At 58.4% G+C, this 56,215-nt stretch carries 54 protein-coding genes and 5 pseudogenes; 28 read left to right on the top strand and 31 right to left on the bottom strand.

The features are described from left to right. Positions 1–310 precede the first annotated feature (310 nt). Together JNB91_RS18485 and JNB91_RS18480 are read right to left on the bottom strand one after the other, a co-directional pair. Positions 311–965: pseudogene (locus JNB91_RS18485) on the bottom strand (hypothetical protein). Between the two features lie 116 nt (positions 966–1,081). Continuing rightward, positions 1,082–1,990 (bottom strand): LysR family transcriptional regulator, encoded by a 909-nt coding sequence (locus JNB91_RS18480; protein ID WP_220326975.1) that lies wholly within the window; start codon positions 1,988–1,990, stop codon positions 1,082–1,084. 147 nt (positions 1,991–2,137) lie between these two features. Here JNB91_RS18480 and JNB91_RS18475 point away from each other — a divergent pair, with 147 nt between their 5' ends. From JNB91_RS18475 to JNB91_RS18465, 3 genes are read left to right on the top strand one after another with little or no spacing between them, the layout of a single operon-like run. Further along, positions 2,138–2,716 carry a flavodoxin family protein gene (locus JNB91_RS18475; RefSeq protein ID WP_220326974.1) on the top strand — a complete coding sequence of 193 codons (579 nt, stop codon included), beginning with the start codon at positions 2,138–2,140 and terminating at the stop codon, positions 2,714–2,716. Positions 2,717–2,748: 32 nt separating this feature from the next. Continuing rightward, on the top strand, positions 2,749–4,242 hold the full coding sequence (locus JNB91_RS18470; RefSeq protein WP_220326973.1) for an aldehyde dehydrogenase: 1,494 nt from the start codon (positions 2,749–2,751) through the stop codon (positions 4,240–4,242). Positions 4,243–4,281: 39 nt separating this feature from the next. Further along, positions 4,282–4,602, top strand: coding sequence for a DoxX family protein (locus tag JNB91_RS18465; RefSeq protein WP_220326972.1), 321 nt, complete (start codon positions 4,282–4,284; stop codon positions 4,600–4,602). A 65-nt stretch (positions 4,603–4,667) separates the two neighbouring features. On the opposite strand, the gene JNB91_RS18460 is transcribed toward JNB91_RS18465, so the two are convergent. The 3 genes and pseudogenes from JNB91_RS18460 to JNB91_RS18450 form a co-directional block, all read right to left on the bottom strand. Further along, a protein-coding gene (locus JNB91_RS18460) for an IS5 family transposase (RefSeq protein ID WP_220326971.1) occupies positions 4,668–5,419 on the bottom strand; the annotation gives its coding sequence in 2 pieces (ribosomal slippage) (positions 4,668–5,089 and positions 5,089–5,419; 753 coding nt in all). Positions 5,420–5,466: 47 nt separating this feature from the next. Then, positions 5,467–5,882 (bottom strand): annotated as a pseudogene (locus JNB91_RS18455) (IS630 family transposase); the annotation flags it as partial. Positions 5,883–5,902: 20 nt separating this feature from the next. Further along, a complete protein-coding gene (locus tag JNB91_RS18450; protein WP_346269364.1) occupies positions 5,903–6,217 on the bottom strand; it encodes an acyl carrier protein in 315 nt (104 codons plus the stop codon). A gap of 47 nt (positions 6,218–6,264) precedes the next feature. Between JNB91_RS18450 and JNB91_RS18445 the strand changes: the two genes are divergently transcribed. The 3 genes from JNB91_RS18445 (at position 6,265) to JNB91_RS18435 (ending at position 8,079) form a co-directional block, all read left to right on the top strand. Continuing rightward, positions 6,265–6,891 carry a recombinase family protein gene (locus JNB91_RS18445; protein ID WP_220326970.1) on the top strand — a complete coding sequence of 209 codons (627 nt, stop codon included), beginning with the start codon at positions 6,265–6,267 and terminating at the stop codon, positions 6,889–6,891. 20 nt (positions 6,892–6,911) lie between these two features. After that, positions 6,912–7,690 (top strand): IS5 family transposase gene (locus tag JNB91_RS18440; RefSeq protein WP_430736313.1). Its coding sequence is split into 2 segments (ribosomal slippage): positions 6,912–7,244 and positions 7,247–7,690, totalling 777 coding nucleotides; the frame shifts between segments, so codons are not numbered across the junction. A gap of 11 nt (positions 7,691–7,701) precedes the next feature. Then, positions 7,702–8,079: a recombinase family protein gene (locus JNB91_RS18435; RefSeq protein WP_220327050.1), complete on the top strand. Its 378-nt coding sequence runs from the start codon at positions 7,702–7,704 to the stop codon at positions 8,077–8,079. On the opposite strand, the pseudogene tnpC reads toward JNB91_RS18435, so the two are convergent. The 6 genes and pseudogenes from tnpC to JNB91_RS18405 form a co-directional block, all read right to left on the bottom strand. After that, positions 8,018–9,552 (bottom strand): annotated as a pseudogene (tnpC, locus tag JNB91_RS18430) (IS66 family transposase). The gene JNB91_RS18435 and the pseudogene tnpC overlap by 62 nt on opposite strands. Before the next feature lie 68 nt (positions 9,553–9,620). Beyond that, positions 9,621–9,944 (bottom strand): IS66 family insertion sequence element accessory protein TnpB, encoded by a 324-nt coding sequence (gene tnpB / locus JNB91_RS18425; protein WP_220326969.1) that lies wholly within the window; start codon positions 9,942–9,944, stop codon positions 9,621–9,623. A 91-nt stretch (positions 9,945–10,035) separates the two neighbouring features. Beyond that, complete coding sequence (locus JNB91_RS18420) at positions 10,036–11,025, bottom strand: tyrosine-type recombinase/integrase (RefSeq protein ID WP_220326968.1); 990 nt, start codon at positions 11,023–11,025, stop codon at positions 10,036–10,038. Further along, positions 11,022–11,936: a tyrosine-type recombinase/integrase gene (locus JNB91_RS18415; RefSeq protein ID WP_220326967.1), complete on the bottom strand. Its 915-nt coding sequence runs from the start codon at positions 11,934–11,936 to the stop codon at positions 11,022–11,024. Before JNB91_RS18415 ends, JNB91_RS18420 begins: the two co-directional genes overlap by 4 nt. Continuing rightward, a complete protein-coding gene (locus JNB91_RS18410) occupies positions 11,930–13,159 on the bottom strand; it encodes a tyrosine-type recombinase/integrase (RefSeq protein ID WP_220326966.1) in 1,230 nt (409 codons plus the stop codon). Before JNB91_RS18410 ends, JNB91_RS18415 begins: the two co-directional genes overlap by 7 nt. 204 nt (positions 13,160–13,363) lie before the next feature. Continuing rightward, complete coding sequence (locus JNB91_RS18405; RefSeq protein ID WP_220326965.1) at positions 13,364–13,750, bottom strand: transposase; 387 nt, start codon at positions 13,748–13,750, stop codon at positions 13,364–13,366. 934 nt (positions 13,751–14,684) lie between these two features. On the opposite strand from JNB91_RS18405, the gene JNB91_RS18400 reads away from it, so the two are divergent. From JNB91_RS18400 to acnA, 5 genes are all read left to right on the top strand, one after another. Then, positions 14,685–15,647: a Bug family tripartite tricarboxylate transporter substrate binding protein gene (locus JNB91_RS18400; protein WP_220326964.1), complete on the top strand. Its 963-nt coding sequence runs from the start codon at positions 14,685–14,687 to the stop codon at positions 15,645–15,647. A 52-nt stretch (positions 15,648–15,699) separates the two neighbouring features. Further along, entirely contained in the window at positions 15,700–16,173 is a 474-nt protein-coding gene (locus tag JNB91_RS18395) for a tripartite tricarboxylate transporter TctB family protein (protein WP_220326963.1), read from the top strand. Positions 16,174–16,181: 8 nt separating this feature from the next. After that, positions 16,182–17,681, top strand: coding sequence for a tripartite tricarboxylate transporter permease (locus JNB91_RS18390; RefSeq protein WP_220326962.1), 1,500 nt, complete (start codon positions 16,182–16,184; stop codon positions 17,679–17,681). Positions 17,682–17,767: 86 nt separating this feature from the next. Continuing rightward, entirely contained in the window at positions 17,768–18,652 is an 885-nt protein-coding gene (locus JNB91_RS18385) for a GntR family transcriptional regulator (RefSeq protein ID WP_220326961.1), read from the top strand. Positions 18,653–18,813: 161 nt separating this feature from the next. Continuing rightward, positions 18,814–21,420, top strand: a complete 2,607-nt coding sequence (acnA, locus tag JNB91_RS18380; protein WP_220326960.1) for an aconitate hydratase AcnA — start codon at positions 18,814–18,816, stop codon at positions 21,418–21,420. Positions 21,421–21,491: 71 nt separating this feature from the next. On the opposite strand, the gene JNB91_RS18375 is transcribed toward acnA, so the two are convergent. The 3 genes from JNB91_RS18375 to JNB91_RS18365 form a co-directional block, all read right to left on the bottom strand. Beyond that, the gene (locus tag JNB91_RS18375) at positions 21,492–22,445 is read right to left on the bottom strand and encodes an aldo/keto reductase (protein WP_220326959.1); all 954 of its coding nucleotides are present in this window, start codon (positions 22,443–22,445) and stop codon (positions 21,492–21,494) included. Between the two features lie 86 nt (positions 22,446–22,531). Beyond that, positions 22,532–23,749 carry a multidrug effflux MFS transporter gene (locus JNB91_RS18370; RefSeq protein WP_430736310.1) on the bottom strand — a complete coding sequence of 406 codons (1,218 nt, stop codon included), beginning with the start codon at positions 23,747–23,749 and terminating at the stop codon, positions 22,532–22,534. Between the two features lie 210 nt (positions 23,750–23,959). After that, positions 23,960–24,628, bottom strand: a complete 669-nt coding sequence (locus JNB91_RS18365) for a TetR/AcrR family transcriptional regulator (protein ID WP_220326958.1) — start codon at positions 24,626–24,628, stop codon at positions 23,960–23,962. Positions 24,629–25,196: 568 nt separating this feature from the next. On the opposite strand from JNB91_RS18365, the gene JNB91_RS18360 reads away from it, so the two are divergent. Then, the gene (locus JNB91_RS18360; protein WP_220326957.1) at positions 25,197–25,937 is read left to right on the top strand and encodes an SDR family NAD(P)-dependent oxidoreductase; all 741 of its coding nucleotides are present in this window, start codon (positions 25,197–25,199) and stop codon (positions 25,935–25,937) included. A gap of 138 nt (positions 25,938–26,075) precedes the next feature. Here the strand turns inward: JNB91_RS18360 and JNB91_RS18355 are convergent. Both JNB91_RS18355 and JNB91_RS18350 read right to left on the bottom strand, forming a co-directional pair. Further along, positions 26,076–26,171: pseudogene (locus JNB91_RS18355) on the bottom strand (NAD(P)-binding domain-containing protein); the annotation flags it as partial. A 417-nt stretch (positions 26,172–26,588) separates the two neighbouring features. After that, positions 26,589–27,911, bottom strand: a complete 1,323-nt coding sequence (locus tag JNB91_RS18350; protein ID WP_220326956.1) for an NtaA/DmoA family FMN-dependent monooxygenase — start codon at positions 27,909–27,911, stop codon at positions 26,589–26,591. 132 nt (positions 27,912–28,043) lie between these two features. Here JNB91_RS18350 and JNB91_RS18345 point away from each other — a divergent pair, with 132 nt between their 5' ends. The 4 genes and pseudogenes from JNB91_RS18345 to traR all read left to right on the top strand — a co-directional run bounded on the left by JNB91_RS18345 (position 28,044) and on the right by traR (position 31,445). Further along, positions 28,044–28,625, top strand: a complete 582-nt coding sequence (locus JNB91_RS18345) for a TetR/AcrR family transcriptional regulator (RefSeq protein WP_223218262.1) — start codon at positions 28,044–28,046, stop codon at positions 28,623–28,625. Positions 28,626–29,028: 403 nt separating this feature from the next. Continuing rightward, positions 29,029–29,988, top strand: a pseudogene (locus JNB91_RS18340) (electron transfer flavoprotein-ubiquinone oxidoreductase); the annotation flags it as partial. A gap of 370 nt (positions 29,989–30,358) precedes the next feature. After that, complete coding sequence (locus tag JNB91_RS31700) at positions 30,359–30,523, top strand: TetR family transcriptional regulator (protein WP_223218261.1); 165 nt, start codon at positions 30,359–30,361, stop codon at positions 30,521–30,523. A gap of 217 nt (positions 30,524–30,740) precedes the next feature. Then, positions 30,741–31,445, top strand: a complete 705-nt coding sequence (gene traR, locus JNB91_RS18330) for an autoinducer-binding transcriptional regulator TraR (protein ID WP_220326954.1) — start codon at positions 30,741–30,743, stop codon at positions 31,443–31,445. A gap of 9 nt (positions 31,446–31,454) precedes the next feature. Here traR and JNB91_RS18325 read toward each other — a convergent pair whose 3' ends face one another. The 5 genes from JNB91_RS18325 to traA form a co-directional block, all read right to left on the bottom strand. After that, positions 31,455–31,763 carry a transcriptional repressor TraM gene (locus JNB91_RS18325; protein ID WP_220326953.1) on the bottom strand — a complete coding sequence of 103 codons (309 nt, stop codon included), beginning with the start codon at positions 31,761–31,763 and terminating at the stop codon, positions 31,455–31,457. Between the two features lie 313 nt (positions 31,764–32,076). Then, complete coding sequence (locus JNB91_RS18320) at positions 32,077–32,688, bottom strand: TraH family protein (RefSeq protein WP_220326952.1); 612 nt, start codon at positions 32,686–32,688, stop codon at positions 32,077–32,079. 12 nt (positions 32,689–32,700) lie between these two features. Continuing rightward, entirely contained in the window at positions 32,701–33,996 is a 1,296-nt protein-coding gene (locus JNB91_RS18315; RefSeq protein WP_220326951.1) for a conjugal transfer protein TraB, read from the bottom strand. After that, positions 33,917–34,420 (bottom strand): conjugative transfer signal peptidase TraF, encoded by a 504-nt coding sequence (traF, locus tag JNB91_RS18310; RefSeq protein WP_430736309.1) that lies wholly within the window; start codon positions 34,418–34,420, stop codon positions 33,917–33,919. Before traF ends, JNB91_RS18315 begins: the two co-directional genes overlap by 80 nt. Positions 34,421–34,443: 23 nt before the next feature. Beyond that, complete coding sequence (traA, locus tag JNB91_RS18305) at positions 34,444–37,746, bottom strand: Ti-type conjugative transfer relaxase TraA (protein WP_220326949.1); 3,303 nt, start codon at positions 37,744–37,746, stop codon at positions 34,444–34,446. 251 nt (positions 37,747–37,997) lie between these two features. Here traA and traC point away from each other — a divergent pair, with 251 nt between their 5' ends. From traC to JNB91_RS18275, 6 genes are all read left to right on the top strand, one after another. Continuing rightward, the gene (traC, locus tag JNB91_RS18300; RefSeq protein ID WP_220326948.1) at positions 37,998–38,294 is read left to right on the top strand and encodes a conjugal transfer protein TraC; all 297 of its coding nucleotides are present in this window, start codon (positions 37,998–38,000) and stop codon (positions 38,292–38,294) included. A 4-nt stretch (positions 38,295–38,298) separates the two neighbouring features. Then, a complete protein-coding gene (gene traD, locus JNB91_RS18295) occupies positions 38,299–38,514 on the top strand; it encodes a type IV conjugative transfer system coupling protein TraD (RefSeq protein ID WP_220326947.1) in 216 nt (71 codons plus the stop codon). Next, positions 38,501–40,474: a Ti-type conjugative transfer system protein TraG gene (gene traG / locus JNB91_RS18290; RefSeq protein ID WP_220326946.1), complete on the top strand. Its 1,974-nt coding sequence runs from the start codon at positions 38,501–38,503 to the stop codon at positions 40,472–40,474. Before traD ends, traG begins: the two co-directional genes overlap by 14 nt. 32 nt (positions 40,475–40,506) lie before the next feature. Further along, positions 40,507–40,908 carry a thermonuclease family protein gene (locus JNB91_RS18285; protein ID WP_220327046.1) on the top strand — a complete coding sequence of 134 codons (402 nt, stop codon included), beginning with the start codon at positions 40,507–40,509 and terminating at the stop codon, positions 40,906–40,908. 94 nt (positions 40,909–41,002) lie between these two features. Then, positions 41,003–41,269, top strand: coding sequence for a WGR domain-containing protein (locus JNB91_RS18280; protein ID WP_220326945.1), 267 nt, complete (start codon positions 41,003–41,005; stop codon positions 41,267–41,269). A gap of 82 nt (positions 41,270–41,351) precedes the next feature. After that, positions 41,352–41,630, top strand: a complete 279-nt coding sequence (locus JNB91_RS18275; protein WP_220326944.1) for an HU family DNA-binding protein — start codon at positions 41,352–41,354, stop codon at positions 41,628–41,630. Positions 41,631–41,675: 45 nt separating this feature from the next. On the opposite strand, the gene JNB91_RS18270 is transcribed toward JNB91_RS18275, so the two are convergent. The 3 genes from JNB91_RS18270 to JNB91_RS18260 all read right to left on the bottom strand — a co-directional run bounded on the left by JNB91_RS18270 (position 41,676) and on the right by JNB91_RS18260 (position 44,317). Further along, a complete protein-coding gene (locus JNB91_RS18270) occupies positions 41,676–41,990 on the bottom strand; it encodes a DUF736 domain-containing protein (RefSeq protein ID WP_220326943.1) in 315 nt (104 codons plus the stop codon). A gap of 584 nt (positions 41,991–42,574) precedes the next feature. Continuing rightward, the gene (locus JNB91_RS18265; protein WP_220326942.1) at positions 42,575–43,519 is read right to left on the bottom strand and encodes an alpha/beta hydrolase family protein; all 945 of its coding nucleotides are present in this window, start codon (positions 43,517–43,519) and stop codon (positions 42,575–42,577) included. A 39-nt stretch (positions 43,520–43,558) separates the two neighbouring features. Next, positions 43,559–44,317 carry an SDR family oxidoreductase gene (locus JNB91_RS18260; RefSeq protein ID WP_220326941.1) on the bottom strand — a complete coding sequence of 253 codons (759 nt, stop codon included), beginning with the start codon at positions 44,315–44,317 and terminating at the stop codon, positions 43,559–43,561. Between the two features lie 97 nt (positions 44,318–44,414). Between JNB91_RS18260 and JNB91_RS18255 the strand changes: the two genes are divergently transcribed. Beyond that, positions 44,415–45,317, top strand: a complete 903-nt coding sequence (locus JNB91_RS18255; RefSeq protein ID WP_220326940.1) for an AraC family transcriptional regulator — start codon at positions 44,415–44,417, stop codon at positions 45,315–45,317. 12 nt (positions 45,318–45,329) lie between these two features. Here the strand turns inward: JNB91_RS18255 and JNB91_RS18250 are convergent, their stop codons facing one another. Beyond that, positions 45,330–46,220, bottom strand: a complete 891-nt coding sequence (locus tag JNB91_RS18250; RefSeq protein WP_220326939.1) for a LysR family transcriptional regulator — start codon at positions 46,218–46,220, stop codon at positions 45,330–45,332. 103 nt (positions 46,221–46,323) lie between these two features. Between JNB91_RS18250 and JNB91_RS18245 the strand changes: the two genes are divergently transcribed. From JNB91_RS18245 to JNB91_RS18235, 3 genes are all read left to right on the top strand, one after another. After that, positions 46,324–47,193 carry an NmrA/HSCARG family protein gene (locus JNB91_RS18245; protein WP_220326938.1) on the top strand — a complete coding sequence of 290 codons (870 nt, stop codon included), beginning with the start codon at positions 46,324–46,326 and terminating at the stop codon, positions 47,191–47,193. A gap of 38 nt (positions 47,194–47,231) precedes the next feature. Further along, complete coding sequence (locus tag JNB91_RS18240) at positions 47,232–47,705, top strand: AtaL-like protein (RefSeq protein WP_220326937.1); 474 nt, start codon at positions 47,232–47,234, stop codon at positions 47,703–47,705. Between the two features lie 70 nt (positions 47,706–47,775). Continuing rightward, positions 47,776–48,444 carry an NAD(P)-dependent oxidoreductase gene (locus tag JNB91_RS18235; protein ID WP_220326936.1) on the top strand — a complete coding sequence of 223 codons (669 nt, stop codon included), beginning with the start codon at positions 47,776–47,778 and terminating at the stop codon, positions 48,442–48,444. Between the two features lie 134 nt (positions 48,445–48,578). On the opposite strand, the gene JNB91_RS18230 is transcribed toward JNB91_RS18235, so the two are convergent. Then, positions 48,579–48,752 carry a hypothetical protein gene (locus JNB91_RS18230; RefSeq protein ID WP_220326935.1) on the bottom strand — a complete coding sequence of 58 codons (174 nt, stop codon included), beginning with the start codon at positions 48,750–48,752 and terminating at the stop codon, positions 48,579–48,581. A 262-nt stretch (positions 48,753–49,014) separates the two neighbouring features. Next, a complete protein-coding gene (locus JNB91_RS31190) occupies positions 49,015–49,140 on the bottom strand; it encodes a hypothetical protein (protein WP_262928015.1) in 126 nt (41 codons plus the stop codon). Between the two features lie 25 nt (positions 49,141–49,165). Here JNB91_RS31190 and JNB91_RS18225 point away from each other — a divergent pair, with 25 nt between their 5' ends. Both JNB91_RS18225 and JNB91_RS18220 read left to right on the top strand, forming a co-directional pair. Beyond that, positions 49,166–49,918 (top strand): histidine phosphatase family protein, encoded by a 753-nt coding sequence (locus tag JNB91_RS18225; protein WP_223218260.1) that lies wholly within the window; start codon positions 49,166–49,168, stop codon positions 49,916–49,918. After that, positions 49,911–50,399, top strand: a complete 489-nt coding sequence (locus tag JNB91_RS18220; RefSeq protein WP_220326934.1) for an NUDIX hydrolase — start codon at positions 49,911–49,913, stop codon at positions 50,397–50,399. The genes JNB91_RS18225 and JNB91_RS18220 overlap by 8 nt, the downstream gene beginning before the upstream one ends. A gap of 19 nt (positions 50,400–50,418) precedes the next feature. Here JNB91_RS18220 and JNB91_RS18215 read toward each other — a convergent pair whose 3' ends face one another. From JNB91_RS18215 to JNB91_RS18200, 4 genes are all read right to left on the bottom strand, one after another. Continuing rightward, complete coding sequence (locus JNB91_RS18215; protein ID WP_220326933.1) at positions 50,419–50,592, bottom strand: hypothetical protein; 174 nt, start codon at positions 50,590–50,592, stop codon at positions 50,419–50,421. A 248-nt stretch (positions 50,593–50,840) separates the two neighbouring features. After that, positions 50,841–52,991: an integrase gene (locus JNB91_RS18210; protein ID WP_220326932.1), complete on the bottom strand. Its 2,151-nt coding sequence runs from the start codon at positions 52,989–52,991 to the stop codon at positions 50,841–50,843. Further along, the gene (locus JNB91_RS18205) at positions 52,988–54,724 is read right to left on the bottom strand and encodes a hypothetical protein (protein ID WP_346269363.1); all 1,737 of its coding nucleotides are present in this window, start codon (positions 54,722–54,724) and stop codon (positions 52,988–52,990) included. Before JNB91_RS18205 ends, JNB91_RS18210 begins: the two co-directional genes overlap by 4 nt. Positions 54,725–54,786: 62 nt before the next feature. Beyond that, on the bottom strand, positions 54,787–56,215 hold a 1,429-nt coding region (locus tag JNB91_RS18200; RefSeq protein ID WP_223218259.1), incomplete at its 5' end, for a tyrosine-type recombinase/integrase.

Below are 56,215 nucleotides of genomic sequence, written 5' to 3'. Positions count from 1 at the left end.
GACGCGGCAAACACCTTGCGCATAGGCGTAGAGAGACTGGTTGCACCGAAGGGCTGACCCTCCTGAACACGGATGCCCTTCGATTGTCCTGGTGCCTGCTGGAACGATTTAGCTCCGATCGCGTCGAGGTGCGAGCGCAGCGTCCATGTCCGACCTAGCGTGGCATCCGCAAATGAAACGCTGGCCAAGATGGTTTCCGCATCTGCTATTATCTTGCAAGTTGTAGTATCACAAACACATGGCGAATATCAGGACGGCTCGGCTTCTCGCTTCCCCATCTTCATGTAAAACAGTCCGTCAAGGCCGGTCCTCATTTTGCGCTGACTGTCTCCCCCGAGCCCATAAGCTTCCAGGCTAAGCGCGCCTTCTTCTTGGCGAGTGCGACAGCTGCCAATTTGGGCAGCTTTCGCATGAGCAGTTCCGCCAAGCATCGAGAAGTCTTACCGGATCGCCGCGTGTGATGAATGACAGCTGTTGCCCCAGCCACGAAGACGGCCCGCAAAGCTTCGTCGCCGGCTCGTGTGATACCACGGAGCCATAGCCTGCCGCCGGTGGAGTGATCATGGGTGCGATTGACTATCAGACGGGTGCTGGCGCTGATCAGCATGAGTGCTGCTTGCTCATCAATTGTCTTGACCGGGACAAACCGCATCGATGGGCGGGCCTTCGCCTCGCACAGCCCTTCGGCATCGGCAGCGTTATTCTGGTCCCACTTAACATAAGGCTTGGCGAGTTGTGGCGCGATCATCCTCACCTCATGTCCAATGAGGCGAGTAACCGCGCCCAATGATGGGAACCACCCCGGGCCTCGATCCGACCGAAGTTGGAGGGCAGGACGTCAAGTAGTCGGTCATCTCCTTGCCTCGCATTTTCTTACTCAAGACCGGCTTCTCTCCAGCATTCAGGCCATGCAGCTGAAAGACATGCTTTGACGTATTCATGCAAATACGGATAAACTTGTCCATGGGGAGCTCCTTCGATTGAGATCTTGACAGCTCATTCTGGCACATTCCGATGCCGTACACGGCCGTCCACTCCAACATTAATTCTTCCGTCGTCGCATAGCGGCCGACAGACCAAACTAATCGAGATAAGGCCGGAGCACCTCTTCGATCCATCCCATGAATGCTCGCACACGGCGGGACATGTTTTGACGATGAGCAACGACAAGCGAAACGTCCAGCGGCTCCGGACGGAAATCAGGCAGTATTTCAACTAACGCACCGCTTTCAAGGTGCTGTCGTATCCCTGAATAGGCCGCCTGTATCAATCCAATGCCCGCGACACCAGCCGCCTCGTAAGTCTGCACACTGTTGACTTGCAATGTGCCAGCAAGCGGGAGTGTCGCAAAATCTCCGTCGTCGTCCGGATACTCCCAACCGTAAGGTTTGGTCCCAAGTATCCTGCTGTAATGGATCGTACAGTGCGTTGGAAGTCGTAGGTCGTCCAGAGTTTGTGGCATGCCATAGCGTGCCACGTAGATTGGGCTTGCCGCATTCACCATGCTCAGCCGACCGAGCTTGCGGGCGATCAAACTCTCATCCCCAATCGGTCCAAGCCGAAGAACACAGTCGAAGCCCTCCTGAACAAGATCGACTTGCCGATCCGTGCTCGATATCTCCAGTTCCAGTTCTGGATAGGAAGCCATGAATTCCGGCAGGGCCGGTATTATCGTCGTCCGTGCAAGTTCCATCGGCAGATCGACCCGCAGGCGACCTCGAAGCGCTGCGCGTTCCTTCGCAAACATCGATTGAAGATCGTCGACGTTGGCAAGAAGATCGCGGGCACGTACGTGGTAGGCTCGGCCGTCTTCCGTGAGTTGAACACTGCGCGTCGTCCGGTGCAGCAATCGAACGCCGAGATCCTCTTCGAGTTTGCGAACGGCTGTCGATGCACGCCCCTTCTGTATGCCCAAGCTATCCGCCGCGCGGGTGAAACTTCCCATCTCGGCGACCCGGATGAAGATAAGGATTGGCTCAAGGCTCTGCATTCAATTTGTCCCGATTGGATCGTTTAGGAAGAACAATCTGTTCGTTGTAGCGTGGTTTATCGTCGATTTGCAAAACAGTAATCTTTGGCCTGGGCACGAACAATGGACCGTCGAAACGACGGAACGCCCAAGCGCCAAGGACTTCCAATGACCCGGTCAACCATCAAAACCGCCATCGTCTATCACTCCGGCTACGGACATACGCAACGGCTCGCTGAGATCGTCGCTGAAGGCGCCTCTGCGTCGCTTATCCCGATCGATGCCGAAGGCAACATCAAGCAGGAAGAGTGGGAGGCTCTCAATGAGGCGGATGCCATCATTTTCGGATCGCCGACCTATATGGGCGGCCCTTCCTGGCAGTTCAAAAAATTCGCCGATACTTCCTCCAAGCCGTGGTTTGAGGAAAAGTGGAAGGACAAGGTCTTCGGCGGCTTTACCAACAGCGCCAGCATCAACGGCGACAAGCTCAACACCCTGCAATATTTCGTCCTGCTAGCAGGCCAGCACGGCGGCGTGTGGGTCAGCCTCGCCATGAAGCCTGCAAACGTCAAGTCCTCCAAACGGGACGATCTGAATAGAATGGGCTCATACATCGCGCCGATGGCACAGTGCGACGCAGACGCCGCGCCTGACGAAATGTCGGTAGGCGATCTCGAGACTGCCCGGCTTTACGGTGTGCGCGTGGCCGAAATCGCCACTCGTTTTGCAGCGGCTCAGAAAGCTTGAGCCTCATTGGATCAGTTACCGAAGGATCGACAATGTCTATTGGCGAACAGAAACTCTTGATCGGAGGGCACTGGGTGCCTTCCGAGAGTGGGAAGACCTACGAATCTCTGAATCCCTTCACTGGAGGCGTAGCCACGAATGCCTCGGCTGCGACAGCCGTCGACGTCGAGCGTGCTGTGGACGCAGCGCAGGGTGCCTTCGGTAGCTGGGCTTCGTTGCCCCCGAGCAAACGTCGGCAGTATCTGTTAGATGCGGCCGATGCGGTGGAGGCGCGCGCATCCGACATCATCGAAGCCATTATGACCGAGACGGGTGGACCGGCAGCCTGGGGCAAATACAACGTCAAGGTTCTGGCGGAAAAGCTCAGGTATGCGGCAGACGGTAGCTACCAAGGTTTGACTGGTGAGGTCATCCCGTCTGAAAATCCGTCGCGGACAATGCTTGTCATCCGCAAACCCGTAGGTGTCGTTGTCAGTATCGTGCCCTGGAATGCTCCAGCACTGCTGGTCGGTGCGTCGGTTCCGGCCGCACTTGTTCTCGGCAACACGGTCGTCATCAAGGCGTCGGAGCAAACACCCCGGACGCACGGGCTAGTGGCGGAATGCTTTGCCGATGCCGGTTTCCCGGCTGGCGTGATCAACCTCATCACTAACTCCCCCGAGAACGCGGGCCAAGTCGTAGAAGCCCTCATCGCTCATCCGAGCGTGCGCCGCGTTCATTTTACCGGTTCGACGCGGATCGGCCGCATCATCGCGGAAAAAGCCGGAACCTTCCTCAAGCGGACTGTGCTCGAACTGGGCGGCAAGGCACCGTGCATCATTCTGGCCGATGCCGATTTAGACCGCGCCGTGAGTGCCGCGGCCTTTGGCTCCTTTGCCAACTCGGGACAAGGATGCCTTTCGACCGAACGGATCATCGTGGATGAATCTATTGCAGACGAGTTCTGCCGACGCCTCGCTGCCGTTGCGAAGTCCATCGTCTATGGTGATCCTCGCGACAGCGCGACCGTGCTTGGACCCGTCATCAATGGGACGGCCGTCAGACGGCTTGAGGAACTGGTCGGCGATGCCGTCGCCTCAGGTGCGCAGTTGTTTGCTGGAGGAAAGGCCGACGGTCCATGTTTTGAGCCAACCGTCCTGCGCGGCGTCACGCCCACCATGCGCGTCTATCAGGAAGAGTCATTTGGGCCCTTGGCATCCGTCGTTATCGTTGATGGTATCGAAGAGGCAATCCAAATCGCCAACGATAACGACTATGGCCTGTCCTCCGCAATATTCACGCGGGACGTCGGCCTTGCGCTCGACGTGGTGAAACGGCTGAACGCTGGGATGTCACATATCAACGGGACGACGCTCGATGACGAGGCGCAGATACCGTTTGGCGGGGTTAAAGACAGCGGCTACGGCCGATCAGGCGGCGCAATCGGGTTTGAGGAGTTCACCGAACTACACTGGATCACGATCGAAGGTTCACGAACTCCGCGATATCCGATCTCCGAATGCGGTTTGATAGCTCAAAAGGGCTGAACATCACTCCGACGCTAAGAACAAATTGGGAAAGCGCTCATGCTGTATACGATTTTAACCTCGCTTGTCGTTGTGGGTTTCGCTGGTGCCGGGCTGTTCAATGCTATCGGTCTGGCAGGCCAACGGCAAAACTTTGTTCGGTGGGGCTTTCCTCCATGGTGGCACCTGCTGACTGGTTTGCTGGAACTTGCAACTGCCGTGCTGGTTGCCTTACCTGCCTTTCAGACGACCGGCTTGATTGTCGGTGCCATCATTATGGCGGCAGCGGCAGCTACCGTGGTGAATTGCCGGGAATTCTCTCATTTGTGTCCGATCGGAGTCTTTGTGATTGGTCTCGTGGGAGTCGGTCTCACATACTAAGCCCCTTCTGAAAAAGGTTAGCTCCAGAGCTTGAAATATCGTTTCGCTCTAAGGTCTGTGGGGGTTCATCTTGAATTGATGACGGCTGCTGCGAGATGGATGATGGCGGAGAAGCTTTCGTCTGTCTTGTAGGCCCTCATGGCGATGCGCTTGAAATCCTTGAGCTTGCAGAAGAAGTTCTCAATCAGGTGCCGCCATTTATAAAGCTCGCGGTCCAGCGGCAGGGGTTTTGAACGGCGAGAATGCTGGGAGATAACGATTTTGGCTCCACGCGTGTTGAGATCGTTGATGATCGTATCGCTGTCGAATGCCTTGTCGGCAATCAGACCGTCGAATTCGACGTTTTTGACCAGAGGCTCAACACCGACCGTATCGAAGCGATGTCCCGGTAGAAGCTCAAACCGCACCAGATTGCCGAGAGCATCAGTCAGCGCGAGGATTTTGGTCGTCATTCCGCCCTTCGAGCGACCTATGGCCTGGCTCTGAGTCCCCCTTTTGAGCCCTGTCCATGGCGGTGGACCTTGACGATGGTGGCATCGACCATTGCGTATTCGAGGTCCGGCTCATCCGAGCAAGCTTCGAAAAGCTTTACAAACACATCGGCACGACGCCAATCGCTGAACCGACGGAATGCCGTGCTCCAGTTCCCAAAATGCTCGGGCAAATCACGCCAAGGCGAGCCTGTGCGCACGATCCAAAGAACAGCTTCGATGAAAAGTCGGTTGTCGCTGCCGCTACGTCCGGGATCGGCTGCTTTGCCCAGACAATGAGGCTCCATCTTCGCCCATTGGGCGTCAGTCAGAATAAAATGGTCCATCAAAAGCTTGAATCACATCAAGCCAGCCTCGTGAATCCCCACAGGCCTTATCGCGTTTCACCTTTGACGGAACCATAGCCTGCATTTTTGAGATAGTTTCCACATTCGTTGGGCTGGATTGTTTCGACCAGCTCGCCGACATGTCGCCAGGTATCGTCGACAGTCCGCTTTTGTGCATTACGCATCCAGCGCTTTACCTTCGAGAAGGCCTGTTCGATCGGATTGAGGTCCGGCGAATACGGTGGCAGGAACCAGAGCCTTGCACCTGCGGCATTGATTGCCTGACGGATTGCCGCTGATTTGTGGCTGCCGAGGTTATCCATGACGACGATGTCGCCCGGCTTGAGCACTGGCACCAACTGCTGCTCGGCATAGGCGCGAAAGCACTGGCCGTTGATTGGTCCGTCAAAGACACAGGGGCAGCCAACCGATCCTTCCTCAACGCTCCAAGGAATGTCAGCGTTCCTTCGCCGATGGGAAAAGTCATGTCGCTTGGTGTGGGGCGCCTACCTGAAGAACCTTTGACGCGACTGCTGCTATTGCGTCGGCCACCGTTTCGAGCGCGTCGGTCGACTGCTCGTCAAGCTCGACTCCGAACCTCTCTTCGAACGCCATCACCATTTCCATCAGAGCCAACGAGTCTAACCGGAAATCATCGTGAAACGACGCTTCGTCCGAAATCTCATCAATCGGAGTATCTATATAGTTCGCGATAGTCTGTTTGACCGTAAGCGCAGCCCCGTTCACACCTTGACCGAATTTTTGGAAAACAGCAAAGGTCGACAAATACTTGAGCACATCGGCGTCGTGTTACCTTGACCTGCCATTGTTATCGGGAGGCCAATATGTGCAAGAGAGTGGTAATTTACGCGCGGTATTCAACAGATCAACAGAACCCAGCTTCAATCGAAACCCAGCTTGATCTGGGGGCTTCATTTGTTGCGGAGCGCGGTTGGAAGCTGGCCGGGACATATGTTGATGCTGGCGTTAGCGGCGCTAGTTTCGAAACACGGCCGGGCCTTCAAGCTGCGCTGAGTGGGGCGCGAGTTGGTGCCTACGATGTCCTACTTTGCCTTACACTTGATCGGTTGTCGCGAGACCTGGAACACAGTACAAAAGTGTTGAAGCTGCTCCAGTTCCACGACATTGAACTTTGGACGGTGCACGGTGGTTCTCAAGTGTCAGCTATGGAACTCGGCCTGAGGGCGGTCCTGAATAGCGAGATGCTGGAGCAGGTTCGATATCGAACCAGGGAAGGCATGAAGACCGTTGCGAAAACGGGCCGAGTTCCCGGCGGCATTTGTTACGGCTATGCGATTAAAAAGATGATTGGAGCGGACGGCGAACCGATCCGTGGCCTGAGGGATATCATTGCCGCCGAAGCAGCCGTGATTGTGTGGATATTTGAGCAATACGTAAAAGGCCTAGGCCGCGTCCCCATAAACGGGGTTCACCTTGTTGGCGGTGTGTGATTCAATCTGCTTGAAAGGAGATTGCCATGCGCCGTCATGAATTGAGCGACGAAGAATGGGCCGTCATCGCACCACTTCTGCCGACCAATACCCGTGGAATTGAACGTGTTGACGACCGCCGAGTGATCAATGGCATCCTGTGGCGCTTCAGAACCGGATCGTCCTGGCGCGACGTGCCGGAGCGTTATGGCCCGCGCACGACGCTCTACAATCGGTTCTCGCGTTGGCGCAAAGCAGGTGTCTGGGATCGTCTTCTGGACGCCGTTTCAAAGCGTTACGACGGCGACATCGTGATGATCGATTCATCCTGCGTCCGCGTTCACCAACATGGTGCCAACGCTAAAAAGGGGGATCTGCCGATCCTTGCATGGGACGTTCGCGTGGCGGCCTGACAACCAAAATCCACGCACTTGTCGATGCCGATGGTTTGCCAGTTTGCCTGGAATTAACCGCAGGTCAGGCTGCTGATGCCCCCATGGCTGAAAAGCTGCTGAGCAATGTTCAGCCCGGAGCAACAATCCTTGCCGACAAGGCATATGACACCGATGCCATTCGTCACTTTGCCAAGCAACGCGGGTGTTGGGCCAACATCCCCGCAAAGACCAACCGCAAAAAGACATTCAGCTTCAGTCGATGGGTCTACCGTCAGCGCAATCAGGTGGAACGCTTCTTCAATCGCATCAAACAGATGCGGGGCCTAGCAACCAGATACGACAGACGTGCCGACAACTATCTCGCCGCTCTCAAACTTGCAGCGACGAGGATATGGATCGCATCAGCTAATGAGTCCGCGTCCTAAGTCCTGACGCCATTGCAGAAATCCTGAATGAGGAGGGTATACCAGGCCCTCGCGGGCAGGCTTGGAGAGGAACGGCGATCCGGGGACACCGGCGAAGAGGTAGCGGAATTCTAAATAATCAGATGTACATCGGTCGCCTGGTGTTCAACAGGCTCGTATACCGAAAGAACCCAGTGAGCGAACGCCGGGTGTCTCGGCTCAACTCGCCGGAGCTACATATCATTCAGGAGGTTCCGACGCTGCGCATTGTCTCGGACGCACTCTGGAAAAAAGTAAAACGCAGACAAGCTTTACCTCGCCAACGGAAAACAACCTTGGGCCGACCGTCTAACCCACCCGGTAGTTCCAAGGCAGGAGATGCGCGATTTGGCTCTGCTTATGGCCATTAACGAGTGCAGTTAGCGTGCTTCTCAGGTAGTCAAAGGGATCGACGGCGTTGAGCTTGCAGGTCTCAACGAGCGATGCGATGGCCGTCCAATTCTCCGCTCCAGCATCATGACCAGCGAAGAGAGCGTTCTTTCGGTTTAGCGCTATTGGCCTGATGGTTCGCTCAACGATATTGTTGTCGATCTCAATGCGGCCATCGGTCAGGAAGAAACAAAGGCCATCCCAGTATTTGGCGATATAGGCCAGAGCTTCGCCGAGCGGCGATTTGCCAGCAACGCGGGCGCGATGATGCGCCAGCCAAGTTCGTAGGTCGGCAATCAATGGCGCTGATCGTTCCTGCCGCCCAGCCAATCGAGCGTCGGCGGGAAGACCACGCAGCTCCGCCTCTATCCTATAAAGTTCACCGATCCGTTTGACGCCTTCCTCGGCAATCGGTGCCGATCCGCTGCGCGTGATCTCGACCAGCTTGCGACGGGCATGGGCCCAACAATAGGCAAGCTGGATGTAGGGACCGACACGATCCGGTGCGATCAGTCGATTATATCCGGCGTAACCATCCACCTGAAGGATACCCATAAATCCTTGCAATATCCGCTCGGCATGTAGCCCCCCGCGACCGGGCGCATAGGTGAAGGCCACACCTGGCGGCGCACCACCACTCCATGGTCGGTCATCACGAGCCAGCGCCCAGAAGTATCCTGTTTTGGTCTTGCGTGAGCCGGGATCGAGGATTGGCGCACGGGTCTCGTCCATGAACAGCTTCGAAGACCGCTTCAGGCCTGTAATCAGAGCCTCGAAGACCGGGCGGAGTTCGAATGCCGCGCGACCGACCCAGTCGGCCAGCGTGGAACGGTCAAGATCAATGCCCTGTCGACTCATGATCTGTGCCTGCCGATAGAGCGGCAGGTGATCGGCATATTTGGACACCAACACATGCGCGATGGTCGCCTCGGTAGGCAATCCGGCATGGATCAGTCGTGCTGGTGCTGGAGCCTGGGACACTCCATCGGTGCAGGCACGGCAGGCATATTTGGGACGACGGGTGACGATGACACGGAACTGCGCCGGTACGATATCCAGCCTCTCGGACAGGTCCTCGCCGATGCAATGCAGACCGCCGCCACAGTTGCAGATCAAGCTATCCGGCTCGATGAGCTCCTCGACACGAGGAGGATGGGCGGGAAGAGAGCCCCGATGGCGGCGCGTGCTTTGGGCTGCGGCTTACCCGGAGAGCTGTCAGCCTCGTCTTCGGCATGGATAGCCGCGATGGCCGTCTCCAAGTCTTCCAGGGCAAGATCGAATTGCTCAGGATCGGCCTTCTCGGACTTGCGGCCAAAGGCGGCTTGTTTGAAAGCGGCTACCAGTTTCTCCAGCCGTTCGATCCGATCATCCTTGCGGACTTCACGAAGCTGCGACGCGATCAGCATCGCCTTCAGGGCAGCAATATCGTCTGGAAGATCGACCGCGTCCAACATGCAGAAAGTCTATCAAATTGGGCGTCGTCTCACTGTCGGAATTTGGCACCCGAGTCATCGTGTCGCACCTATTCGATTGCGGTCGGCGCTCTTGTCTCAACAGAGCGGACCCGCCGCCAGTCGAGCCCCGCAAACAAGGCTTCGAACTGGGCATGTCCCAACGTCATCAAACCGTCCCGGATGTCTGGCCAAGTGAACGTGTGCTCCTCCAGCCGCTTGTAGGCCATCACCAGACCGCTGCCATCCCAGTAGATCAGCTTCAATCGGTCCGCCTTGCGCGATCGGAATACGAAGACCGTCCCCGTAAATGGGTCCTTATGCAACTCGTTCTTGACCAGTGCGGCCAAGCCGTCGTGACCCTTGCGGTTATGTGGAGCTCCGCATAACCGCAATTATGCGGCGATAATAATTATGCGGAGTCGATGACGTCGATGGACGCCTTGGGCGACTTCTTGACATCCATCGGCTCCACATAACTATGCGCTATCGCGTGGCAAGCATCGCGATCAGTTTATCCGGCGGGCGGAATTTGCCTGGCTTGATGCCGAGTGGCGCCAAAGCGTCGAGCATCTCGAGTTTTTCGGTCGGGTCAGCTCGCAGGTAGATCTCCGTGCTCTGGAGAGTGGCGTGACCCAGCCACAGCGCTACTTTGCGAATGTCGCGCGTCGCCTGAAGCATGTGCATTGCGCAGCTATGGCGCAGGACATGTGGCGATATTGACTTCGTCGCCAACGTGGGCGCGACGCTGACGGCGGCGGTGGCGTGCTTTTCGAGGATGTATTCGAAACCGGAGCGGGTCATCATCCTACCAGCGTTGTTCAGGAAGAGCGCCGTGTCGCCATTCTTGGGTCTGACCGCGATCCAGGCGCGGATCGCGGCTGCAGTCTCATGCCAGAGCGGTAGCACGCGCTCGCGACGTCCTTTGCCGATGATATGGATGCTAGCGGGTGACCGTCCGTCGAACTGGTCGAGGGTGAGTCCAACGAGTTCGGAAACGCGCAGCCCGCTGGCGAAAGCCAGATGCAGCATGGCTCGATCCCGAATGCCTGATAATGACCGCCGATCCGGTGCACTAAGCAGCGCTTGCACTTCGGCACGCGAAAGCGAAGCCACGAGCGCCTCGTCAATCTTCTTCATCGGAATAGCGTGCACCCTAAAGGCCTGATCCAGCACTGCGGGTACGCGATGCTCGAGATAGCGGAAGAAGGACTTCACGGCCGCCAGCCTGGCGTTGCGCGAACGGGCCTTGTTGCCACGCGTTTCTTCGATGTGTTCGAGAAAGGTGAGGATCATCGGTACGTCGAAATCTTCGATCTGCAGCAGACACGGTCGCTTGCTTAATCGTCGCGCGGCAAACGTCACCAGCAGCTGGAAGCTATAGGCATAGGCATCGCAAGTGTGAACGCTTGCACGTCGTTCCCGGGGAAGATGTTCGCGCAGGAAGGCGGTGAGGTGCTGGGCAAGTTGGGTCATGCCGTCACTCCTCGATGCAATGTCTCGCCGGCTGCCGACATATGCGTCATCAGCTCCGGCGTTGACTGGAGATACCAGTAAGTATCGGTTACATGGGCGTGCCCCAGATAGGTACTGAGTGCGGAGATATGCTGCGCGACCGCCTGGGAATCGTGCGCACAGTGTTCGAGAGAGCGGACGGCGAACGTGTGGCGAAGATCGTGGATCCGCGGCCCTCGCGATCCTGCAGCCCCTCGCAACCCGATCGATCGCATGATCTGCAAGAAGACCGTTATCACTGTCGGATAAGCGAGCGGCGTTCCCTGATGCGATATGAAAAGCGCATCGCTCTGACTTGCTGCCTTCAGGCGAGTGGCGAGGTATCCGTCCAAAGCGCGTCGGGTGGTCGGGTGGAGCGGCAGCAACCGGCTCTTCTTGAACTTGGTCTGGGCAATGATCAACCCATCGTCGGTCACATCCGGCAATCGAATGGCGATCGCCTCCGAAACACGCATTCCCGTCGCGGCAATCAGCCCGAACATCGTGGCGTAGGTGAGCGGCCTGATTGAACCGTCAGGGCCAAGTCGCTGAGCGTCGTCGATCAGCCGTCGGATCTCCCCGGGACTATAAATGTAGGGCGTGCGGCGATTGCGAGTTGCGCGGCCGAAAAGATCAGCGGAGGGAACTTCGTGGCGCGAATCTTCGGCATGCAGCGAGAGCGCGAAGCGACGGACCGCCAATAGGCGGTTGCGACGTTGTTCGGGTGAAGGCGCCTGTAGCGCCCACTCATGCACGGTTGCTGTCGTTATAAAATGCTCACCGCGATGCTCGGCAAAGGTGACGAAGTTGCGCAGGAGAATGCCTGGGGTCCTAAACTTGAATCCCAGGGCTTGATGCAGCGCCGCATGGTCGGCGAGGAGCTGACTCAGCATGGGAGCTCTCCCGGCCAAGGCTGGGCAACCTGCTCCAGCATCGCGACATCGACCTTAGCGTAATGTGCGGTCATATCGATCGAACGGTGACGCAGCACCGTGCCAACAGCTTCGAGTGTGGCCCCCGCGCGGAGCATCGAGGTTGCCGCTGAGTGGCGCAGCAAGCACGCTCCCGACGACGGGGGATCTGAAATGCCCGCACGTTTTAGCGCCAGCGCTACGATCGTGGAGACATGACTGGACTGTGAAAATGACCGGAAGGGAGCAATCATTGTAAGAAAGACCGCCTCTTGAGGCACGCGCGGCCGTTCCTGCTCGATGTATGCGAGAAGTGCATCACCGACGTCCTGCGGTAATGGCAGCCGAACTTGCCGGCGCGCTTTGCCACTTAGGCGTAGCATACCTGACGTCCATTCGATGTCGTCGAGCCTGAGTCCGGCCACATCCCCGGCCCGCAGTCCAAGACGAGCTAATAGAAGCAGGATTGCCCGGTCCCGCAGTTGGCCTCTGCTGAGTTGATCGCAGGATGCAATGACGCTTTCAACGTCGGTGGCTGCAAGATACCGCGGCAACGATGAAAGGCGCCACTGCAAGACCGGGGGAATGGCGTGATCGAGGTTGGGTCGGCACAAGCTGGCACCCGCGAGGTAGCGGAGATAGCTGCGCAAGGCGCTTGTTATGGTCCTCAGATTAGCTGGCCCGGTTCGCTCGCGCCACTCTCGGACAACATTACGGATCAGGGCGGCATCATAGTCGAGGGTCGCCGCGCCGAGCACCGGCAAGAGCCTATGGAGGTCGCGAAGGTGACGGGTGATCGTTCGTTCCGACAGTCCTCGGTGGACGCGCAACCAGCTTTGATAGCCGTCAAGCAGGGGATATGGCGACGCGATCTTCGGGGGTGGACATACAACACCTGCCCCTTGCAGGAAAACAACGAACCTCCCGGCACGGCGAGAGTATTTTGGCGAGACCCGCAGCCACTGTCGCCCACCGGCACATCGACAGCGATGTTCGGCAAAGCGACGAACGACATCACCATCGATGACGTCCATCGAGATCCCCGATTTGTCAAGCCAAGCTGCGAAATGACGAGCCGAGGCCGTGTAGCCTTCAATGGTCAGCGGCGTATACCTCTGAGCGGCAAGCTCATCTGCGAACCGATCGATCCATGACGACAAAGGGCCGGGATCGAGGAACAGGTGATTACGACTATTGGCATTCATATTACTCTCCTCACAGGGTGAACCCATCGTGAGGGAGCATATTATGTGGAGCGACCGCGCCTGCGCATTTTAACTAAGCAGCTGTAATGAATACATAATCTATAGATTTGCGTCATCGGCTCTGCATAATTATCATCGCCGCATAATTACGGAAATCGACGGGCTTGGTCGCCACCATGATCCGAACCCGGTTCGAGGGAAAGATCATGCCGGAACCGCGCAGGCACGCGCGACAGCGGCGATCCGGGCGGCGGACGCGCCTTCTTCCAACCGGATCGTGACAGCGCCGACGATGATCTCGGGACGACTGGCTTTCTTGATGGGTGGCTCCGCAACTGGTGGATCGACGATCACCGCTGCAAACTCCACCGCATCCTCAGGCGCAGGCAAAATCAGTTTGCCCTGCCGCGCCATCGTCCGCCACGCAGAGAGGTGGTTCGGCCTCAAGCCGTAGCGCTCTGCGACCTCATTCACCAAGGCTCCGGGCCGAAGGCTCTCCGAAACGATCTGTGCCTTAACATCGTCTGGCCAATGCCGATGAAACTCACGTCCAGACTTCCTGGTCGTGAGAACCTCCAATGTACTCTCCATGGAGAAACTCCCGTTGCTCGTCCATGAAAAGGCGATCACAGATCACGGCGGCGAGGACAATGTGGGATTGGAACAGCGGTTACGTTTGACCTGTGTGGCGACGTCTCACATGTCGAACCCGATCCAATCCTTTTAAAGCAGCACCGCTTTCCCCACGGAGCCGTGTTCAATCCACTTAGTATCTCTGCCGAGGATTTTCGAGGACATATTTCAGTTCAAGCCGGGAGCGGAAGCGTCGATCATTCCGAACGGACCCACATGTACGACAAACGACGCTCGAGGTGATCAGCTACGTCCGGTGCGCTTGAGCGGCAATAGAGAGTGCCGCACAACGCACAATGACCGCCAGCTTGATGTAATCCGTATTCAGATTTCAGTCTGGCATGTCTCGAGTCCGCGTATTCCAGCGGTGGCAGAGAGACTACGGCCGCTCGCGCCCGAGATAGAATATCCGGCAATGTCTTGTGAGTTGGCTTTTGGAACCCGCCCATGGCGGCGGGCCCATTGAATAGGGCGTAGCGCTGTGCAGCAGAGTCCGAACCGGGCAGATTGCGACATCCTGAAGATCTAGTGCGGCGATCGCTTTCGTGACGAGGTTTTCAAGCAAGTTTCAGCACTCGTATCTGCGGCAATCTTCTGCCCTTTCGAGAGTTCCTATCCACTCCAGTTCAAAAAGAAGCATTTACCAATGAGGCAACAGAAGAGATCGAATGGCGGTCCCCTGACCGCAACTGACCCGGAAACGGCGAGTTTGGCTATGGAGGGGCACGCTCACGAAGAGAGAGCGCGCCGGCGCGAACCAAAGACATCAATCCCTTCAATTGGACGCGGCCAGTCCAGAGATAAAGTTACTTGAAACTGATTTACTTTTGTAATTATTTAATGCAGTTTGATTGAGCTCGGAGGAGCTTGAAGATCTGTGGAGGATTACATCATGCGAAAGCTGCTAAAATTTTGTCTCGTTGCGACGATCGCCGTCACCGGTGCGTATTCGCTCGTTCATGCTCAGAGCCTTGAAGTGACAATTACCGCACCGGCAGGCGCTGGTGGTGGCTGGGATTCTGCTTCCCGTTCCCTTCAGGAAGTCATGATGGCCACCGGCGCCGCGAAGAGCGTGCAGGTCGTCAACGTTCCGGGCGCAGGCGGCACTGTCGGGCTTGCGCAGTTCGTAGGAGCCGCCAAAGGCAGCCCCAAACAGTTGCTCGTCGCCGGCATCACGCTCGTCGGCGCAAGCATCTCCAATGCCTCACCGGTTGATTTGACGCAGGTTACGCCGGTAGCCCGACTAACGGGCGATCCGCTGGTTATTGTCGTGCCAAAAGACTCGCCGATCAAAACGATGGCGGACCTGAAGGCGACGATTGCCAAGGACGTCGCAAAGACTATCTGGGTCGGCGGCTCCGCTGGCGGCGCGGATCATATCCTCGCCGCGCTCGTCACCAAGGGCTCCGGTCAGGATCCCGCCAAGGTCAACTACGTGGCCTATTCCGGCGGCGGGGAATCCCTCGCAGCCATGCTTGGCGGTCAGGCGACCGCTGGTGTCTCGGGTTACGGCGAATGGGAAGGCCAGATCAAATCCGGCGACCTTCGGGCGCTCGCGATTTCCTATCCCGAGCCGATCGCCGGTATCGAGGCCCAGCCCCTCAAGGCGCAGGGGTTTGATATCGAACTGGTCAACTGGCGCGGCGTATTTGCCGGTCCCGGCGTTGAAGGCAAGGATCTCGATGCCATCAAGGCTGCGGTCGAAAAGACCGTAAAGTCCGACCGCTGGAAGGAAGTCCTCAAAACCCGCGGCTGGACCGACTACTACGCGCCATCCGACGAGTTCAAGACCTTTATCGGTTCCGAAACAGAACGGGTCCGCGCCATCCTGACATCCATCGGCCTTGCTAACTAATCCAATCTGAGAGCGGGAGGCGGCTTGTCGCTTCCCGCCGACGAGGACCATTATGACATCCAAGACATTGTCTGTCGCCAACCGGCCCGTCGCGGTGGTTGCGATCATCCTGCTTGCGATTGCAGTGATTACATACTGGGACGCAAGTCACATGAAAGTTCGTGCCAGTTACGGCATGAGTGCAAGTGCTGCATCCTATTTCGTGGCGATCCTATTTGCCGCGTTGGCTATCGGACATCTCGTCAGCGCTTTCCGACCACGCGATGTGGAGGCGGAAGTTACCGACTGGAAGGCCGTGAGCTGGATTGGCTTGGGGCTGGCCGGACTGATCGGCTCGATTTGGCTGGGCGGCGGTTTCATCCTGGGATCGACGCTGCTGTTTGCCCTTACCGCGCGTGCTTTCGGTAACAAGACGATCATCAAGGATCTCTGTCTTGGTGCCATCATCGGCGTGATCATTTTCCTGATGTTCAACAAGCTGCTGACGCTTGCGCTGCCCCAGGGGCCGCTTGAACGACTGTTCTGAGGCTACCCATGGATTCTCTGTTTTATCTTTTTCAAGGTTTTGCGACCGCGATCGAACCGGCAAACCTGATCTATGCCGCGGTAGGCGTCATCATCGGCACGGCCGTTGGTGTCCTGCCGGGCATTGGACCGGCATTGACCGTCGCGTTGCTTCTGCCTGTTACCTTCAAGCTCGATCCGGGCGGCTCGATCATCATGTTCGCCGGCATTTATTATGGCGGTATGTATGGTGGATCGACGACGGCCATCCTCCTGAACACACCAGGCGAAAGCGCATCGGTTGTGACGGCTCTCGAAGGCAACAAGATGGCGCGCTCCGGCCGCGGCGGACCTGCTTTGGCCACCGCCGCGATCGGATCGTTCGTTGCAGCCCTAATCGCAACGATAGGTCTGGCGTTTCTGGCGCCAATGCTGGTGAAGGTTGCCGTCAAATTCGGCCCTTGGGACTACTTTGGCCTTATGCTGATCGCTTTCGTCACCGTATCGGCGACGTTCGGTTCTTCACCGTTGCGGGGGCTGACAAGCCTCGCGTTCGGCCTGTGGCTCGGTCTGATGGGCATCGACCAGCTAACGGGTCAGGCCCGGCTGACGTTCGGCGTGCCAGAACTGCTTGATGGTGTCGAAGTCACGACGCTCGCTGTTGGCCTGTTTGCCATCGGCGAAGCTTTGATCGTCGCATCGCGCCACCTTTACAAACCGGAAAAGCCCATTCCCGTAAAAGGCTCGATCTGGATGTCGAAAGATGACTGGAAACGCTCCTGGAAACCTTGGCTGCGCGGAACCGTGATCGGGTTCCCGATCGGCGCACTGCCCGCGGGTGGCGCCGAAATTCCGACTTTTCTGAGCTACAACGTTGAGCGCAAGCTTTCCGATAAGCCTGAGGAGTTCGGGCATGGTGCAATCGAAGGCGTCGCAGGACCGGAAGCTGCCAACAACGCGTCTGCCGCCGGTACATTGGTGCCGCTGCTGACGCTTGGCCTTCCGACGTCTGCCACGGCCGCCGTGATGCTCGCCGGCTTCCAGCAATATAACATCCAGCCAGGTCCACTGCTCTTTACACAGCATGCCGATCTCGTCTGGGGGCTCGTCGCCAGCCTGTTCATTGCCAATGTCATGCTGCTGGTACTGAACCTGCCTCTAGTCGGGCTCTGGGTGAGGTTGCTCAAGATCCCGTTGCCATGGCTCTATGCCGGCATCCTGGTCTTTGCCTCGATGGGAACGATCGCTGCAAATCCATCCGTGGTGGAACTGCTGCTGCTCACCGGCTTTGGCGTCATCGGTTTCTTCATGCGCAAGTTCGATTATCCGATCGCGCCTGCCGTCGTCGGATTGATCCTCGGTCCACTTGCCGATAGCGCACTCCGCCGTTCCATGCAGATGAGCCTCGGTGATCCGATGATCCTGTTCCAACACTGGAGCTCGGCGATCATGATCGGTATTGCTGTGATCGCGCTTGTTGCTCCATTCCTGTTCAGGGGACTGTCACGCTTCCAGCAGGACGAGGACTAGAAATTCGGCGGCGGCTACAAAGGCCGCCGCTTTTTTCGGTTACGCGACGATGGTAGAAGGCAGACGAATTCAACAGAGCGAGCCCCATGGCGCGAAACAGTCTGACGCCTCAAATTACCGAGAACATCATCGAATACGCCAAAGCAAATGGCATGGGCGAGGGCGATCGCCTGCCACTCCAGATGCTGGCGGATGCTTTTCGCGTTTCCCGGGCGCCAATCATGGGCGCGCTCAAGAACCTTGAGGCGCAGGGTATCGTGCGCTCGGAACCCAACCGCGGCTTCTTTCTCGCGGTGGATGCGCAAGTCATGGATGCATCCAAGCCCATCGGATCCGGCGACGCTGACGGCAATGAAGACGTTTATTTCCGGATGGCGGATGACCGGCTGTCAGGAGCGCTTCCGGACAAGGTGAGCGAAAACGAGTTGATGCGGATGTACGATCTTCCGCGGACGAGACTGCTGAAGATCCTGCACCGAATTGCCGATGAGGGCTGGATCGAGCGCCTTCCCGGAAACGGTTGGGCATTCACGCAAGCGCTCACTTCTCGCAAGAGTTACGAAGACGGTTACGCTTTCCGCGCCGTTATCGAACAGCAGGCGATGCTGCTGCCGACCTTCGAGCCGAATCCCGAAGGTTTCAAGCGCGCTCGAGAAACCCAGAGCAACCTTCGCGACGGTGGTTACGAAGCGTGGTCGCGCGCCGAGATCTTCAAGGCCAATAACGAGTTTCATGAGATGCTCGTCGCTTGCTCGCAGAATGAATTTTTTCTCGATGCCATCCGACGCATCAATCGTCTGCGCCGCCTCATCGAATACCGCATCACCATAGATCGGACGCGCCTGCCGCGGCAAACCAACGAACACCTGCATATCCTCGACCTGATCGAGGATGGACGCAGGAACGAAGCCGCTGCTTTCCTCTACACGCACATCCTTGGCGCAGGACGCATCAAGACCCCGCAGGCCTGACGGCGCTGCTGCATCAACCGCCGAGCAGCAAATCTCCAGGACAAAGTCGGGCACATCCTTGCGAATATTGCATTTTATAGTTATATAAGGTCGAAATTGGTTCGGATGCCTAGGCCTCCGTTCTTTACGATGACATGAATTGAACTGGGCAAGACACGCGGATGAACATTGAAATCAATGATGTCTCTTACGAAGTCATAGACCTGCCTGCAGAGGCCGGCGAAAAGCTTGCGCGCATGCCGTATATTCACCGAATCCTGCTGGAAAATGCGATCCGGACCGGAGGCGATGATGCGGCAGGCGCGCGCAAGGCAATCCTCGATTGGGTTGATACGGGCGAAAGCGACGTCGAGATCCCGTTCCTTCCCAATCGCGTCCTGATGCATGACACGACCTGTGGCCCGGCGCTGGTCGATATCGCTGGCATGCGTTCGGCCCTGGCGGAGGCTGGCGGAGACCCTTCGCTGCTCAATCCCGTCGTTCCTGTGGATGTTTCGACCGACCATTCCGTCGCCGTCGATGCGTTCGGAACGTCTGCTGCCTTGGCCCGAAACATGGCGCGTGAGTACGACCGCAATTCCGAGCGCTACAGCTTCATGAAATGGGCGACCAACACACTCTCGGATTTCCGCGCCCATCCGCCCGGTACAGGCATCATGCACACGCTCAATCTCGAGCGGCTGGCCACGATCGCAACGCCATACCGCCGCGATGGACGCCTCTGGGCCGTGCCTGACGCGCTGATCGGTACGGACAGCCACACGCCGATGATCAATGGCATCGGTGTGCTGGCCTGGGGGGTCGGCGGCCTTGAAGCGGAAAGCGTATTTTTCGGGATGCCGGTGGCGCTGCGCGTCCCTGATGTTGTCGGTGTCAAATTGACCGGCGCGCTGCGCGAAGGCGTTTTAGCCACCGATCTCGCGCTCGTCATCACCCATCTGCTGCGAAAGATCGACCTTCAGGACAAGTTCGTCGAGTTTTACGGACCGGGCGTCTCTGCTCTAACAGCGGCAGAACGCGCGGTCGTTGCCAACATGACCCCCGAGTTTGGCGCCAATAGCGGTTATTTTCCAATCGATAGCCGATCGATCGACTACCTTTTGCAGACGGGACGCAGCAAGGAGCACGCTCTCTTTGTCGAAGCCTATGCGAAACGCGTCGGGCTGTGGTTCGACCCGCAAGCCAGTCCCCGTTATACGTCGATACTTGAACTCGACCTCGACAGCGTCGAGCCGAGCCTTGCCGGTCCCCGCCGTCCACAGGACAGGATCGCGGTCAGTGAAACCCGCGCGGCCATCAGCGGCATGAAAACAGGTGCTGTTGCAGTCGAAGGCGAGCCAAACGACGGGGCTGTCGCGATTGCGGCGATCACAAGTTGCACCAACACGTCCGATCCCGGCCTGCTCATCGCCGCAGGCCTATTGGCAAGAAAGGCACGAAAGTTCGGGTTGCGCCCGCCGCACTGGGTCAAGACGTCCACCGCACCGGGCTCTCCAACGGCCGAACGCTATCTGGTCCGCGCCGGTCTGCTGGACGATCTCGAATCCGTTGGTTTCGGCATCGTTGGTTACGGCTGTACCACCTGCATCGGCAATTCCGGCCCGCTGACGGAGCCTGTCGCGAAAGCAATGGCTGAGCGCGGCATTCTGCCCGCGGCAGTGATCTCCGGAAACCGGAACTTCCCGGGCCGCATCCATCCGCAGCTCGAAGCCGGCTTTCTGGCATCACCGCCGCTGGTCGTCGCGTTCGCGCTGGCGGGCACCGTCGAGATCGACATCATGACCGACGTGATCGGTACGGCTACGGATGGCGCGCCGGTAACGCTTGCCATGCTCTGGCCGAGCGCTTCCGAGATTGATGGAGCGCTCACCCTGGCATCCAGCATTGCCGATTTCGCTCCGGCCTATGATGCGGCCGAGGCAAGCAAGGCGTGGAAGGACTTGTCCGCCCCCACCACCACATTGTTCTCGTGGGACGAGAATTCCACCTATATCCGCCGCCCGCCATTTGCGAGTTTCGGCAAGGGCACGCAGCTTGGCACCTATCAAGCGCATCCGATCATTGTCCTTGGCGACGACATCACGACGGACCATATCTCGCCGGCAGGCGCGATCCCCGCCAAGGGCGATGCCGGCCGTCACCTGATCGAGCGCGGCGAGAACCCGACGGACCTCAACGTCTTCTCATCGCGGCGCGGCAACTGGGAAGTGATGATCCGCGGCCTGTTCACCAACAAGACGGTACGCAACCTGTTGGGCGATGTTCCGCCCGGATCAACGATCCACTCCCCATCGGGTGCCGTGATGTCGCTCTGGGACGCGGCACAGAGATATCAGGATGAAGAGCGCTCGGTCGTGATCGTCGCCGGCGAACGGTACGGGATGGGGTCTTCCCGTGACTGGGCGGCCAAGGGCGCGGCGCTGCTCGGCGTTCGCGCGGTTCTTGCCAAGAGTTTTGAGCGCATCCACCGCTGGAACCTGATCGGCATGGGCGTACTGCCGCTTCGCCTGCCCGAGGCTTTTGGCCCCGATGAGCTGGCATTGGTACCCGGCGATCTCCTGACGATCGTCGCTGAACCCGACGCCATTTCGTCACGCTGCCCTGTCGAGGTGCGGCTCGAGCGCACGTCCGGCGAGACGCTGACCTTCTCGGCCAGCGCCGCCATCGAGACCAATGCGGAGGTAAACATTCTGCGCGCGGGAGGCATCCTGCCGATGATTCTCACCAGATTGCTAGCGGATGATCGCCGCAATAGGTCCGGCACCTGATCAATGCCAGGGAAGGTCGAGGTAATGCTCTTATGTTTCCATTCACACTCAATCCCCAGTGCTTCAGAGCTTTAACCACCAGCCTTTTCAAGAAGTATGGTCTCGTCGTCCGAAAGATGCAGGTCCACCGCGCTGGCGAAGCTCTTGACGTGGGATGGAGACGTTGCGCTCGCGATTGGTGCCGTGACACCCTGGCGAGCCATAAGCCAGGCTAATGCCACCTCAACGGGCTTGGCTCGGTGTGCATCCGCTACTTCGTCCAATCCCTGGAGAATCGCTTTGCCCTTGGCGTTAAGGTACTTGCCGACCATCCCACTGCGGGCGGTCCCATCAAGGTCTGCCTCCTGACGATACTTGCCCGTTAAGAAGCCTGAGGCGAGGCTGAAATAAGTAACGACGCCGAGTCCTTGGGCGACGCTCAGATTCCTCAATGGCCCCTCAAAAGAAGCACGATCGTACAGATTGTATTCTGGCTGAAGGACCTGATAGCGCGGCAAGCCGGTTCGGTCGGCAACGGTCAGCGCTTCTTCTAATTGGACAGCGTCATGATTTGATGCCCCGATAGCGCGGATCTTGCCGGCTTTGAGGAGCCCGGCGTAGGCCGCGAGAGTCTCTTCATAGGGCGTACCAGCATCGGGTATGTGGGAGAATAACAAGTCGATTGCTTCAACCCCGAGGCGCGAAAGCGACGCCTCCACCCCCTTATTGATCCAGCGTTCCGAAAGTCCCGTCTCTCCCGGTCGGCCAAGATCGCCGCCCACTTTCGTAAAAATGACGACTTTGTCACGGACACCAGGCCGTGCTTTTAACCAGCGACCGATAATCGTCTCAGCCTCGCCGCCGCAGTTACCGGGTATCCATGCCGAGTACACGTCCGCCGTATCAATCGCATTGAAACCGTACTCGATAAAGGAGTCGAGGACGGCGAAGCTGGCTTGCTCATCAATGGTCCAGCCGAAAACATTGCTGCCTAGCACAAGAGGGGCTATCGAAAGGTTCGTCTGTTCAAGCTGACGCTTGTTCATCTCGTTCTCCAGTTCGGTACTGCCGCTGCTTCAACAGCGCCTGATTTCGCCAGGCACATTTGTTTCTTGGGCAGGGTTTGGGCGATTTAATGATGGCCCTGGGGTGGGCTATGCTGGAAAAGACGGCCTTGTTCCGCCAGCAGTACGCAAAGCAAGGAACACAGGCCGAAGCCGAGGAAGCCACCGGCAAGCGGCCCGGTTGATCCGTTGAAACTTTGTCCGATCACCGTGCCGATCAGGGCGCCCCCCAAAGTTTGCACAAAGCCTTGGACGGCCGCCCCAGCGCCGGCGACGTGGCCAAGGGGTTCCATCACGAGCGCGTTGAAATTGGCAAAGATCATCCCAGACGCCATCATTGCTAACGTCATCAAAGACAGAAAGACGCACAGATGAATGGGTCCCATAAGCGTCAGCGACCACCAGACTGACGACACCGCGATGAAAGTGACAAGCGCGCCGTGCGACAAGCGACGGATGCCAAAGCGCCTGACGAGGTAGGAATTAAGGAACGACGTGACCGCCATCGCTGCAGCCACAGACGCGAACAGGGTCGGAAACAACGGCCCGACACCGAACGTATCGACAAATATCTGTTGAGCCGAGTTAATATATCCATAGAGGGAACCGAACATCAGCGCGGAGGCGACGATGTAGCAAAAGGCAACCCGGTTTTTGATCACGACGGCTAGTCCGCCGCTGATTGAGCGTAGCGTAAAGGCCCTCACATCTGCGGGGTGCTGGGTCTCCGGCATGCGCAGCGCTAGCCATGTTGCGACAATCCCTCCGCCCAGGCCGATGATGAGAAAGATAGTGCGCCAGTCACCGACGAGCAGCGCCGCTTGCCCGAGCAGTGGCGCGAACACCGGCGCGGCCATGAAGACGGATATGACCAGCGACATGGTTTCGGCCATTGCCCGACCGCTGAACTTGTCTCTAATCATGGCGACAGTGATGACGCGGATTGCAGCGGCACCTATTCCCTGAAGGAAGCGCAGGCAGAGAAGCAGTTCGAAACTTCTCGTAAACAGTACGGCTACTGAAGCAAGGACAAATATTCCCAGACCAAACAGCAATGGCTTGCGACGCCCGAAGCGATCGGATGCGGGGCCATAAGGCAAGAGCGCAAGCGCCATTCCTACCATATAAGAGGTAATCACGAACTGCCGGTGATTGGGATTCACCACGCCGAGATCAGTTCCCATCTGTCCAAGGCCCGGGACCACGATGTTCACCGCCAACGCGTTTAGCGCCATAACGGCGGCAGCCAAGGTGACGAATTCCCAGGTAGCAATCTTGTTTCCCACGTACGCGCCTGACTCACTTGCGTCAATATAAGGATTTCCATTGTTCCATGGGTGCGGCATTGGCGCCCTCTCATGGAACGCGTCGTCTGCCGCTATCTTGCGTGGGCCGATTGTTGTTGTGGCAGATCCAATGTGTCGCAAACTCCAGAGACAAAAGTGGACGCAAGCAATCAGGAGTGTGAGACGAGTGTCGGCCCGCGAATACCGATATCATCGAGCTTTCCACGATCGGTTTCCGAGGTCCCTCTGTGTTGGAGGCGCCATCCCAATGAGAAACAATGTAGCGGCTTGGGCTACATGCTCCACAAGCGAGGCGTTCCCAGGGAACGGTTCGAGTCCGCAAACAGCGCGCAAGTGGACGTCCCCCCGAAGCATCCCGAGAAAATACCTCGCGCTTTTGAAGGGATCCGGTGAGACAATCTGACCCAAGGAATGAAAATAAGCTAACCCATCCGCTATAAGAGCATGTGTGGGTTCAACACCTTTCGAGTAAAAGATCTGTGCGATCTCAGGATGTCTTGCCCCCTCGCTAAAGACGAGCCGGGCAAGGTCTAGCGCACGGGGTTTCAGCATGGCTTCGAGGACTATCTGTCCAACCCGGTTGAGGTAGTCCAAAATGCTGGTACGACTTGGCACATGGGTCGGTAATTCGGCGAACAGGGCGTCACAGCATTGAACCATTGCTGTCTCGAACAACGCTTCTCGTGAAGGAAAGTACTTGTAGAGAGTGGCTTTAGATCCACCAACCGCGGCGGCAATGCTGGACATGGATGTCTGTCCATAGCCGTCGCGGACATAGAGTTGAACAGCAACATCTATTATGTTTTCGGTTCTGCTCTCTTTCGAAAGTCTTGGGAGGCGGGAGGCTATAGTGACCATTCCGTACACCTAGCTTCTTCTCCCGTCCATTGCAAGCTCTACAGCAAGAACCTTGGTTTCTGCCGGTTGACAAAGGCGTCCGACACTGTGGTCGTGCACTGCCTGCGAGATGCCGCAGTCTCATTTGCTACATTGGAATTCTTGCTCATTTCGCCCGCCGATTTCTGATGAACGGAAGTGTCTTGCATGGCGCCGCCGCGGGCATTCGCTCGCTTTCGAACTTGCGCCCGGGAGCTTCGTCACAAAGAGGCTTGCATCAGGTGCCACTGTGAACTAAGTGTACGGAACGGTCACTAACACTTTGCGAACCGTCTCGACCGGAATACTGACAGGAGGGTCGTCCGGCTAAGGTAGATTTGACTCTTGTGGATCGAAATACTCCTTTCGCTGCATGACAATGCGAAAGAGGCGCGAGGAATACTTATCATCGTGCGCTCGCTTGCTTGGATCGCGGGCCAAGTCATGCGCGACCAAGCGGGCCTTATCAAGGTCGCCCTCTTCTATTGCCGGACTAACATCTCGGCTTCGATATCGCTGCCATTACAATTCAATTTCAAGGAAAAAGTAGATGACTGATAAGACACTTGAAGGCAAAATCGCTCTAGTCACGGGCGCATCCGGTGGTATTGGCCAAGCCATCGCCCTCCAACTTGCGGAAGCTGGCGCCCAGGTCTTGGTTCACTATTCGGGGAACAAGGCGTCTGCGGATAAGACAGTTGCCGAAATAACGAAAGTTGGTGGAAGTGCGAGAAGCGTCCAGGCAAACTTGCGCGACGCCGCAGCAATCGACCTCCTGGTTGGCCAGATCGACGCTCTGGATATTCTGGTCAATAATGCCGGCGTGGCGGATGGAGCCGATCTTGCAGGCACGACGCGGGATCAATACGACGCTGTATTCGACACAAACGTCAAAGCAATGTTTTTCCTGACTCAGGCGCTTCTTCCCAAATTGCGTGACGGAGGTTCGATAATCAACACGTCATCCACCGTGTCGATCGCTGCCTATCCTGACTACCTTGTCTATTCGATGTCCAAAACAGCGGTGAACGGTTTCACGCGGTCGCTCGCTGCTGGTCTCGCTAAGCGACAGATTACAGTAAACGCGGTGTTGCCCGGTGCGACCGATACTGACTTCCTGGACGGGGTCAGGGATATTCCCGGCGTGCTGGACGCCATCGCTTCGCAAGCAGCTTTGGGACGTATTGGAAAGGCCATTGATATCGCGCCCGTGGTCACATTCCTCGCATCCCCGGCAGGACATTGGATCACCGGGCAGATGATCCAGGCTAATGGTGGCATGCACCTGTAGCCAGTATATTCCCAGGCCGTTTTTTTTCCATAGCCGTCGAGACCGGCTACGGGGTCGCGTCCCTGTTTCTGCATCTGCGATCAGGGGCGCGGGGGCTGCTCTGACCGCGCATCCGCCTGACACAGTCACTGTAGGGTCGATAGCCTCATGCCCGCGCGAATTTGCTACCTTCAACTCGTGGCCCTTCGCAATCAATCGCTCCACCAACGTTTTTCCTATCGCGCCGGCACCCAAAATTCCAATGTTCGCGATGATCAACCTCCAAGTCGATGGTATCTAACGTATGTGATCCCACGGCATTCTTCTCAAGATAGCGGCTCCTTGAAAATGGGGAGGACCTAACACCTTTTACTTTCAGCGGTAGGAAGCGGAACACCGCCTGGAATGGTGCGGCGCGGCAGAAAGAGCGCAGCGACGAGAGACACAAGAACGAATAAACAGCCGACAAGGTAAGCCTGCTGGGTACCCTCCGCAATCGCAGGACCAATGGCTTCTCCAGTATGAATGTAGCCCTCACTGGTCGCTCCCATGATCGAAAACATGATAGCGATCCCCGCCGCGCCAGCGAGTTGCTGGAGCGTGTTCACTATGGCGCTCCCATGAGCGAGAAGGCGCTTGTCCAAAACGCCGAGCGAAGCTGCAACTGCTTCCTCAAGCCAGCCGCGCGTCTCTGCCATATTGAGCAGGGACGCCGAGATGATCGCGCAACGTGGCTCCTGCGTAGTCGAGGTGGAATAGTCCGCGTTCCTGCAACATCGGAACGACCTCGTCGACAATTGGCGGAAGGCCATCCTCATAGACGTCAGGATTTAGCCAGAAGCCGTCCGCTGCTTCCGCCTCGAACCACTGCTGCAAATGGTCGGCGAGTTCAGTTGGTGCCCCTATGACGGATGGATGGTAATCAATCACCCCGTGTGCGAGCACGTCACGTAATGTCCACCCTTCCTTCGCAATCTCGAGCGCCTTGGTGGATCTTGGGTCATGCTGCGATGGGCGCGCTGCGGCTAGTTGTGCCGGGGCGAGTGGTTCGTCCAGCGCGGCGGAGCCAAGTGGGATGCCGAGCATCTGACCAAGATAGCCTGCGCGTTGCTCTGAAGCGTCACCGCTCATTTTAATGCGCCGGTCCAGCGCCGCACGCCGATCAGAAGCAAGGGTGGTCTGGACCCCGGCAAAAAATTTTATCTCATCAGGATCACGGCCCGCATGCTCCGCTGCTGCACGCAGCGCCATGCGTTGGGCACGCGCTTCTTCGATGGAGAAGACCGCGCCAATTACCCCGCTGGCATAGCGAGCGGCGACCTCTCCGCCAGCACCAGTGCCACCGGCTTGGAAGATAACCGGTTGCCCTTGCTCGGACGGGGGCAGGATCAGAGGCCCTGCGGACCCGACGTGGCGGCCGCGCAAATTAATCGGGCGTATCTTGTCCGGATTGGTAAACCGCCCCGATGCCTGATCATGGATCCATGCATCCCGCTCCCAGCTACCCCACAGCGCCTGCACGATCTGAACAACCTCATGCAGTCGTTCGTATTTCTCGATGCGAGGTGGCAGTTCGCGTCCATAGTTGGCGGCGATCACCGGGTTGCTCGTTGGTACGACGTTCCACCCCATACGCCCATGACTCATCAAATCGAGCGCCTTGAATTGTCGCGCCAGATTGAAGGGTTCTGTAAATGTGGTCGAGCCGGTTGCCACCATGCCGATGCGCTTGGTCCCACGAGCAATAGCGGCTGCCATCGTCATTGGCTCCATGGTCAACTGCTGAGGGTCCGAAGCGAGATCGCCATTCACCGACTGAAAATCGGGCATGAACAAAAATTGAAACTTGCCGCGTTCGGCTGTCTGCGCATGTCGCACAATGGCATCAAAGCTTGTTAGATCCTCGGGACCAACGCCCGGCCATCGCCATGCGCCGGGTTGGGTTCCGTAGCCATTACCGACCGACATCGCGAGAAGCATCTGTCTCGGGGGCATCTCAATCTCCTCATCTCGCTAGCCTGTCTTGCCAGCCATCGACAGAACAGCCATATAATGGGGACTCTCCCCGGCTCTAAAAGGATATATGGGGACCATCCCCATTTAACAAGAGGCTTGTTCGAAAGGTTCATGATGGTCGCGTCAGACAATGCTCGACAGCCTCGCAAAGATGCTGTCGCGAACCGGGCGCATATCCTGGATACCGCTGCCCGCGTTTTCGCCGAAGAAGGAGTAAACGTTTCGATGGATGCTCTCGCAAAGCACGCGGGGATTGGCTCAGCGACCCTGTACCGCAACTTTCCAAACAAGGACGCGTTGCTTGCGGCACTTCTTGCTCCCCATCACGAGCGCCTGGCGACGCGGCGAATCGCAATTGAGAGAAGTGATGGCGACGCCGGCCAAAAGCTGCAACAGTGGATCGACGCGCTCGGTGACTGGATGTTGGCATTCGAAGGACTGCCAGAGCCATTGAGGGAGGCTTGGATGACCGATACGTCGGCGCTGAAACCAGCCTGTGACGGCTTGATCGCGACAACAGAGAAATTCTTGGACGCAGCTCAGCGGGACGGCTTTTCGCGGCCATGTCTGTCCGGTCGGGACGTCTTCATCGGCGTGATGGCATTAGCATGGGCGAGCGAACAGACCACCGTAGGGAGAACCAGCCGAGCCGTCCTGAGTGACATGCTGCGAAATGGCTGGGCGGTTGGATAAGAACCGGGTGGAGATTGCGCAGACTGTAAATCTTCTCTTGGCATGGACACATGCATTGAAGCTACTTTTAGGAATCTTGCGGTTTGGATAGGTAAACACCCGCCCGCATTGTCTTAGCTCGGAGAGATAGTCTCTTAGATCTCGACGCGCCGCCCGTGGGCGATCAGGCGAGGTGGCGCAGTGTGGAAAGATGTTGCGTAAGATGGAGCCGCCGGTCCAAGTCACCGTGACGACAATCCCTTCGAAGTCGTGTTGTGGCGTTCGGGCCGCGCCGCCATTATGCATTAATGCTCTTGCCACGGGCAGAGTTGCAACAGCTGACGATATCGTGAAAAGCCTTCATTTGCGTCTGTTTGCCGCGATCTCATTGAGAGAAAAGTCGTCACATCGCTCGGTCATTCGGCAGGGCTCGTTCGGCTGGCCGCTCGACATGAAGACCGGCGGCGGTTCCTTCCTCTATCATCTGGAAGACAATCAGGTGGCGGTCGGTTTCGTCGTGCTTCTCAATTACAAGAACCCCTACCTCTATCCGTTCGAGGAATTCCAGCGGTTCAAGACACATCCGGCCATCGCCCCGATTTTCGAAGGTGGTAAACGCCTTTCTTATGGCGCACGCTCGATTACCGAGGGCGGTTATCAGTCGGTTCCGAAGCTCACATTCCCGGGCGGCGCGCTGATCGGTTGCTCCGCCGGTCTCGTCAACGTGCCGCGCATCAAGGGCAGCCACAACGCGGTCCTGTCTGGTATGCTGGCGGCGGACAAGCTTGCCGAGGCGATCGCGAGCGGCCGCGCCAATGACGAAGTGGTCGAGATCGAAAACGAGTGGCGCGACACGGCCATCGGCAAGGATCTGAAGCGGGTGCGCAACGTCAAGCCGCTGTGGTCGAAGCTCGGCACGGTTCTGGGTGTTGGCCTCGGCGGTCTCGACATGTGGACCAACCAGCTATTCGGTTTCTCCTTCTTCGGCACGCTGAAACACGGCAAGACCGATGCGCAGTCGCTCGAGCCGGCCAAGCTTCATAAAAAGATCGACTGCCTGAAGCCGGATGGCGTGCTGACGTTTGACCGCCTGTCCTCGGTGTTCCTGTCCAACACCAATCATGAGGAAGACCAGCCGGTTCATCTTCACGTGAAGGATATGGACCTGCAGAAACGCTCCGAACACGACGTTTATGCGGGCCCGTCGACACGTTACTGTCCGGCCGGGGTTTATGAATGGGTCGAGAAGGACGGCGAGGAGGTCTACGTGATCAACACGCAGAACTGCGCGCATTGCAAGACCTGCGACATCAAGGACCCCAACCAGAACATCAACTGGGTACCACCGCAGGGCGCGGAAGGGTCGGTGTATCAGAATATGTGATGATGAAACAATGCGTCTCGTGGACTTCCATTTAGCAAAGGCTATTCCTATCCGGCGTGTCGTGTCTCGGCAGGAAGACATTCGACCTTTTAAGGAGACGCGAGGTTCGCCACGCTCCGTTGTTAAAGCTGCGCGGATAAGTGTTTCGCCATCGATACCGCAAACTTTTGCACGACGATGTTGAGGCCACATGCCAGCCCTCTCGCTCTTATGTTTTTGAGCGGGGGGTAAAGTAAGAAGGTATCAATTGTCCCATCCAACTGCTGCCCTTGCAAGACGCTTTAATGAAGGCTAAAAGTGTACGGAATGGTCACTAACTTACAAGTTTCAAGACTCCCAAAGAGGGCCGGCCACAAGCATTGTTGACGGGTTGCTCGCACGTGAGGGGTCGGGGCAGAGATCGATGTCTGGCATCGCAGCGCCGCTCGGCGGATTAAAAGCCTCCTTCTACAGGTACTTCCCTTTAAGAGAGGCGCTGTTTGAGGCGGCAAAGGTGCAATGTGCGAAGAACCTTTGCCGTGCTCTCGACGGTTGAGTTAAGTCGCACCGCGTTTTTGGACTACCTTAGCGAGGGCGCGAGACATACCGAAGTCGCAACAACCTTTGAATGAGAGCCTTTAAGCCTACAAAAGTATTCATAGCCGACCTAGTTCCATAAAAAGGATTATGCAATCCTAGATGATATTATACTGAGAATTCAATATTTAAGAGCGCCTCGGTGACCTGTCCCACCTGAAATTACGGAGTACAATATGCAACATTGGCTAGACAAGCTGGTCGACCTTGCTGCGCTTCGAGGCGACGAAGGTGTTCTCAAGGATGCTCTGACCAACCTTGCCCATCAAGCGGGATTTTCCGGGTATGCTTATCTGTTCATCCGACCGGGTCACACGATTGCCTCATCAAACTACCCTCCCGAATGGCGTTCGCTCTACTTTAAGCGAAAATTTCAGGCGATCGATCCGATCGTAAACCGCGCAAAGGCGCAGAAACGGGTGTTTACATGGAGCGGGGAGGAACAGAGACGGCAGCTTTCAAAGGACGAGCGGGCGTTCTTCGACCAGGCAGCGGATTTCGGGATCCGCTCCGGTGTCACCGTCCCCATTCGAGCGGCCAATGGATCGACTTCCATGTTCACGCTCGCTTCAGACAAATCTGCAATTGATCTCGAACGCGATATCGATCCTGTCGCGGCGGCCGCCGCTGTTGGGCAGCTTCACACCCGCATGACCCTGTTGCCCCTGACATCGAGTGCACAGTATCCGGCGTGGCTCGATCCCAAGGAGGCCGCGTACCTCAACTGGATCTCAGTCGGCAAGACGATGGAAGAAGCGGCCGATCTGGAAGGCGTCAAATACAATTCCGTGAAAAGCAAACTTGAAGAGGCTAGGAAGCGCTTCCAGATCCATACGATGCCGCACCTGGTGGCGTTGGCCATCCGGGCCGGGCTAATCTGACCGCGGACTTTAGTTGACCGAAACTTTTGGGATGAAACCCAGAAGTCCAACCAGCGTATTCACCGCACCCATCTGCGCATGCATCTCGATCATCGCTTTTATGTATTCGAGATGCTGCTCGCCACCGATTGATTTGCCCGACTTATAATCCTCCGGCAACGCCTGGAACAGTTGATCCGCTTTTTCGACGAGTTGTCTGTGCAGCCGGATGGCATTGACCGCCAAGGTCTCGATATCCGAGATTGGAAGTCCGCGCGTGAGCCCGATCACCGGGCGCAATTCACATGTGTCCGACACTGGTGAATCTTTCAAATCCATTGTTGATCCAACCCGAAGAAAATTGTCTGCGGTACGCCCCCGCCGACTATGAACCCTTTGAACCCTGACCGGGGGTTAGAATCCGAGATGAATCGGCCCTGCGACCTTTAGCCGGAGCCTGGACATGCGTCGCAGGCCCCCGGACACAAGGTCAGAGGGTTCCTGGCGCCGTTTCGGCCAGCGCCAACCGTTCATCTGCGGATTCTAAGCCGCAACGCAGCACGTACTACGTCGCTGTCGTTATAAGAGGTCCAGCGGGCTTCCGCTAGTCTTGGGAAAAACAATCGTTCGGCAAATCTGCAGAGATCCTTGTTCAGGGCCTCGCACCGATCCCCGAGAGATCGATCCTAATACTTGCCTTGTTCGGATCGGACGCTACCGCATCGGTCGCAGATTCCGCCGTGTCACCGGCTTCAACGGGGTCGCTATCCTTTTCGGTATTTTCGGGATTGGCCGGTTCAGACCGAGCCTCTTCATCCGCCCTAAACACCGCCGTCCCCTCGAAGTATCCCGTCTGCCAGGCGATGATCGCATCGTCCATGACCTGTGGCAGGACTTCTTTCGCCGTGGGATTGCCATACCATTTCGAGACGATGCGAAAGACCTTGGCGAACAGCGTCGTCCCCATGCGGATATTCTCGCAAGGATCGACCATATCCGGCTTCAATTGACCGGCCTCAACGATGCCGACGCCCGCCGGGTATTGGGTGATACCCACGCGAACGGTGTTCCGACCGAGATTGTCGCGGATCAGAGCCAAGGCTTCTTCGTGTGTTGTCGGCTTCGGCACCAGCACCACCCGGTTGCCGGAGCGCACGGTGACAGCCAGCGGGTCCTGCGATCCGGCCTTCGCGATGAACTGCTCAACGATCGCGGGCTTCAGGGAAGGATCGGCGCATTGCTGGATGAGGACGGCATCGAGCATCTTGGGTACTCCCTATGTGTTGAATGCCATGACAGCGGGCAAGCCGAAAAGCCTTGCCCAGGCCGAGACGCTCGCTTTCTGGATGGCAACGATCGAGGTGTTTTCCGTCCACCAGCCGTTGCCGACGGCAACGATGACTCCTGGCGCATGCAGCATCGATTGCAGTACCGGCCAGACAATGAGCTGCTCGTAGCAGATCAGCGGCGCGATCCTTACACCGTCAACTTGGGCCACTGGATTGCCGAAGAAGTCGGCCCGCGCGCCACCGCCCTGCCCGCTCCATCGCAACCAGGGCTGCCACATGGAGCCTGGGACCGGCATGCGCTCGCGATAGACGACATCGGCCGCATCGGCCGAGATCACTGTCATCACATTATCGTAGCCACCAGGATCGATGACGGCGGCGCCTGTAATAACGGTAAGACCGGAGTTCCGCAGCCCCTCCCGCCAGACCCGCTCCACGGTCTGCGTCCAGAAGCCGAGCGCACTTTCTGGCAACACCGCGACACGAACCTCCTGGCTTGCCTCCGCGGCATTACGCACCCTCTCGATCAGGTCGCGGTGATACTGAAGCGAGCTATCGCGCCCAAGCAATTTCTCTTGTTTCAGATCGACGGCCATCCATCCGGATGTTAGTTTCGGGGGCGTCCAGTTCGTGGCGGACCAGACGTAGAGTCCTCCTAGAACTGCGGCCGCGATACGCCATCTTCGACCGGTCATGAGGACCAACAGGATCGCGGTCGCGCCGAGCCCCCACCATCCCCAGCCGGGAAACAGCACGCCGGCAGCCGTCAGGGGATGCGCCCAGCCGGTGATGCCGAACGGCGGCAGCGCGGTCAGCACCATGGCGAGCGGATAACGCATCACTCTCGCCAAATCAGCGCCCCTGCTCCAGGACTGGAATTCGTGACCGGGCCTCCTCCAGAGTGCAGCATGTACGCCAATGAACGACATTGAAGCCGTGACCCAGAGCAGAAGCCCCGGCCAGAGATCGGAAGCGTAGAAGTTGGCCACGCCCTGCGGCAACCCGCGGGAGGCCGCCAGGAAATACCCAGCGGACACGAGTGCAGCGATCGCGCGTGATGGCGCCATCGCCCAGAGCAAAGGAAAGGAAATGGCGAGCGGGAGAAGAAGCACTTCACCGCTCCAGCCGATCCAGCCACAGGCGATGGACGCGATGATCAGGAGGATGGATTTCCAGCGATCAGTCAGATGAATGTCGCCGCCATCAGGGATCGAAGATGAACACCGGCCGCGCCAGACCGAGAAGACCTGAATCCGGAAGCGGGCCAAAATATCGACTATCATAGGAGCTCGCAAAGGATGAGTGAAGGAACAGATGATGCGGCGGTACGACACCGCCGGGATCGGGCAGGAGCACCCTGCCCTCTCCGTCCCGGCGCGACACAGATGACGCGGGAACCGGGCGACCGTCGATGAGCACGTGATCCGTGATTTCGACACGCTGTCCGGGAAGTGCTGCGACCGTCTTGATCAGCGGCGCGAACCCGCCGGGGCACAGCCCCCGCCGCAGATATCCGCGCCGCCACGCCTCTGCGAACACGGCTGTCATGGGCGGGCATAAAAACACCAGATCGCCTATAGAGACCGGGCGTTGAAGCCCTTCAATACGCCAGAGGCCGAGCGGCTCGCTTGGAGTCAGGTTCAGGCGGTAGCCACCCGTGAACGCGGCCGCCGTCAGTGCGGACACGAAGACGGCGGCGCCCGTCATAAACAGAAGAACCCGCCTCCGCCTCATTGCTTAATCACCGGCGTCTGACGCTGGGTAAGACGCTGTTCCTCCGCTTGTTTTAGCGAGTGGACGGTGCGCTCATGGGCGGAGAGCTGTTGCGCTGTCCGCATCACCGGCCAGGCTTGTTTGAGCTCCTCCTTCTGTTCCGGCTTCATACCCTTGGAAAGCTCTTCGTACTGTTTTCCGGAGGGTTCACGGACAGCGTTGCTCAACAAGGTGCGCTCGCCGAACCGCTCGGTGATCGCCTTGTTCAATTCGTCAATTTCGAGCTTGGTCTCCCGATTGCTCAGCGCATACCCCATCGCAGCCGGCAGATCGTTGCGGTCGATGGCATCACGCACCCTCTCCAGCACCACGCGCGCCGCAGGCGACAGGGCCGGAATGTCGATCGAAACCCGCCGACGCAAGGCCTGCTCGTCCGCCTGAAGCTTCATTGCGACGGTCTCTCGTATGCGAAAATACTGCTCGAGATCGCGTTTCAGAGCCGGAACATTGACCTCAGCGACACGACGCGCCTCCCGCTCGGACTTGGTGGCGAGAATGCCGGTCTTGCCCGTCAGCGCGCCGATCGACGCCGGCTTCGCCTCGAGTTTCTGGAGAACCTGCTTCGCCATCTCCTTGTCTGCCAGGACCGCGTCGATGTTCATCGAGCGGAAAGCAGTTTCGGGATCGGCAAAGACATAAGCAAAACGTGCCGAGACTTCTTCCCATTGCCGTTGCAGGGCGGGATCAGCGCCAAGCTTGTCACCGACCGTATCGGCAACAGAGCCAGCGAATGTCTTGATACCTGCGACCATGGGCGCGGCCTCCTTCATCGTCTGAGTGTTCGGGGATTGGGTGATGCCGAGGTGCGCGGCTAAGGCAGAAAGACGCCGGCCGAGATCGACGAGTTTGGCTTTCTGGCGCAGCGTCCAGTCGAGCCGGTCGCGTACCAGCGTCCGGGCGACCTGCACGATGTTCAGGCCACGAGCCTCGGCGAACCGCAGCGCCTCGCGATATAGCTGGCCGCGCTCGTAATCGAGCGTGGTCTCCTTGGCGTTCCTTTGGGATAGAACCTTGGGCAGACCGCCATTGAATGAGAAGGATCTGGTTCCGTAGTAGAGCTGCAGATCCTCACGATGGCGGGTCATGGCCACATAGGTCAGATGCCGGTCCAGCGACAGGGAAGCGAGCACTTTGACCCTATCGACCGTCGCTCCTTGAGACTTGTGAATCGTCGTCGCGTAGCCGTGATCGAGATTGTTGTAGAACCGCTGTTCGACGATCACCTGGCGTCGATGATCGCCCTCGCCCACCGTCGCGACGATGCGGTTTGCTGCAGCTTCTACGACATGACCTATCATGCCATTCTTGACGCCGAGCGATCCTTCGTTCTTCAAGAAGACGATCTGGTCGCCGGCATCGAAACGGCGTTCGCCGTCGGCGGTCCAGAACAGATGACCTTCTCCGACGATGCCGCGTTCGACCAGCTTTTCGCGGGCCATTACATTCAACATGCGCACGTCACGACGAAGATGCGCGAGGATCAATGTTGTCTTCGTCCGATCGTAACCGTGGTTCCAGTCACCTATCAGCCGCTCGACAGCTTCGGTCTTAAGGCGTGTTCCCGTAATTCTGGCATTGGCATCATAAGCGGCCAGCGCCTTTTCCACATTGCCATGGGCCAGATCGAGCGACGCCTTGCGCATCCAGTCCTCGCGCTGGCGATAGATCGTCTCGAGTTCGGCACAACCAATGCGGTCAACGACGGCGCGGAAGGCAGCACCCGCCTCGATCGGCTGGAGCTGTTCGGGATCGCCGACCAGCACGAGCTTGGCGCCTGCCCTGACAACGTTATCAACGAAGCCGGCCATCTGTTTTGAGGCGACCATGCCCGCCTCGTCCATGACGAAGATGGTCTTCTCGTCCAGACCATCACGGCCTCGATTCCAGCGCAGCTCCCATGACGCGAGCGTCTGGCTCGCGATGCCTGCTTCCTTCTCCAGACCTTCAGCGGCCTTACCGGCGAGGGCACCGCCAACCACACGATATCCGGCCAGTTCCCAAGCCTCTCGCGCCGCCTTCATCATCGTGGTCTTGCCAGCACCGGCGCGTCCGACGACCGCGGCGATCTGGGCAGGTCCTGCGACGCGCTCGATCGCCGCTTTCTGCTCTTCCGACAGGCGTTCATGCCTTCGGAACGTTGCATCGAGAACGGCCGTGGAAACCTCATACCTCTCTTTGCCCGACAGCCACGTCGCCTGCCGCGCCATCGTCGCCTCAAGGCGGATCATCGCCCGTGTCGAATAGCGCGCCGGCAGCTTGTCACCGGTCGCAAAATCGATTGTGTCGCGCTGGAGCCGGAGCACCTCGGGGTTGAGGATGATACGCAACATCAGCTGCTGGAAGACAGCGGGATCGTCAATATAGCGATGCAGCACTTTCGCAACATCGCGCTCATCGAAGACGCTCTTTTCCCGCGTGATCAGGTCGAGCACGATGGCTGGATTGTTCAGAATGCGGCGGGCGTTTTCCGAGCGTCGCTGCTCATTCAGCTCGATCCGTTCCAGTTCCGGGCGAACACCTTGTTGCTCCGCCTTGCGCTCGATCGCCTTGGTCCCGACACCAAGATGAATGGTGGGCTCGAGATCGATGCCCTGCTTTTCGTAGGAGCGCCCATCAATGCGAAGATCGATGCCGCCGAGAGCCAGATGGTGGTTGAGGCGTTCAAACCATCCATCCCGCAGCACGTTAAAGTCATCAGTCGAGCCGGCCCAGAGTTCGTAGAGGATTTTCCCGGACTTCGTCCGCACCGCCTGGCCATCCTCGCCGATGACAGCAACCTTCTTCGACCCGAAGCCGTCGTGGGAGAGCGGCCGCAACGTGGTCATCAGATGAATATGCGGATTGCCGGCATTGTCGTGATAAACCCAGTCGGCGACCATACCTTTGGCCAGAATGTGTTTCTCGACAAAATCCCGGACCAGGGCGATGTTCTGCTCGGCCGACAGTTCCAGGGGCAAGGCAATCGTCAGGTCACGGGCAAGCTGCGCATCGGCACGCTTCTCGAAAGCTTCGACCCGGTTCCAGAAGGCTTCCGACGCACCTGAGACAGAGCGGTCGGCGATCATCGATCGAACCCAGTTCGGGGCATCTGCCGGGAGGAGAAACTCCTCGTGAAGCAGCCTCTGCTTCCGCGTGTAGTCGATGGTGCGAGCCTCACGTTGATAGTCCATCTTCGCGCAGTGCCGGTAGGCCGCGGACAGCACGGCACTGCGGCCGGAGCCGCGGCTGACGATGCTGGCTGAGAAGTGGGCGATGGCCACGGCGAAGAGCGCTCCCGGTTAGAACCAAGTTCGTCAGGAGTGGCGGCGGAACCCGCCTCTCCGGGCCAAAAAGCAACACGTCGCCTTGCGACGTATAATTGCGCCCTTGGAGCCATTCCTTCGGAACGGCGGGATCATTCACAAAAGCATCGGCCTTGGCGACCTGCAGATCTGCAGATGTCTTTTTCAGCGCATCCGGAAGAGTCTGGGCGTCGCAAGAGCAACGCCCGACTTCAAAAGGAGCAACCGGAATGAAGAAACCGTCATCGAAGATCAGGGAAGAGATCGCCAGATTGCAGGACCAGCTGAGGCAGGCCGAGACCCGTGAGGCCGAGCGCATTGGTCGCATCGCGCTGAAATCCGGTCTCGGGGACATCGAGATTGACGAGGCAGAGCTCCAGGCTGCCTTCGAGGATGTCGCAAAACGGTTTCGCGGAGGCAAAAGTATTGCGACCGGGAGAAAGAATGCCGGCGAGAACAGAAGCGGCGGTGAGCCGTCCACGGCGCAGTCGCCTGGCGCGGATGCGGGCGGCCCTGGTGAGGCTTAAGCGCATGGCGAAAGCGATGACATCAGATGCGCGCAAAAAGGACACGCGCGAAAAAATCGAGCTCGGCGGCCTGATCGTTAAAGCCGGGCTGCGCTACGAGAAGCGTGCTCTGTTGTTCGGCCTGCTGATCGACGCCAACAGGCGGATCAAGGGCGACGAGACGGAGAAGGCACGCCTGGCGGCGATCGGCGCGGAGGCCTTCGGCAATGACAGCGAATAGGCTGCTTCTGACAATCCTGCCCGCAGCAATCATGCTCGCGGCGCTGGTCCTGATGTCAGGCTTTGAACATCGGCTGGCGGCACTCGGAACATCAGCGCCGACGAAGCTGACACTGGGCCGCGCGGGGCTCGCCCTACCCTACGTGGGCGCCGCCGCGATCGGCGTTGTTGCGCTGTTCGCCATCCATGGTTCGGCGCATATCAAGGCCGCCGCTCTGAGCGTGCTGGCTGGAAGTGCTGTGGTCATTATCATCGCTATGACACGCGAGGCCATAAGACTGGCCGCTATTGCCAGCGACGTCCCGGCCGGTCAATCGGTTCTCGCCTACGCCGACCCGGCAACCACGCTCGGCGCGGCCGTCGCCTTCATCGGAAGCGTCTTCGCTTTACGGGTTGCGATCAAGGGGAATGCCGCCTTCGCAATGGCAGCCCCGAAGCGGATCGGCGGAAAACGCGCTGTCCACGGTGAGGCCGACTGGATGAGACTGCCCGAAGCTGCGAGACTGTTTCCCGAAGCCGGCGGTATCGTTATCGGCGAACGCTATCGCGTCGATCGCGACAGCGTTGCCGCCATGCCATTCCGCTCCGATCAACCGCAAAGCTGGGGCGCCGGCGGCAAGTCGCCGCTGCTCTGCTTCGACGGCTCGTTCGGCTCGTCGCATGGAATTGTCTTCGCCGGCTCCGGCGGTTTTAAGACGACGTCGGTGACGATCCCGACCGCGCTCAAATGGGGCGGTGGTCTCGTCGTGCTGGATCCGTCAAGCGAGGTCGCGCCGATGGTGATCGAGCACCGGCGCAAGGCCGGACGCAAGGTCATCGTGCTGGATCCCACCGCATCGGGTGTCGGCTTCAATGCTCTCGACTGGATCGGCCGTCACGGCAATACAAAGGAAGAAGACATCGTCGCTGTCGCCACATGGATTATGACCGACAATGCCCGCACCGCATCCGCCCGCGACGACTTCTTCCGGGCTTCGGCGATGCAGCTGTTGACGGCGCTGATTGCTGATGTGTGCCTTTCCGGCCATACCGATGAAAAAGACCAGACGCTGCGCCGTGTCCGGGCCAATCTCTCCGAGCCGGAGCCGCAGCTTCGGGCGCGTCTGACGAAGATCTACGAGCAGTCGGACTCCGACTTTGTAAAGGAGAATGTCGCTGTGTTCGTCAACATGACACCGGAGACGTTCTCCGGTGTCTATGCCAATGCGGTCAAGGAGACCCATTGGCTCTCCTATCCGAACTACGCCGGTCTTGTCTCCGGCAACAGCTTCTCCACCGACGATGTAGCCGCCGGTGGCACCGACATCTTCATTGCGCTCAATCTCAAGGTGCTGGAAGCGCATCCGGGCCTTGCCCGCGTCGTCATCGGTTCGCTGCTCAATGCAATCTATAACCGCAATGGCAACCTGAAGGATCGCACGCTTTTCCTGCTCGACGAGGTGGCGCGTCTCGGCTACCTGCGCATCCTTGAGACCGCCCGTGACGCTGGGCGCAAATACGGGATCACGCTGACGATGATCTTCCAGTCACTCGGCCAGATGCGCGAGGCTTATGGCGGGCTAGATGCGACGAGCAAGTGGTTCGAATCCGCATCGTGGATTTCGTTCGCGGCCATCAATGATCCCGATACGGCAGACTACATCTCGAAGCGCTGCGGCGACACCACGATCGAGGTCGACCAGACCAACCGATCTTCCGGAATGAAGGGATCGTCACGATCGCGATCGAAGCAACTTAGTCGTCGGCCGCTGATCCTGCCGCATGAAGTGTTGCGCATGCGCAGTGACGAGCAGATCGTCTTCACTTCGGGAAATGCTCCGCTTCGATGCGGGCGACCCATCTGGTTTAGACGCGCGGACATGAAAGCCTGTGTTGGAGAGAACCGGTTCCACAGGCCGGCCATCAAACAGCCCCAGCGCGGTGACACGGACGTCGTGGACATTGAGGAGATTAGAGGTTGAGAGCATCGCCGACCGTTGCCACCATCGCCATCATGATATTCTCCGGCTTTTCGAACGCGGGGTTAGCCGAGCAACCGGAGAAATCGAATGAGCAATTCTCGATTTGTGGGAGCGGGCACAGGATCAGCTGCGTCGTGGATGGTGATACCTTCTGGCTTCGAGGCACGAAGATCAGGATTGCCGACATTGACACACCAGAGCTTAGCCCTCCGAGATGTGAGCGTGAACGCCAACGCGGCATGGCTGCAAAGCAGCGCCTGCTCGAAATTCTCAACTCGGGCCCAATCGTTTTGAAGAGCACAGCAAGAGACGAGGATCGCTTTGGCCGGAAGCTCCGGGTCGTCTTTCGCGGTGATCGCTCTGTCGGCATTATCCTTATCGCCGAAGGCTTGGCCCGGAAGTGGGAGGGATCACGTCGCGGCTGGTGTGATTGAAGCGGCCCGACGGATCAACGTCATGAATCGGTGAGCACATTGCGATTCAAAACTCTCATTGGACGTCGGCTTCCGATCGCGCGATTCTGCGTTTATGATCGCACAGCCTTATCACCTCTATGTCGAGCGTATCGCCCCTGAACAGAACATGGCGCGCTTCTACGCGCTTGCTGTCCAGCCGACACTGTTCGGCGAGGTGTCTCTTGTGCGCGCTTGGGGACGGATCGGAACACGGGGGCAGCAGATGGTTCATCTCTTTGACAACGAAGGCGAGGCTGTCAGACTGTTCCTGGATGTTCTTCGAGAAAAACGCAGGCGGGGCTACAAGCCGAAACGAGTTGTGGACATCCAACGGATCTAGGCCATGTCGCGATCGCCAACGATGACAACGAAGCTAGAAGCTGACACGGATTTTGCATTGTTTCACGTTCGAGGAAATTTTCATGACAACTACCAACGAAATCGCTGACAAGATCGCCGCCGATCACGGCCTGACCAAGGTTCAGGGCAAGGCCATCGTCGAAGCCGTTTTCCAGGCGATCACCGACGCCGCAAGCTCCGGCGCGGAAACGTCCATCCCTGGCTTCGGAAAGTTCAAAGTGAAGGCTTCGCCTGAACGCGAGGGCCGCAATCCGGCAACTGGCGAAGCCATGAAGATCGCCGCTTCCAACAAGCTTACCTTCACGCCAGCCAAGGCGCTGAAGGATGCGCTGAACAAGTGATCACTTACAGGAAGAGCCCCGCCTTGTCGGGCGGGGCATTCCGGATCAGTCCCGGTTTGACCGAGACCAGATGAGGGAGAGGCCTTCCTCGCCCTCGCCCTCGACCTCGATCAGCGTTGCGTAGATCGGAGCGGGGAAGCTCGGGTCGTCGAGCTTGACCGAAAGATAGTCGCGGCCTTCATTCGAGGTTTTCTTCCAAGCTGCGCCGAACTCCGTCGCCCCCGCCAGGATGCGGTAGTCGGGGCCTTTGTCGGACGTGCGCTCGACGGTGCGGATGGTCGCCTTGACGTTGAGGTTGAGGGTCTTGATGGTGCCGGTGAAGCCGTTACCGGAAGCGGTGAAAGAGCCGATGGTTGCCATTGCCGTAATCCTTTTCGGTTGTTCGGGCCGCGTCCATCGCAGCCTCGATGGCAGTCGATAGGACCGGAGACAATCGGCCCGCATCCAAAGGACCGAAACGGAGTGGGGGACGGCCAGGGGGAGGCTTTCTTGGCTATCGCGAGGAATGGGCGCTTCAGCGCACAGGGGAAGAAAACGATCCGGCCGTTGTGGATGCCGATCGAGCCGAGCACCGTGAGGCGGTCTTTGGTCAGACATGCCCCATCGAGACCGCAGTGGACGTGCCAACTTACCAGATCAAGGGATACGGCACTGGCGTCATCTGCACGCCCGAAAAATTGCATGCCGGAGCCGCCCGGCCCCTCCTGACCGAGTGCTAAAGTCAAATACCAAAGCTTGCTGATCGCAGTTCTCCGTCGGGACTGATACTGTTCCAACGGGGCCTGTGAGAGGCTGCTGGACGAACGGGGATTTAGATGAGCTTCGGGAACCTCAAGTTTGGCGCCGCGCATCACACGTTGCAGCAGACTGGATTGAGCGCCGAAGAAGGGGCGCCCAATGGTTTATCGTCCTCGTGGCTTCAACCGCGCAGATCTACCCAGCGGTCAGGGTCGCTTCTCTGTGACCGTCGCAAGCGGGGCAGCTTCGCTTTCAAGTGCGAGGCAAGCACTTGGCCAAGCGTCCTGATCCGTGCTGAGCGCGGTCTGAAGCCAGGCAAGCGTCAGACGCCGCGTAGCCTCCAGTACGTCTGGTGCTTCAGTCTCTGTCTCCTTCGCGTCCAGCGCCGCGATCCCTCCAAGGCCGTGTCCGACGCCGTGCATCATCAGCATCGCCTCGGCTCCTGGCGCGTCATGGAACGCATCCGCATGCCATTCAGGGCCGCGGGTGGTAAAATGCGGATTGTCCATATCACCGCAGACGACGAGGTTGCGTGTCGAGAGCGTCGAGAAATCGACGTCGAAGAACGGAAACCGCGCGGCACTCTCAGCTGTCATGTCCTTGCCGCCGCGGCCCGGTGTTGTCAGAAGAACGCCGGTCGAGATGCGTGGATCGAAAAAATCCTCACCATCCACCTGCGCGCCGAGCAGGAGCCCAACCGTATGGCCGCCGAAGGAATGACCGACCGCGCCGATGCGAGCATGATCCATCCTGCCCGCAACGGCCGGCACCTGTCTCTCGATCTCCGGCAGTTGGTCCAGGATCGCCTTCATCTCCTCGACGCGCTCGCGCCAGAAGAACGGTGCACCGGGTGAATCCGACGGCAGGCCACCGACCCGCGAGCTCGCATGCGTTGGCTGGATGACGACGAACCCTCTCTCCGCCCAAAACTGGACAAGAGGAGCGTAGCCGTCCTTTGACGGGATGTAGTTGGATGGGCCGTAGCCATGCGACAGCAGCAGGATCGGCAGGCTACTTCCCGCAGCGGGCGCGGTGAGACGCAGTTCCAGCGGCTGGCGACCCGGCATCGAAAGACGGATCGGCGTGTAGGCCACGGTGAGAGTGGCATCAGGCGTCGGAATAAGCTTTGCGAGATTGATGAGATTATTCATGGGTCTGGACCTTCAAAGATGGATTTCGGATTGTGATGTTCACGCGAGCAGATGACCCGCTTCGCGGTATGAGGTTTCCGCATCGGCGCCGGCGGGGATCTTCATCGGCGCGTCGATCTCTGTCACAGACCGCCAGACAGCCTCTGCAACCGCATCCGCGGTCGTGACCTCAGTGCCCGAACGCAGCTTCGTCATGTAGTCGTTGACGAAGGCGGCATATGGCTCAGGAATTTCCATGCCCATGCGCGAGACAGCATTCTTGCCGAAGCCGGTCGTCGGCGCCGAGCCAGGCAAAACAAGTTTGGCGCGAATGCCAAACAGTGCCGCTTCGAGCGCAAGGCTCTCCGTGAATGCGTTGAGGGCCGCCTTGCTGGCGCTGTAGACCGAGAGCGCGGGCAAGGGCCTGATTGTGACAGCGGAGCTGACATTAACGATGGCGCCCGAGCGACGGGCCCGCATTTGCGGGAGGAAGGCTTTGGTCATCGCCATCGCGCCGAAGACGTTTGTCTCGAACAGTTCGCGGATTTTCGCCATCTCTGTGCCTTCCAGCACATTGAGCATGCCGACGCCGGCATTGTTGACCAGGGCATCGATCGGGCCGGCGGTTTCGACCGCCTTCGCGATGCTGTCCGCGTTGGTGACGTCCAGCGGCAGGATTTCGAGCCTGTCGTTCGATGGAAGGAGGTCGTTTCGCGGCGTGCGCATGGTTGCGACGACGTCCCACCCGGCGTTCAAGAATTTCTGTGTAATGGCGAGGCCGAAACCGGACGAGCAACCGGTGATGAGGATCTTTGGCATGTTCCGTCTCCTGACATTTAACAGGACTGAAGATGGACCTGATCGTCCGGACCTTCTATATTTACATATCCGAGAATCTTTAGAGGAAGTCCGAAACATGACCGATCCGGTTGCCGAAGTTGTTTCCTTGTTAAAGCCGAGCCCGTCGATCTCGAAGCTGGTCATGGGCGGTGGCCAGTGGCTGGTTGAGCGCACGGAGATTGGAAGCCCTTTCTACTGCGCCGTGGTCGATGGCCGTTGCCTGATGACGATCACCGGTCGTGACCCAATGGTGCTCAATGCGGGTGACTTCGTCCTGGTCCCAAAGATCTTCTCGTTCACGATGAGCAGCATGCAGCCGCCGCCACGCGGCGCCCTTGCACAACGTCTGGAAACCAGCCCCGGTGTGTTTCGCCTGGGCGACCCGGAGGCGCCGACGGAGATCAAGGCACTGGTCGGGCATTGTGCCTTCGGTTCGGATGATAAAGCTCTTCTCGTATCGCTGCTGCCGGAGGTCATCCATGTTCATGGGGAAGAGCGACTGATGACTCTCGTCCGAATGATCAATGAGGAGACGCGAGCTGACCGTGTGGCACGTGAGATGGTTCTTCACCGGCTGCTGGAAGTTCTGTTCATAGATGCATTACGTTCAGCAGCAAGCGCCAAGGCGCCGCCGGGTCTCCTGCGTGGCATGGCCGATCCGCTGCTGGCGCCGACCTTGCGCCGAATACACGCAGACCCGGGTCGCAGCATGACCGTAGAAACGCTTGCCCAGGAGGCTGCGATGTCTCGTTCGACCTTCTTCGATCGTTTTCGCAAGGAAGTCGGTGTCGCGCCGATGGAATACGCGACGGGATGGCGCATGGCGCTGGCAAAAGAGTATCTCCGCGAGGATGTTGCCATGGCCGAAATCGCCGAACGCGTCGGCTATGGATCGACCAGCGCCTTCAGCGTCGCCTTCAATCGGCATGTGGGGATGCCGCCTGGCGCCTATTCGCGCGCAGCTGCTGCTGCAGCTTAGCGCGTCCGATCCTTATCCGCCGATATAGCCGGCCAGCTCTTCAGGCGCTCCCTTGGGAAAAGCCTGCTTCAGGAAATCGAGAAAGGCAGAAACCCGCGCGCTCAGGAGACGCCGCGACGGGTAAAGCGCCCAGAGCGCGATCTCGGAGCCTTCGATGTCGCCGCAATGCTTCAAGGTCCCATTAACGATATCATGGCTCACCAGCGAAATCGGCAAACGTGCGGCCCCGACGCCTGCCCTCACCGCATCCCGAACCATGATGAGGGACGACAGGACGAGGACGGGATCGATCGTGATTTTGGCAGAACCTTCGGAGTTGACGACATTCCAGGTCTCTTTATCTCCCCCTCCCCGGACGACGCCCGGAACTGGCTGACCGCCACTGGGCCGGGCGAGATCCGGACGTGCCACGACAACCAGGCGATCATGCAGAAAAGCTCGACCGATGAGGCTTTCGTCAGGCGCCGGGTTGACGCGGATCACAAGGTCATAGCCCTCCTCGATCATGTCGACGGCGCGATCTTCCGTGGTGATTTCAAGTCTGACATCCGGGTATTTCAGCGCAAAACCCGCGGCGATCTTTCCCATCGCGGTCTGCGACAAGAGGAGTGGCGCACTGATCCGCAATCGGCCGCGGGGCTTTTCAGCACCGGAGGTGATGGCCGCCGCAGTCTCGTCCAGCTCCGTCAGCAAGCGGGCAGTCCGCTCGTAGAGCGAGCGCCCTTCTTCCGTAAGTTTTAGCGTGCGTGCACCGCGCTCGAACAGCCGAAGCTGGAGCGCAGCCTCCAGTTCCGCAACGCGCCGCGACAGCGTTGCCTTCGGCCGCCCGGTGGCGCGCGCCGCTTTGCCAAAACCGCCATGGCGCGCGACGAGGTTGAAGTCGGCAAGAGCGAGCAGGTCCATATTGTTCCACCTGTGGGACAGCGCGTCTAAAATGACCGTCTACCGGGCCAACAGTGAACCATCCATATTCGGGGTGTCAAGCAACAAACCCGGAGACACTCCCATGACAATCCTCGTTACCGGCGCCACAGGCAATATCGGCGCACAAGTCGTCCAGCATCTTGTCAACCACGGCTCCGACGTTCGTGCTTTGGTCCGCGATCCCTCCAAGGCAAACTTCCCAGCCGGTATAGCCGTTGTGAAGGGCGACCTACTGGATGTTGACTCGCTCCGCAGCGCATTCGACGGCGTCTCCACGCTTTTTCTGCTGAACGCAGTCGTACCGGACGAATTCACCCAGGCACTGATCGCCCTCAACGTTGCACGATCGGCTGGCATTGAGCGCATCGTCTACCTGTCGGTGATCCATGCCGACGTCTACGTGAACGTGCCGCATTTCGCCGGCAAGTTCACCGTGGAGCGGATGATCGAACAGATGGGCATGGCCGCCACAATCCTGCGCCCGGCCTACTTCATTCAGAACGATCTAACGATCAAGGATGTCATCACCGGCTATGGCGTCTACCCGATGCCGGTCGGCGACAAGGGCCTTGCCATGATCGACGTGCGCGATATCGCCGAGATCGCTGCCTTGGAACTGCTCCGTCGCGAACAGGCGGCACAACCCCTTCCCCTCAGCCGCATCAATCTGGTCGGTCCCGAAACACTGACCGGAGCGGATATCGCTTCCGTCTGGTCGGACATCCTGGGACGCCCCATCAACTATGGCGGTGGCGATACAGCGGCCTTCGAGCAGAACCTTAAGCAGTTCATGCCCGCCTGGATGGCCTATGACATGCGCATGATGGGTGAGCGGTTCCTGACCGACGGCATGCTGCCTGAAGATGGCGATGTCGAGCGCCTGACGGCCCTGCTCGGCCGCCCGCTTCGCTCCTATCGCGCCTTCGCTTTGGAAACCGCGGCCTCTGCCTGAGGCAGGCCGTCCCACATATCAAAACAAGGACCATCGTCATGATCTATTCGACCGCAACCGTACCCGTAAATCCTGAAGCCGAAACCACGCTCACCCGAGAGCAAGTCTGGAAAGGCCTTGAACTGAAAGCGCGCGACGCGCGCCTGTTTCTGCCGCAAGGCCTCTGCACCCGCTGCGACGTCGCCGAGGAAAGTGCGACCCATTTCGTTCGGGAAGCCACGATCGCGGGCTGTGACATCAGGGAGATCATCACCCTGGAGCCGCAGAGCAAGGTCACGTTCTTTCAGGCCACTGGTCCGCGCGAGGGCGCCATCATCAATGAACTCTTCGAGGATGAAGTCGGGGCGCTGCAGCTAAAATTCTACTGCTACCTCGGGCTGCGCGGCAAGGAAGCTGGCGGACCTGAAGAGCAGGCGGAACAGTCGCAGTTCGACAGCGACAGGGGGTACAGATCGGCCCTGCTGTCGACGCTCAAGCGGACCCGCGAACTCTTGGCAGATGGAAAGCTCTGAATTCCACCATGATCGAAATCAATGAGGCGGCCTCGTGAGAGGCGCCCTGCCTATCACGAGGACCACTTCCATGCTCACCTCTCCGACAAAAATTCAGCCAACCAGCCTCCCAAAGATCCTGATCCTCGGAGCCACCGGCCCGACCGGTCGCCATATCGTCAGCCAGGCCGTTGCTCGCGGCTATGATGTCACCGCACTCGTTCGCTCGCCGGACAAAGCCGCCGACCTGATTGGAGCGAGGATCATTGTCGGCGATGCCCGCGATGAAGTGGCACTGCGTCGGGCAGTAAAAGGCCGCGACACTGTAATCAGTGCCCTCGGCACACCCGCCAGTCCGTTTCGCGACGTTACGCTCCTTTCCACTGTGACTCGAGCGCTCATCAGCGCGATGAAGGCGGAGGGGGTGGGGCGCCTCGTTGCCATAACGGGTATTGGCGCTGGCGACAGCGCCGGCCATGGTGGTTTCCTGTTCGACAATCTGATCTTCCCGCTCCTTCTGCGCAAAGTATACGCCGACAAGAACCGGCAAGAATTGATCATCAAGGAAAGCGCCCTCGACTGGACGATCGTCCGACCTTCGATCCTGAACAGCAAAGCCGGCGGCAAAACTGTTCGTGCGCTGACCAACCTCGACACATTCCACGGCGGTTCGATCTCGCGAGCAGACGTTGCGACTTTTGTGCTCGATCAGGTTACGTCAGATCGATGGCTGCATAACACACCGCTCATCTCCTGGTAGCCTTCGCAAGGCAGTATGAGAATGCTGCGAACATGGCGGTGGCACTGAAGCCGGCTTCGCCTGATCGACAATGACAATGAGGACTTCCTGGGGCATCCTGATCACCATCGAGAGTGCAGGCGGAGAGGCGGCGCTCACTCGCGCCGTTCCCATTCGGTCTCAATGTTGAATTCGACATTGGCGGAGAAGGGGATTTTGATGGCGATCTTCAAACCGAGCTTGCCCTTGCGGAAGAAGTGACTGACGACCTTGCCAAGGGTGCGAAGACGGCGGCCGGTGGCGCTGAGGAATTTTGCGAGCTGTTGCATCATGGATCTCCTGTTGATTGCGTTTCATTGCGGGGATGAAAAGCGAATCGAAAAGGAGAGCCGCACCCATAGGGTCGACGCGGGGCGGAGGACCTGAGGGCGACTGAATGTTGCTGCGCGAGGAGCGTTAAGCGGGGAAAATTCTGGCGTCAGCAGGTTGCAGCCTGACGCCCTGGGACGCACCATCCCTGACGTGTGAATGAAATCGGATCAACAAGAGATCTGCGACAGCATGTGATGCCGACGCAGTTGGACATCGCCTTTAGAACGGTGGCTCGGCCTCGGCGCGGCCATCCAGCTCGGCAATCGCCAGCGTTAGTTCGGCCTGTGCGAGATCGAGCTCGGCCTCGATTTGGGCGCGCTCGCAAGGGACTACTGCATTGCGCAATTCGGCACGTTATCCTGACAGTCAAATGGAAAATGCGTCTAGGTTGTGGGATGGGGTGATATTGCGGGTTGCAGAATCCTTCTGCGCTTTGAATAAAGCCCTTATAGCGCCTGAGTATTCAGCGCCGAGGGAAAAGCGCATGAAGAACTTATTTGTCGTGACACACGCCCAATCGCTTCACCACATCGAAAAGAAAGTCGGTGGATGGTACGACACTGGCCTTACGCAGCAAGGTTATAGGGACGCAAATGCTATCGCGGACCGGCTCAGTTCCGTTGTTACAGATGGTCCGGTCGAAATATTTAGCTCAGATCTCTTACGCGCCTCGCAAACTGCTGACGTAATTGGCGAACGTCTGAAAAGACCGATTCATACTGATTCTGATTTGCGCGAAATAAGCTACGGGTGTGCTGAAGGTATGCCACAGGAGTGGCTTGATGCTCGCCAGGTGCCAGCGCCTGATGACAGTCGCCTGGACCATCGCGGTGGCATTGAGAATGGCGAGACACGCAGAGAGGTCGCGGAGCGCGTCTATCGTGCCGTCGATGCTATTGTGTCGAGACCATGCGAAACGCAGATTATCGTTACACATGGCTTCGCACTGACTTTCGTTATAGCGGCATGGATCAAGATGCCTGTTGATGCGGTCGCGTACGTCAGCTTTCCCGCTCGATCTGGAAGCATCACACATTTGAAACAAGACGATTACTGGCGAAGCCGCGCTGTTGTTTTATTAGCGGATTGCTCGCATCTTCAGGAGACAGCTAAACATGCCTGATATCCCGGTTCGTTGTTTTGCCGTCTCGGTTGTCGTTCTTCGTGTCGTCAACGAGCAAACGCAAGTCTTGCTACTTCGTCGAAACCACACTTTGATTGGGGAGTGGTGTCAGATAGCTGGCGGCATAGAGAGTGGCGAAAAGGCTTGGGAGGCAGCCCTCAGGGAAGTGAGGGAAGAGACGGGCTTGGCCTGCGACAGCCTCTATTCGGCTGATATCTGTGAGCAATTCTATGAAGCTGACCGCGACGCCATAAGTATGCTGCCGGTTTTTGTTGGGTTCGTGAACGGCGAAACGCCCGTTGTTCTCAACGAGGAGCATAGCGAATTTTGCTGGGTGCCATTTGAAACCGCGATCAACCTGGTGCCATTCGCAGGGCAGCGCCATGTTCTGAGACATGTCAAAGCCGAATTCGCTGAAAAACAGCCTCTTCGGCATCTTCTTATTGAGATGTCGCCGCCGCTCCGCCGTACGACGTCATAACAAAGAAATATCGCCGACCTCATTCGAGGTCAGCGAGATAGAGCGCGATGTCGCGAGCAAACTGCTCATCCTCAGCTTGCGCCTGAGCGACAAGGGCGGCAAGTTCGGCTTGTGCTGCAGCACGCTCGGTTTTGGTGAAATAGCAGCTCCGAAGCTCCGCACGCAATTCGTTGATTTGATCGAGAGTGGTCATGTTGATCGTCTCCTTTTGATGACGTCAACGGGGCGACGTGCGCACGAAGCCCGGGTCAAGGAGCGCGAAGCGACCGCCAAAGGCGGCGAGTGGGGTGCCGGTTTTGTCGGAGCGCAGTGAAACGGAGCGGAGGCAAAATCGGGGGCCCACACTCGTCCTTGAGGCGGGCTGAGTAGCCGTAAAGTAGGACGGCAGAAAGAAGAGAACCCGCGGCCCCGACCAGGGGTCGCGACCGTATTCCTAAAGAGCTATCCTCTGGTGACGTCGATATCGGACAGAACCTTCTCGATCCTCTGAAGATCTTGCTCCACGGCCAGGCGCTGAAGCTCGGACAATCGCTTCTCCTTCAGCACGCTCCTGGCATTCTCCGCCGCACCCGCCCATGCAGGGCGGTGGCGCGCTGTTATGCAGGCGTTAGGGCATCGCGACGGCTGGCACAGTGAGATCACCGGAGCAGACCTGTCGCCGGCGGCATGGCGAAGACAGACGGCGGTCGCAGGATCAAAAAAACAGTCGGCCAACACGCCGACATGGAGGGTGCGTGCCGTGTCGGCCAGCATGACACGTAGGCGACCGCGATCAGCGATCATGCCGGGAAGCGGTTGCAACTCGTTGGCGGCGCCATCGAGCGACTTGGCTATCCGGACCGCGGCTGGGCCGGATAGCCCGGAACCCAGCTGCCTGTCATCGAAATAGGCGAGAATGTCATCCATCTGTCCGAGGCGCCGTTCAGTCTCGACCTCTGCCAGAAATCCTGATCTGCTGGAGCCCGCATAGCCTTCAAACGTCGCGACTGAGACGTGCTTGTATTGGATCATTCCTGCGATCGTTCCGAACGGTCTGTTGGCAATGTGCCAGGCAATTGTTCGACGAAACTGACGCGTCGTCAGTTGCCAAGGTCGGCCATCGGGTCTTGGTGGTATGATCGGCTCGGCCTCAGTTCCAAACCGCTCGTTCAGATAATCGCGAAACTGATTCAGTTTGGTGACGACGTCCGTTGCAAGTACCTGCTTGCGAGCGTGTGCGAGAGACAGGACTGGCCAAAGCGTCTCGGTACCTCGCTGTTGTACAGAGCGGACGTTAAGCTGTTCAAGGACTGAAATTGCCGTCGCTACGGGTGTGATGGTGATCCACTCCGCCTCTTCGCCACGCGCTTCCTTGCCTTTGTAGGCGACGGACTTCACCCTGTGCCTGTCAATCAGCCCGTCCTCGCTACGGGTGATCGAGAGACAACCGGGACGCATCGCCTGGACTTCACTATCGCGCATGCCGGTCAGATAGGCGCAGACGACATAGCAGGCAGCTTGCAGCATGCGTTCTTCTATTGCCAACGCCCGCGCGTCAAAACGGACACGCCAGGGACGACCGGTATCAGGATCGACCGAAATCGGCGTATCCATTCCGCCGATCTCGGTCCCCAGTTCGCCGGTCGCAGCTTCGACCGCTCGTCGCATCTCGTTATTGGGTTGACCGCCGGCAAATCGTTGAAGATTGGGATCGGCGCCGACATGCAGATAGATCAATTGCCAGTTCAACGGTGGCTCGAATCCGGAGAATGATGCTGCGCCGCCGATCCTGACAGGCCAGGCTGGAATGCCGCGGCCCTGCCGACGGCATTCATCGAGATATGCATGCAAGCGAGCCTGGCGGCGCGCCCGTCGTTCGTTGCGAGGGGCGAGAGCATCTTCAGCAGTGAGCGCCTTGTAGTGCTGTTCGAGTGCCAGCACTTCCCTGCGCGCGGCGAGAATGTCGGGCGCGAATACAGTCACATATTTGAGCGACCATGCGAGCAACGGTTTGATGATCGCTTCCGGGATCCGCGGCGTACGGTTCTCCTCCGTCCTAAATCGATACCCGGCGACCTGGGCGGGCTTGCGCCCATGCCAGGGCTCTAAGGTGAGCTTCGCCACGGTGAGGTGATTGCGGAATAAGTACAGGTCAAACACAATGCCTAATAATTGCATGACGATGATCGGCCGCCGTCCCTGACGAAGAAACCTGGCGAAATCGTCAAGCAGGACCTGATCGACGCGGCAGAGGTCGAAGACACCATGGGCCGCCTTGACGAAATCGAAGAAGCTGCGCGCGGAACGAAAAAGGCGGCGGACATTCACCGGTGTCGCTCGCATCCTGTATCCCGGCAGATCAATGTTCAGGCGAACATACAGATAATCTCGAAGAGCCTCGCCAATCTGCGGGTCATCGACAACGCTAAAATCCACGGTGGCGTCTGAGCTTCGCACGTTCTCTCGAAAAACCGCAGGGTTCAAGTCCCATCTGTCGTCGCCATAGCGCGACAGGCTCGACCGCTCGAAACCGGGGCGCAAAGCTGCGGTGGCCAGCACGGGGCGGCTGTCTAAATCCGTAGTGACGACGGGAAGGTTGGCGATAGCCTTCACTGTAACGCCTCCGGCGGCATGTAGTTGGAGACCGGTTCGCTGGCGAGCATACGACGTGTCTCCTCGATGGTCGCCGCACCGAAGGCAGGCAGGATCTGCATGGTGATGCGGGCGTGCGCGGTTGCGAACTTCGCCGCCCAATGGCTGGCGGAAAGCGAGAGGCGCTGGTCTTCAATGAAAGCGAGAAACGACAGGATGGCGGGGAGCTTGCGAGCGGTGATGACAGCGTTCGGACATTCAAGACAACCCCAGAAGGGTTGGGAACAGGGCGAGCCGGGATCGGCATAGGGGCTGGAAAAGAACCCGCCGCAGCTTGCCAGCCAGATATCCTGCTTTCCGTCGAGAAGTGAGATCGGATCGCATCCCGCTGGAGCGGCCTCTGAAGCGGTCACCGGATCATTCCGCCAGCTCTCCTCCTCCTCTGGTGTCAATACGGTGGACGAGAAAGCCGATTTGACTGCCTCGGTGAAAGCATCAGCGATCGCCGCCTCGTGCAGAGGGCGGAGTGCGGGAACATCGGCATAGTGCCGAGCGGCCACCTCCTTCGTGTGACCGACGGCAAAACGCGTCATGTGTCCCTCGGTCTTTAAATACCAGAGTGCCTTGTGCGTCTTGCGGAGCCGCGAAAATGTAAGATGGAGCGGCGGGCCATCATCATCACGAATATTGTGCTGTGCCGTCCATGCATCGATGCGATGCTGGGGATAGTTTATCCCGGATATTAGCCCGCCGAACCCATAGTACACCCAAAGACAGTCGGTCCGCCGATGTCTGCGAGCGGCCGCGGTCCAGGCAATCACGTGACGGATAAGTCCTCCTGGCGTTCGCGGACCTCCGTCGCCGACGCGAAGTGTCTTATGCTCAGCGCCACGGGCCCGTCGTTTGATATAAGCAATCTCGACCGTCCCGTTTGCAGGGTTTCTAAGGCAATCAACGGTCAAGGTCTTGCAGCACTCGGGCTCCAGACCGGTCTCAAGCGCCAGAAATACCATTAGTGGGATGACGTCGTGAGACGTCAAATAATGTTGTTCGTGAAGCTGACGAGACAGGTTCTCCGACGAGAGACCTCGAACTCTTCGCGCGTGCTGGAGAGCCTTATATCTGCGATCAGTATAGCGGAAAATTCCCTCGGCCTCGATCTGAGCATGCATCTCTTTCTCCATGGTCTGGAGATCGCTGTGCGCGCTTATTGGATGAGGATCGCGAAAGCGTTGGAGAAGCCTCATGATATCCGCCCGAGCGGCATCCCGAAGCTGCCGTGCAATGTAAGGACTGTATGCATCGCGGGGAGTTGCTGGGGGTATCGGCCTCAGCGTCGTATAGCTGAGCCGATCGCGGAGCGGCTCGGAAAATGCGACAATCCCCTCAGACGTTACCTCCCGCAACGTCACGATGATCTTGTTCAAAATAAATAGCAGATGGATGTTCGACTTTCCCTTTGCCGCAAACCAGGCTTCAAATCCGTCGATATGACGCGCCTGAAGGAGTTCTGGAGCATCAGGCACATCTTCAGCCTCGGTCATATACGCGAAAAACAGCGGCAGGATGCGGACATAGACAACCACAGTCGATCTGACGGACAGGGGCCCACCGAGACCAGCAAGTCGCCGTAGCGCACGCGCGAATGCAAGGGCCAGCCAGCGCGGCTTCAGATGAGTGTAGTCAAGCGGAACCTCGCCACCATCCTGCGTCTGGATGCTAAATCGTAGACCTGACACCACGTCTGCCGACACCTGTGGCGGGGCTACGAGTTCGCGAGTGAATGCGACAGGCCGGCCCCTGCGAGGTCGAGTGTTCATAAGCGACCTCCGCTTGGCAGCAGCGCGAGCAGTTCCGCGACGGCGGTATCGACGGTGTCCGCGCGCGTAGCTATATGGTCAAGGTATAAGGAAGTGGTCTCGAGGCTGGCATGTCCAAGGAGCCGCTGCACCTGCTGGAGGGGATCTCCGAGGATTCTGCGATAGCCTTCCGCCGATCCGGCCGAACTCGTCGACGGTCCGCCTTCGAGCTGGCGCTGAATCAGCATTGCGAGCATATGGACTGCGAAGGTATGCCGGAGTTGATGTGGACTGATGTCGATCGGAAATCTATTCGCCTGACAGCGCTGGCAGGCCCGGGCGAATGCGACTTCCCAGGAATTAGGGCGCACCGGCTGACCGACCTCCGTCAACCACAAGACCGCTGGTTCGATTGGCGAATTATCCGCCTCACAGATGACCAAACGCTCTCGTTCTTCCGGCGAGAACACTTCCAGCGGAACAACTCGCCCATCGGCTAGTAAAAGATTCCTTGACCCGACGGTCGGTCGACGCACGTGGATTGGACGTTCTACAAGGCTCCAGCCTTGGCGGGCTTTGAACTTCGTGACTGCGTGGGCGCGTTCAACGCGAATGTAGGCTCGGAGCCGCTGAAGCAGACCATCTGGAATAAGAATTGCCCGTCCGCGCTCACCTTTGGTGAGGCCTGCTGGCAAATTAAGCCACGCCTGGCGACGAGACCCATTCGCCGCAGGCAAAGCGTCAAACTCGAACGCCAAGAGAAACGAGGCCTCTTCGAGCCTCAAGCCGGTCACCACCAACATCTCCGCGAACAGCGCGTTGCGAAGTCCATTCCTGTCGCGCGCTCCCGGGCGCTCACTTCCATCCGCGGTCAGGCCGCGTAGCCCCACATCACGGAACTGCCGAAAATCCTCAAGCGTAACGAAACGGATGGTTGTTTGATTAGCAGGCCGTTCGAATGCATCGTCGCGCGCGACTATCTTGCCCTGGCCCCGCCTCCGATTACGGCGCCAGATCTCTCGATGCGAAAAGGGACTGGAGCGCAGAAGTCCCTCGCGCACTCCCCACTCATACAGCTTGTCGATTGCCGCAATCGATCTGTTCCACGACGCCGCCGAGATCCGGCTTCCAGGCTCGCTCCTTCTGCGAATGCGATGGAAGGCTTCGACATCGGTGCGAGCAGCTTCCCAGACAGGCTTGTCACAGACCTCGGTGAGGAAGCGCAACCACACCATGATGTCGTAGCCATAGGCCCGAAGAGAATGACGGGAGCGAACTCCGTTGAGCGGCAGGTCGAGAAAAAAGCGATCAACGTCGGCGTCGTACAGTTCACCGCCGCGTAAAATACGCGGCACATAGGCATCGAGGCCATCGGCAGCCCGCCGCTCTTCGAGCGTGACCTTGGTTGAAGTGTCAAAAATATCCACAGCTTGTTCAACCCTCCCC

Source organism: Aliirhizobium wenxiniae (assembly GCF_019511445.1).
Classification (GTDB): Bacteria; Pseudomonadota; Alphaproteobacteria; order Rhizobiales; family Rhizobiaceae; genus Neorhizobium; species Neorhizobium wenxiniae_A.
This window is presented reverse-complemented; position numbering and strand designations above follow the sequence as displayed.

Excerpts from the sequence above, each read along its gene's own strand:
- JNB91_RS18400 (WP_220326964.1), top strand. The coding sequence starts at position 14,685 with ATGCGAAAGCTGCTAAAATTTTGTCTCGTTGCGACGATCGCCGTCACC.
- JNB91_RS18470 (WP_220326973.1), top strand. The coding sequence starts at position 2,749 with ATGTCTATTGGCGAACAGAAACTCTTGATCGGAGGGCACTGGGTGCCT.
- traC (WP_220326948.1), top strand. The coding sequence starts at position 37,998 with ATGAAGAAACCGTCATCGAAGATCAGGGAAGAGATCGCCAGATTGCAG.
- JNB91_RS18245 (WP_220326938.1), top strand. The coding sequence starts at position 46,324 with ATGACAATCCTCGTTACCGGCGCCACAGGCAATATCGGCGCACAAGTC.
- JNB91_RS18410 (WP_220326966.1), bottom strand. The coding sequence starts at position 13,159 with ATGAATGCCAATAGTCGTAATCACCTGTTCCTCGATCCCGGCCCTTTG.
- JNB91_RS18465 (WP_220326972.1), top strand. The coding sequence starts at position 4,282 with ATGCTGTATACGATTTTAACCTCGCTTGTCGTTGTGGGTTTCGCTGGT.
- JNB91_RS18265 (WP_220326942.1), bottom strand. The coding sequence starts at position 43,519 with ATGAATAATCTCATCAATCTCGCAAAGCTTATTCCGACGCCTGATGCC.
- JNB91_RS18445 (WP_220326970.1), top strand. The coding sequence starts at position 6,265 with ATGTGCAAGAGAGTGGTAATTTACGCGCGGTATTCAACAGATCAACAG.
- JNB91_RS18275 (WP_220326944.1), top strand. The coding sequence starts at position 41,352 with ATGACAACTACCAACGAAATCGCTGACAAGATCGCCGCCGATCACGGC.
- JNB91_RS18415 (WP_220326967.1), bottom strand. The coding sequence starts at position 11,936 with ATGCTGAGTCAGCTCCTCGCCGACCATGCGGCGCTGCATCAAGCCCTG.
- JNB91_RS18390 (WP_220326962.1), top strand. The coding sequence starts at position 16,182 with ATGGATTCTCTGTTTTATCTTTTTCAAGGTTTTGCGACCGCGATCGAA.
- JNB91_RS18315 (WP_220326951.1), bottom strand. The coding sequence starts at position 33,996 with ATGATAGTCGATATTTTGGCCCGCTTCCGGATTCAGGTCTTCTCGGTC.
- JNB91_RS18215 (WP_220326933.1), bottom strand. The coding sequence starts at position 50,592 with ATGACCACTCTCGATCAAATCAACGAATTGCGTGCGGAGCTTCGGAGC.
- traD (WP_220326947.1), top strand. The coding sequence starts at position 38,299 with ATGGCGAAAGCGATGACATCAGATGCGCGCAAAAAGGACACGCGCGAA.
- JNB91_RS18225 (WP_223218260.1), top strand. The coding sequence starts at position 49,166 with ATGGAAAATGCGTCTAGGTTGTGGGATGGGGTGATATTGCGGGTTGCA.
- JNB91_RS18350 (WP_220326956.1), bottom strand. The coding sequence starts at position 27,911 with ATGCCCCCGAGACAGATGCTTCTCGCGATGTCGGTCGGTAATGGCTAC.
- JNB91_RS18375 (WP_220326959.1), bottom strand. The coding sequence starts at position 22,445 with ATGAACAAGCGTCAGCTTGAACAGACGAACCTTTCGATAGCCCCTCTT.
- JNB91_RS18385 (WP_220326961.1), top strand. The coding sequence starts at position 17,768 with ATGGCGCGAAACAGTCTGACGCCTCAAATTACCGAGAACATCATCGAA.
- JNB91_RS18230 (WP_220326935.1), bottom strand. The coding sequence starts at position 48,752 with ATGCAACAGCTCGCAAAATTCCTCAGCGCCACCGGCCGCCGTCTTCGC.
- JNB91_RS18395 (WP_220326963.1), top strand. The coding sequence starts at position 15,700 with ATGACATCCAAGACATTGTCTGTCGCCAACCGGCCCGTCGCGGTGGTT.
- JNB91_RS18220 (WP_220326934.1), top strand. The coding sequence starts at position 49,911 with ATGCCTGATATCCCGGTTCGTTGTTTTGCCGTCTCGGTTGTCGTTCTT.
- JNB91_RS18250 (WP_220326939.1), bottom strand. The coding sequence starts at position 46,220 with ATGGACCTGCTCGCTCTTGCCGACTTCAACCTCGTCGCGCGCCATGGC.
- JNB91_RS18240 (WP_220326937.1), top strand. The coding sequence starts at position 47,232 with ATGATCTATTCGACCGCAACCGTACCCGTAAATCCTGAAGCCGAAACC.
- JNB91_RS18325 (WP_220326953.1), bottom strand. The coding sequence starts at position 31,763 with ATGGATTTGAAAGATTCACCAGTGTCGGACACATGTGAATTGCGCCCG.
- JNB91_RS18420 (WP_220326968.1), bottom strand. The coding sequence starts at position 11,025 with ATGACCCAACTTGCCCAGCACCTCACCGCCTTCCTGCGCGAACATCTT.
- JNB91_RS18255 (WP_220326940.1), top strand. The coding sequence starts at position 44,415 with ATGACCGATCCGGTTGCCGAAGTTGTTTCCTTGTTAAAGCCGAGCCCG.
- traF (WP_430736309.1), bottom strand. The coding sequence starts at position 34,420 with ATGACGGGCGCCGCCGTCTTCGTGTCCGCACTGACGGCGGCCGCGTTC.
- JNB91_RS18285 (WP_220327046.1), top strand. The coding sequence starts at position 40,507 with ATGATATTCTCCGGCTTTTCGAACGCGGGGTTAGCCGAGCAACCGGAG.
- traG (WP_220326946.1), top strand. The coding sequence starts at position 38,501 with ATGACAGCGAATAGGCTGCTTCTGACAATCCTGCCCGCAGCAATCATG.
- JNB91_RS18270 (WP_220326943.1), bottom strand. The coding sequence starts at position 41,990 with ATGGCAACCATCGGCTCTTTCACCGCTTCCGGTAACGGCTTCACCGGC.
- JNB91_RS18360 (WP_220326957.1), top strand. The coding sequence starts at position 25,197 with ATGACTGATAAGACACTTGAAGGCAAAATCGCTCTAGTCACGGGCGCA.
- JNB91_RS18235 (WP_220326936.1), top strand. The coding sequence starts at position 47,776 with ATGCTCACCTCTCCGACAAAAATTCAGCCAACCAGCCTCCCAAAGATC.
- JNB91_RS18475 (WP_220326974.1), top strand. The coding sequence starts at position 2,138 with ATGACCCGGTCAACCATCAAAACCGCCATCGTCTATCACTCCGGCTAC.
- JNB91_RS18405 (WP_220326965.1), bottom strand. The coding sequence starts at position 13,750 with ATGGAGAGTACATTGGAGGTTCTCACGACCAGGAAGTCTGGACGTGAG.
- JNB91_RS18345 (WP_223218262.1), top strand. The coding sequence starts at position 28,044 with ATGATGGTCGCGTCAGACAATGCTCGACAGCCTCGCAAAGATGCTGTC.
- JNB91_RS18320 (WP_220326952.1), bottom strand. The coding sequence starts at position 32,688 with ATGCTCGATGCCGTCCTCATCCAGCAATGCGCCGATCCTTCCCTGAAG.
- JNB91_RS18280 (WP_220326945.1), top strand. The coding sequence starts at position 41,003 with ATGATCGCACAGCCTTATCACCTCTATGTCGAGCGTATCGCCCCTGAA.
- acnA (WP_220326960.1), top strand. The coding sequence starts at position 18,814 with ATGAACATTGAAATCAATGATGTCTCTTACGAAGTCATAGACCTGCCT.
- JNB91_RS18365 (WP_220326958.1), bottom strand. The coding sequence starts at position 24,628 with ATGGTCACTATAGCCTCCCGCCTCCCAAGACTTTCGAAAGAGAGCAGA.
- traR (WP_220326954.1), top strand. The coding sequence starts at position 30,741 with ATGCAACATTGGCTAGACAAGCTGGTCGACCTTGCTGCGCTTCGAGGC.
- JNB91_RS18480 (WP_220326975.1), bottom strand. The coding sequence starts at position 1,990 with ATGCAGAGCCTTGAGCCAATCCTTATCTTCATCCGGGTCGCCGAGATG.
- JNB91_RS18260 (WP_220326941.1), bottom strand. The coding sequence starts at position 44,317 with ATGCCAAAGATCCTCATCACCGGTTGCTCGTCCGGTTTCGGCCTCGCC.